This is a genomic window from Nocardioides sp. 1609 (assembly GCF_004522105.1).
In the GTDB taxonomy this organism is placed as follows: Bacteria; Actinomycetota; Actinomycetes; order Propionibacteriales; family Nocardioidaceae; genus Nocardioides.
Map to the genome: position 1 here is coordinate 171536 of NZ_SPUJ01000008.1, position 57120 is coordinate 228655.

The 57120-nt window shown below is 73.0% G+C and carries 49 protein-coding genes and 4 tRNA genes (2 of these 53 only partly in view); 21 read left to right on the forward strand and 32 right to left on the reverse strand.

Features of this window, described 5'->3' with window-relative positions; translation table 11 throughout:
• Nucleotides 1-1133, reverse strand: the beginning of a protein-coding gene (locus E4623_RS20520) for a hypothetical protein (protein WP_134768431.1). 1726 nt of this gene lie to the left of the window's left edge; 1133 of the gene's 2859 nt are visible here — the first part of the coding sequence; it begins with the start codon at nt 1131-1133; its stop codon lies beyond the left edge, outside the window.
• A 596-nt stretch (nt 1134-1729) separates the two neighbouring features.
• Nucleotides 1730-1801 (reverse strand) — tRNA-Val (locus E4623_RS20525).
• 184 nt (nt 1802-1985) lie between these two features.
• On the opposite strand from E4623_RS20525, the gene E4623_RS20530 reads away from it, so the two are divergent.
• Nucleotides 1986-2408, forward strand: coding sequence for an SsgA family sporulation/cell division regulator (locus E4623_RS20530; protein WP_134768432.1), 423 nt, complete (start codon nt 1986-1988; stop codon nt 2406-2408).
• A gap of 6 nt (nt 2409-2414) precedes the next feature.
• On the opposite strand, the gene E4623_RS20535 is transcribed toward E4623_RS20530, so the two are convergent.
• Nucleotides 2415-3233 (reverse strand): aminodeoxychorismate lyase, encoded by an 819-nt coding sequence (locus tag E4623_RS20535; protein WP_134768433.1) that lies wholly within the window; start codon nt 3231-3233, stop codon nt 2415-2417.
• Nucleotides 3234-3492: 259 nt separating this feature from the next.
• Here E4623_RS20535 and E4623_RS20540 point away from each other — a divergent pair.
• The 3 genes from E4623_RS20540 (at nt 3493) to E4623_RS20550 (ending at nt 3794) form a co-directional block, all read left to right on the forward strand.
• A tRNA-Gly gene (locus tag E4623_RS20540) sits at nt 3493-3565 on the forward strand.
• A 56-nt stretch (nt 3566-3621) separates the two neighbouring features.
• A tRNA-Cys gene (locus E4623_RS20545) sits at nt 3622-3695 on the forward strand.
• Between the two features lie 24 nt (nt 3696-3719).
• A tRNA-Val gene (locus E4623_RS20550) sits at nt 3720-3794 on the forward strand.
• Between the two features lie 69 nt (nt 3795-3863).
• On the opposite strand, the gene E4623_RS20555 is transcribed toward E4623_RS20550, so the two are convergent.
• The 4 genes from E4623_RS20555 to E4623_RS20570 form a co-directional block, all read right to left on the reverse strand.
• The gene (locus tag E4623_RS20555; protein WP_134768434.1) at nt 3864-7391 is read right to left on the reverse strand and encodes an SbcC/MukB-like Walker B domain-containing protein; all 3528 of its coding nucleotides are present in this window, start codon (nt 7389-7391) and stop codon (nt 3864-3866) included.
• 1 nt (nt 7392) lies between these two features.
• Nucleotides 7393-8130 (reverse strand): DUF4194 domain-containing protein, encoded by a 738-nt coding sequence (locus tag E4623_RS20560; RefSeq protein WP_134768435.1) that lies wholly within the window; start codon nt 8128-8130, stop codon nt 7393-7395.
• Entirely contained in the window at nt 8127-9611 is a 1485-nt protein-coding gene (locus E4623_RS20565; RefSeq protein ID WP_134768436.1) for a DUF3375 domain-containing protein, read from the reverse strand. Before E4623_RS20565 ends, E4623_RS20560 begins: the two co-directional genes overlap by 4 nt.
• A 91-nt stretch (nt 9612-9702) precedes the next feature.
• The gene (locus tag E4623_RS20570; RefSeq protein WP_134768437.1) at nt 9703-9993 is read right to left on the reverse strand and encodes a hypothetical protein; all 291 of its coding nucleotides are present in this window, start codon (nt 9991-9993) and stop codon (nt 9703-9705) included.
• A gap of 356 nt (nt 9994-10349) precedes the next feature.
• Between E4623_RS20570 and E4623_RS20575 the strand changes: the two genes are divergently transcribed.
• Nucleotides 10350-11243 carry a hypothetical protein gene (locus E4623_RS20575; protein ID WP_134768438.1) on the forward strand — a complete coding sequence of 298 codons (894 nt, stop codon included), beginning with the start codon at nt 10350-10352 and terminating at the stop codon, nt 11241-11243.
• A gap of 64 nt (nt 11244-11307) precedes the next feature.
• Here E4623_RS20575 and E4623_RS20580 read toward each other — a convergent pair whose 3' ends face one another.
• The 3 genes from E4623_RS20580 to E4623_RS20590 all read right to left on the reverse strand — a co-directional run bounded on the left by E4623_RS20580 (nt 11308) and on the right by E4623_RS20590 (nt 15005).
• The gene (locus E4623_RS20580) at nt 11308-12408 is read right to left on the reverse strand and encodes a potassium channel family protein (RefSeq protein ID WP_348537304.1); all 1101 of its coding nucleotides are present in this window, start codon (nt 12406-12408) and stop codon (nt 11308-11310) included.
• A 9-nt stretch (nt 12409-12417) separates the two neighbouring features.
• Nucleotides 12418-13524, reverse strand: a complete 1107-nt coding sequence (locus tag E4623_RS20585; RefSeq protein ID WP_134768439.1) for a YihY/virulence factor BrkB family protein — start codon at nt 13522-13524, stop codon at nt 12418-12420.
• Between the two features lie 83 nt (nt 13525-13607).
• On the reverse strand, nt 13608-15005 hold the full coding sequence (locus tag E4623_RS20590; RefSeq protein ID WP_134768440.1) for a cation:dicarboxylase symporter family transporter: 1398 nt from the start codon (nt 15003-15005) through the stop codon (nt 13608-13610).
• A gap of 214 nt (nt 15006-15219) precedes the next feature.
• On the opposite strand from E4623_RS20590, the gene E4623_RS20595 reads away from it, so the two are divergent.
• The 4 genes from E4623_RS20595 to E4623_RS20610 all read left to right on the forward strand — a co-directional run bounded on the left by E4623_RS20595 (nt 15220) and on the right by E4623_RS20610 (nt 18909).
• A complete protein-coding gene (locus E4623_RS20595) occupies nt 15220-15795 on the forward strand; it encodes a hypothetical protein (protein ID WP_134768441.1) in 576 nt (191 codons plus the stop codon).
• Nucleotides 15796-15998: 203 nt separating this feature from the next.
• The gene (locus E4623_RS20600; RefSeq protein ID WP_134768442.1) at nt 15999-16622 is read left to right on the forward strand and encodes a hypothetical protein; all 624 of its coding nucleotides are present in this window, start codon (nt 15999-16001) and stop codon (nt 16620-16622) included.
• A gap of 38 nt (nt 16623-16660) precedes the next feature.
• The gene (locus tag E4623_RS20605; protein WP_134768443.1) at nt 16661-18220 is read left to right on the forward strand and encodes a sensor histidine kinase; all 1560 of its coding nucleotides are present in this window, start codon (nt 16661-16663) and stop codon (nt 18218-18220) included.
• Nucleotides 18217-18909 (forward strand): response regulator, encoded by a 693-nt coding sequence (locus E4623_RS20610; RefSeq protein ID WP_134768444.1) that lies wholly within the window; start codon nt 18217-18219, stop codon nt 18907-18909. Before E4623_RS20605 ends, E4623_RS20610 begins: the two co-directional genes overlap by 4 nt.
• A gap of 46 nt (nt 18910-18955) precedes the next feature.
• Here the strand turns inward: E4623_RS20610 and E4623_RS20615 are convergent, their stop codons facing one another.
• Both E4623_RS20615 and E4623_RS20620 read right to left on the reverse strand, forming a co-directional pair.
• Nucleotides 18956-20413: a glycine hydroxymethyltransferase gene (locus tag E4623_RS20615; protein ID WP_134768445.1), complete on the reverse strand. Its 1458-nt coding sequence runs from the start codon at nt 20411-20413 to the stop codon at nt 18956-18958.
• Nucleotides 20414-20492: 79 nt separating this feature from the next.
• On the reverse strand, nt 20493-21410 hold the full coding sequence (locus tag E4623_RS20620) for a hypothetical protein (RefSeq protein ID WP_134768446.1): 918 nt from the start codon (nt 21408-21410) through the stop codon (nt 20493-20495).
• Nucleotides 21411-21735: 325 nt separating this feature from the next.
• Here E4623_RS20620 and E4623_RS20625 point away from each other — a divergent pair, with 325 nt between their 5' ends.
• Genes E4623_RS20625 through E4623_RS20635 form a run of 4 tightly spaced genes read left to right on the forward strand, consistent with a single transcriptional unit; the run spans nt 21736 to nt 25178 of the window.
• On the forward strand, nt 21736-23454 hold the full coding sequence (locus E4623_RS20625) for a nitrite/sulfite reductase (protein WP_134768447.1): 1719 nt from the start codon (nt 21736-21738) through the stop codon (nt 23452-23454).
• Complete coding sequence (locus E4623_RS22830) at nt 23451-23609, forward strand: hypothetical protein (RefSeq protein ID WP_167736780.1); 159 nt, start codon at nt 23451-23453, stop codon at nt 23607-23609. The genes E4623_RS20625 and E4623_RS22830 overlap by 4 nt, the downstream gene beginning before the upstream one ends.
• The gene (locus E4623_RS20630; protein WP_134768448.1) at nt 23606-24352 is read left to right on the forward strand and encodes a phosphoadenylyl-sulfate reductase; all 747 of its coding nucleotides are present in this window, start codon (nt 23606-23608) and stop codon (nt 24350-24352) included. The genes E4623_RS22830 and E4623_RS20630 overlap by 4 nt, the downstream gene beginning before the upstream one ends.
• 49 nt (nt 24353-24401) lie before the next feature.
• Nucleotides 24402-25178 carry a CbiX/SirB N-terminal domain-containing protein gene (locus E4623_RS20635; protein WP_134768449.1) on the forward strand — a complete coding sequence of 259 codons (777 nt, stop codon included), beginning with the start codon at nt 24402-24404 and terminating at the stop codon, nt 25176-25178.
• Between the two features lie 184 nt (nt 25179-25362).
• Here the strand turns inward: E4623_RS20635 and E4623_RS20640 are convergent, their stop codons facing one another.
• The 10 genes from E4623_RS20640 to E4623_RS20685 form a co-directional block, all read right to left on the reverse strand.
• Entirely contained in the window at nt 25363-25743 is a 381-nt protein-coding gene (locus E4623_RS20640; protein ID WP_134768450.1) for a DUF3037 domain-containing protein, read from the reverse strand.
• A complete protein-coding gene (locus E4623_RS20645; protein ID WP_245155196.1) occupies nt 25740-26522 on the reverse strand; it encodes a HipA family kinase in 783 nt (260 codons plus the stop codon). The genes E4623_RS20640 and E4623_RS20645 overlap by 4 nt, the downstream gene beginning before the upstream one ends.
• Nucleotides 26519-27364 carry a polyphosphate kinase 2 family protein gene (locus E4623_RS20650; protein ID WP_134768451.1) on the reverse strand — a complete coding sequence of 282 codons (846 nt, stop codon included), beginning with the start codon at nt 27362-27364 and terminating at the stop codon, nt 26519-26521. Before E4623_RS20650 ends, E4623_RS20645 begins: the two co-directional genes overlap by 4 nt.
• Before the next feature lie 10 nt (nt 27365-27374).
• Complete coding sequence (locus E4623_RS20655) at nt 27375-28097, reverse strand: GNAT family N-acetyltransferase (protein WP_134768452.1); 723 nt, start codon at nt 28095-28097, stop codon at nt 27375-27377.
• 11 nt (nt 28098-28108) lie between these two features.
• A complete protein-coding gene (locus tag E4623_RS20660; RefSeq protein WP_134768453.1) occupies nt 28109-28603 on the reverse strand; it encodes a phosphoribosyltransferase family protein in 495 nt (164 codons plus the stop codon).
• A 57-nt stretch (nt 28604-28660) separates the two neighbouring features.
• Nucleotides 28661-29356 (reverse strand): regulatory protein RecX, encoded by a 696-nt coding sequence (locus E4623_RS20665; protein ID WP_134768454.1) that lies wholly within the window; start codon nt 29354-29356, stop codon nt 28661-28663.
• Nucleotides 29346-30413 carry a recombinase RecA gene (recA, locus tag E4623_RS20670; RefSeq protein ID WP_134768455.1) on the reverse strand — a complete coding sequence of 356 codons (1068 nt, stop codon included), beginning with the start codon at nt 30411-30413 and terminating at the stop codon, nt 29346-29348. Before recA ends, E4623_RS20665 begins: the two co-directional genes overlap by 11 nt.
• A gap of 218 nt (nt 30414-30631) precedes the next feature.
• Nucleotides 30632-31429 (reverse strand): S-methyl-5'-thioadenosine phosphorylase, encoded by a 798-nt coding sequence (locus E4623_RS20675; protein WP_134768456.1) that lies wholly within the window; start codon nt 31427-31429, stop codon nt 30632-30634.
• The gene (locus tag E4623_RS20680; RefSeq protein WP_134768457.1) at nt 31426-31620 is read right to left on the reverse strand and encodes a DUF3046 domain-containing protein; all 195 of its coding nucleotides are present in this window, start codon (nt 31618-31620) and stop codon (nt 31426-31428) included. The genes E4623_RS20675 and E4623_RS20680 overlap by 4 nt, the downstream gene beginning before the upstream one ends.
• A 31-nt stretch (nt 31621-31651) precedes the next feature.
• On the reverse strand, nt 31652-32182 hold the full coding sequence (locus E4623_RS20685) for a DinB family protein (protein ID WP_134768458.1): 531 nt from the start codon (nt 32180-32182) through the stop codon (nt 31652-31654).
• A gap of 70 nt (nt 32183-32252) precedes the next feature.
• On the opposite strand from E4623_RS20685, the gene E4623_RS20690 reads away from it, so the two are divergent.
• Together E4623_RS20690 and E4623_RS20695 are read left to right on the forward strand one after the other, a co-directional pair.
• Entirely contained in the window at nt 32253-32756 is a 504-nt protein-coding gene (locus E4623_RS20690) for a GNAT family N-acetyltransferase (RefSeq protein WP_134768459.1), read from the forward strand.
• Nucleotides 32757-32861: 105 nt separating this feature from the next.
• Nucleotides 32862-33386, forward strand: a complete 525-nt coding sequence (locus E4623_RS20695; RefSeq protein WP_134768460.1) for an ATP-dependent endonuclease — start codon at nt 32862-32864, stop codon at nt 33384-33386.
• Nucleotides 33387-33481: 95 nt separating this feature from the next.
• Here E4623_RS20695 and E4623_RS20700 read toward each other — a convergent pair whose 3' ends face one another.
• Complete coding sequence (locus tag E4623_RS20700) at nt 33482-33937, reverse strand: HNH endonuclease (protein WP_134768461.1); 456 nt, start codon at nt 33935-33937, stop codon at nt 33482-33484.
• A 104-nt stretch (nt 33938-34041) separates the two neighbouring features.
• Nucleotides 34042-35751, reverse strand: a complete 1710-nt coding sequence (locus E4623_RS20705; protein ID WP_167736781.1) for an N-6 DNA methylase — start codon at nt 35749-35751, stop codon at nt 34042-34044.
• A gap of 67 nt (nt 35752-35818) precedes the next feature.
• Between E4623_RS20705 and E4623_RS20710 the strand changes: the two genes are divergently transcribed.
• The 6 genes from E4623_RS20710 to E4623_RS20735 all read left to right on the forward strand — a co-directional run bounded on the left by E4623_RS20710 (nt 35819) and on the right by E4623_RS20735 (nt 45345).
• On the forward strand, nt 35819-37165 hold the full coding sequence (locus tag E4623_RS20710; protein WP_134768463.1) for a nicotinate phosphoribosyltransferase: 1347 nt from the start codon (nt 35819-35821) through the stop codon (nt 37163-37165).
• On the forward strand, nt 37162-37731 hold the full coding sequence (locus E4623_RS20715; RefSeq protein WP_134768464.1) for an isochorismatase family protein: 570 nt from the start codon (nt 37162-37164) through the stop codon (nt 37729-37731). Before E4623_RS20710 ends, E4623_RS20715 begins: the two co-directional genes overlap by 4 nt.
• Complete coding sequence (locus tag E4623_RS20720) at nt 37728-38489, forward strand: NUDIX domain-containing protein (RefSeq protein ID WP_134768465.1); 762 nt, start codon at nt 37728-37730, stop codon at nt 38487-38489. The genes E4623_RS20715 and E4623_RS20720 overlap by 4 nt, the downstream gene beginning before the upstream one ends.
• A gap of 80 nt (nt 38490-38569) precedes the next feature.
• The gene (locus tag E4623_RS20725; RefSeq protein WP_134768466.1) at nt 38570-39922 is read left to right on the forward strand and encodes a hypothetical protein; all 1353 of its coding nucleotides are present in this window, start codon (nt 38570-38572) and stop codon (nt 39920-39922) included.
• Between the two features lie 67 nt (nt 39923-39989).
• A complete protein-coding gene (locus E4623_RS20730; protein WP_134768467.1) occupies nt 39990-44558 on the forward strand; it encodes an ATP-dependent helicase in 4569 nt (1522 codons plus the stop codon).
• Nucleotides 44545-45345: a DNA-formamidopyrimidine glycosylase family protein gene (locus tag E4623_RS20735; RefSeq protein ID WP_134768468.1), complete on the forward strand. Its 801-nt coding sequence runs from the start codon at nt 44545-44547 to the stop codon at nt 45343-45345. The genes E4623_RS20730 and E4623_RS20735 overlap by 14 nt, the downstream gene beginning before the upstream one ends.
• 42 nt (nt 45346-45387) lie before the next feature.
• Here the strand turns inward: E4623_RS20735 and E4623_RS20740 are convergent, their stop codons facing one another.
• The 8 genes from E4623_RS20740 to E4623_RS20780 form a co-directional block, all read right to left on the reverse strand.
• The gene (locus E4623_RS20740) at nt 45388-46602 is read right to left on the reverse strand and encodes a hypothetical protein (protein ID WP_167736782.1); all 1215 of its coding nucleotides are present in this window, start codon (nt 46600-46602) and stop codon (nt 45388-45390) included.
• A gap of 49 nt (nt 46603-46651) precedes the next feature.
• A complete protein-coding gene (locus E4623_RS20750) occupies nt 46652-46951 on the reverse strand; it encodes a helix-turn-helix transcriptional regulator (RefSeq protein ID WP_134768471.1) in 300 nt (99 codons plus the stop codon).
• Nucleotides 46952-47035: 84 nt separating this feature from the next.
• Entirely contained in the window at nt 47036-47518 is a 483-nt protein-coding gene (locus tag E4623_RS20755) for a CinA family protein (RefSeq protein WP_134768472.1), read from the reverse strand.
• 22 nt (nt 47519-47540) lie between these two features.
• Nucleotides 47541-52325, reverse strand: a complete 4785-nt coding sequence (locus E4623_RS20760) for an ExeM/NucH family extracellular endonuclease (protein ID WP_134768473.1) — start codon at nt 52323-52325, stop codon at nt 47541-47543.
• Between the two features lie 134 nt (nt 52326-52459).
• On the reverse strand, nt 52460-53092 hold the full coding sequence (pgsA, locus tag E4623_RS20765; protein ID WP_134768474.1) for a CDP-diacylglycerol--glycerol-3-phosphate 3-phosphatidyltransferase: 633 nt from the start codon (nt 53090-53092) through the stop codon (nt 52460-52462).
• Nucleotides 53089-54477: a 30S ribosomal protein S12 methylthiotransferase RimO gene (rimO, locus tag E4623_RS20770; RefSeq protein ID WP_209020811.1), complete on the reverse strand. Its 1389-nt coding sequence runs from the start codon at nt 54475-54477 to the stop codon at nt 53089-53091. The genes pgsA and rimO overlap by 4 nt, the downstream gene beginning before the upstream one ends.
• Nucleotides 54478-54606: 129 nt before the next feature.
• Nucleotides 54607-56244: a helix-turn-helix domain-containing protein gene (locus E4623_RS20775; RefSeq protein ID WP_134768476.1), complete on the reverse strand. Its 1638-nt coding sequence runs from the start codon at nt 56242-56244 to the stop codon at nt 54607-54609.
• Nucleotides 56241-57120, reverse strand: partial view of a DNA translocase FtsK gene (locus E4623_RS20780; protein ID WP_134768477.1) — the 3' portion only. It continues 1862 nt past the right edge of the window; only the last 880 of its 2742 coding nucleotides appear in the window; the start codon falls outside the window, past its right edge; its stop codon occupies nt 56241-56243. Before E4623_RS20780 ends, E4623_RS20775 begins: the two co-directional genes overlap by 4 nt.

Sequence of the window (57120 nt, forward strand, 5' to 3'; positions counted from 1 at the left end):
GGCCCACCGGACATAACGGCCTGGTCGGCGATTAGGGCGTTGGCGGGGTCGGTGCCGCGCTCCAACTGGACGAAGGGCTTGGTGGGGTCAGGCCAGGTTTCGAACCGGACCTCCTGACCGCCGTACACCAGGCCGCCGGTTGGAACTGGCCGTCGTCCTCCGTTGACGCGGGCCCGCTTTGTGCGCAACTCGTCGTAGACGTGAGGAAGCCGCTCGCTGAGAGGGGTCATGTCTGGCAACTCAGCGTAGGCGTACCAAGAGCAATCCAGACGACGCAGAAAAAGTCGTGGATCGGTCGCCCGTGGCAGACGCTCCGCGATCGAAGGTGATCGGTTGTCTGACGATGACGGCTTGGAGAAGCCAGATGCTCGCACTCGGTTGGCAGCCCGCTGTGCAGAGGTCAGCCAGTGCCGTGCTTGACGCTCATGCGAGAGGCCCGCGATGAGCCGGTCCAAGGTGGACTTCACAAGATATGGCGATTCACCGTCGTCGCCAAACAGCAGAGCTGCGGCGACCTGCCCCACGAGTCGCGTGTTCTGGCAAAAGTTGCGGAAGCGGCTGTTGTACCACCCAGCGCGTGTTGCGAGGCGAACGCCCAATTCGTCCGGGTCATTCAGCAGCGCCGACGTGAGTCCAGTCCGGAACTCATAGAGCAGCTTGGCCAGTTGGCGCTGGAGGTCCACCGGCAGCACCGCGTGCGTGATGGGCCAGGCGATGATCGTGAACTGGTTTGCCCATGCACCAGTTGGACGCGCGCCACCATACTGGGTGTGAAACCGGACGAACCAGTCACGAATTGTGGACCGTTCCTGGCTTGTCCATCGAGGTGTGAGGGATGAGAACGTGGTCCAGTACTCGTCGCCCTCGTAGCGGTAGCCCATCTCGGCGGCGTAGACGACGAACGGCAGCCAGGTCTTGTGATAGCGCGTGAGAAAGTGGTTCTTGATCCCCTCTCGCACTGCAACGTTGAGCAGTTCAAGGCTTTCGGTCGAGAGATCGTGCTCCAGCGCGAAGACCGGCGAGTTGGGCCCAAGCTCGGCTCGGGCCTCGCGCAGGTCACCAAAGTGGGCAGCGAGCACGTCGTGGAAGTGCTGCAGCAACTCAGCGGTACTGCTTGATGCGACCTCGGACACGCGCTGCTCCCCCTCCTCCCCGTGCGTTGCTCAGTTGTGCGTGCCAGTTTGGCCTAGAGGACCGACACAATCGGGCGGAATGCAAAGAGCAGCACTTCTCAAGAGGCAGTTGGGGGTTGAGGCGCCCCAGGTTTGATACCGCTCCTGTAATCCGCCAGCGCGTTCGTGGGCGACAAAACGGCGAAGGTCCTTCTTCGCCGTCCGCTGATCCTTTCCGTGTGCGGGTTCGACACGACCGCAAATCTGGTGCTGACCCGCGCGCACGTCACCAAGTTCGTCGAGCGGATGCTCAAGACGAACGGTCGGCGGGCCGCTATGGATGCCGGGGCTGCGTGAGGGCGGCCAACTCGTGGCGTCCGTTGATTGCGATGAAGGCCTTGGACGGCCCGTGTATCTATTCAACTGGTCGAGATCTGCCGTGGGGTTGACGCCCCATAGTGGAGTCGATCAGGTCTGCGACAGCGATCACCGCGCCAACCTGCTTTCGGTAGGCACGGACAGCGGCGTCCGCCCGACAGGGAGCGGAATCCGGCATCCACTGTTCCTCGTTAGAGGCTGGACGCGACCAATTGTGCCTCTGACCTGCGGAAACGGAGTGGGCGATACTGGGTTCGAACCAGTGACCTCTTCGGTGTGAACGAAGCGCGCTACCACTGCGCCAATCGCCCCGGGTGCAGTCGCAGACTCTAACGCATGGCTCTGGCCGACTCCCACCCGGTGGTCCGTGGGAAGGACAACCGAAAATAGTTGGTGCGATCTGGCAACCGATCGGCGCCCGGCTGCGTCTCTGTCAGGGAGGGGACAGCACTGTCCCCCTACGCCTGGCCCTCACTCGGACGAGGAACTGCTCCCATGACGCCACCACCGCTTGCTCCCGCGGTCACCGCCGACATCGCCCTGCACTGCGACGACGAACTCGGACGCCCGATGGTGTTCATGGCCACGTTCGCCTACGACGCCGACGATCCGTACGCCGTCCAGGTCACGTTCCACGTGCCCTCCGGCGAGGTCCTGTGGGTGGTGTCGCGTTCGTTGCTGACCCGTGGGCTCGGCGAGCCGGCCGGCGAGGGCGACGTCCGGCTGCGGCCCGACGTCGACGACGACGGCCGCGCCGTCCTCCGGATGGTGTTCCACTCCCCCGAGGGCCTGCTGCGAGTCGACGCGCGGGTCAGCGAGCTGCTGTCGTTCCTGGGGCGCACCTGGCTCACCGTGCGGCCGGGTGAGGAGGTCGTCGACGTCGACGACCTGGTCGCCTCGCTGCTCCCCCGCCCCTGAGCCGTTCTACTTACCGAGCAGCTCGGGCTCGCGGGCGCTCCACGCGGCCGCGGCCTCCCGCGTGAGCGGCCCGACCGCGAGCTCGCGGTCGCCCCACCGCGTGACGGCCTGGACGTCGCGCGTCGTCGACACGAGGAACACCTCGTCGGCCGCCTCCGCGACCCCGATCGGCTCGTCGACCTCCACACCGCCGTACCAGTCGAGCAGGAGGGCGCGGGTGACGCCGGCCAGGCAGCCGCTCGCCAGCGTCGGGGTCCGCAGCTCGCCGTCGACGACGTAGAAGACGTTGGAGCCGGTTCCCTCGCACAGGTGGCCGGCCAGGTTGGCGAAGATCGCCTCGGTGGCGCCCCGGCGGCGGGCCTCGGCCAGCGCGACGACGTTCTCGGCGTACGACGTCGTCTTCAGCCCGGCGAGGGCGCCGCGTTCGTTGCGCGGCCACGGCACGGTGACGACGCTCGTGGTGTCGGAGGTCGGGTCCATCGGCGCGGCGACGACGACCAGCGTCGGGGGGTGCTCGCCGCGGCCAGACCCGAGGGGGGCCGGACCGCCGGTCACCGTGACGCGGATCCTGCCGAGCGCCAGGTCCTGGCCGTCCAGGACGGCGTCCACGCCCTCGCGCACCATCGCGAGGTCGACCACCGGCAGCCCGAGGCCCGCCGCGGAGCGCTGCAGCCGGTCGAGGTGCAGCCCGAGCGCGAACGGCTGCCCGTCCACCACCTTGACCGCCTCGAAGACGCCGTCCCCGACGGTCAGGCCGTGGTCGACCACGCTCACCGCCGGGCCCTTCGGGTCGTCGAGCAGGTGTCCGTCGATCCAGGCGCGCATGGACGCCACTGTAGGGAGACCGACCCCCGGTGGTCTCGACTCGGCTCGCTGGCGCTCGCCGGCTCGACCAACGGGGGTCGGTCCCGGAGCGTCCGCTGCTCGACCAACGGGAGTCGGTCCGCTGTCGAGCCGCGGGGATGGAGTCACCGTGCGAGCGACACGACGACGCGGGGGTCGGTTTGGGCCTCACCCGAGGCATCGGCTACTGTTCTCACGCACTCAGAAACGGGGCCGCAAGGCGCCGGGACGGAGCAAGCAGGCGGACATAGCTCAGTTGGTAGAGCGCAACCTTGCCAAGGTTGAGGTCGCGAGTTCGAGTCTCGTTGTCCGCTCGGAGAGGTCAGTGTTGAAGGGCCTGGGCCTAAGCCCGACCTCCAGCCAGAAGCATGGTGGGTTGGCCGAGAGGCGAGGCAACGGACTGCAAATCCGTGTACACGGGTTCAAATCCCGTACCCACCTCCACAGCACCACACCACAACTCCACACGGACGATTGGCGCAGTGGTAGCGCGCTTCCTTGACACGGAAGAGGTCACTGGTTCAAACCCAGTATCGTCCACCAGCAGCTCCGAGCACCGAGGCCGGTTCCCACCAGGGAGCCGGCCTTCGCTGTGCCACCAGCCGGCGCGCCCTACTCGTCGATCCGGTCGACGTCGCTGATCGGGGTGATCCACGACCGGTGGGTGGTGCTGTTCTTGGTGATCGCGAGCAGGTCGTCCATGTGGGGCTCGAGGCCGGTGACCTTGTCGAGGGGGACGCCGATGATCAGCTGGAAGCCGAGGCCCTTCCAGGCCTGGACGGCGCGGCCGGCGAACTCGGAGTCGGCCTTGACGAAACCCTCGTCGAGGAAGACGGGCGCGAAGCGCGGCCGCGAGCGCATCTCGTCGCCGAGGCGGAAGCGCAGCGCCGAGCCGACGATGAAGGCGACGAGCTCCTGGCTCTCGCCACCGCTCTTCTCCCCCAGCGTCCGGTACGTCGCGCGGAGCTCGCCGGTCAGGTGGTCGTAGCGCTCGGCGCTGATCTCCACGTGGCGGCGTACGTCGAGCAGGCGGTCGCGGTCGGTCGAGGCCGGACCGGACGTGGGGTCGCCGGCCTGGGCGGGCCTGCGCAGCTGCTGCATGAACCGGCTGAGGTCGTCGAAACGCCGCTCGAGGTCGGCCTCGCAAAGCTCGGTGGTCGAGCCGGCCGACAGCGCGCGCAGGTCGCGCATGAACACCTGGACGTGCGCCGGCGCCAGCCGCCGCAGCCGGATCCGGAGCCGGTCGCGCGACGCCCCGAACTCGAGGCGGCGCAGGATCGCGTTGATCGGCTCGAGACGGTCCTCGATGTCCTCGATGGACGCCGCCATCGCACCGACCAGCGGCACGAGGTCCTGGCCGCTCCACTCGGTCAGCCGGCGCCGCCACTCCGAGCGCCGCGCGGCCAGCCCCTTGCCGCGGATCTCGTCGAGGATGCGGGCGTAGTCGGGGTAGGAGTCGGCGCTCGCGCCGAGGTTGGGCGAGTCCCACTGGAGCTTGTAGGCGCGGAAGATGCCGGCCAGCTCGCCGTCGACGCGCTGCGCCTCGCCGTCGACCGACGACACCGCCGCCAGGAGGCGGTCGCGCAGCCGCTGGGAGCTCTCCCCGAACCGGTCGAGGTCGTCGGGGTCGGCGGGCGCGACCGCGGCCGCGAGCTCGGCCGCCAGCCCGGCGTGCTGCTCGTCGGTGAGCACCACGCGACCGGCGGCCTCCACGGCGTCGAGACGGTCGTTGACGGCGTCCTCGGACTCGACCAGCTCGCCGTGCGCGGCGTTCAGCGCCTGCTGGTGCCGCTCCAGGCCGAACCGCTCCTGCCGGGTCGTGTCGAGCCGGGCGTCGAGGTCGTCGATCTGCGTCTGCAGCACCTGCAGCTGGTCGTCGGAGGTGAGGATGTCGGCGCGGCGCTGCTCGAGCTCGACGATCCGGCGGTCGCTGCCGGCCACGTCGACGTCGTCGAAGCGCGCCATCGCGATGGCGTCGTAGGCCTTGCCCTGGAGCCCGAGCACGCGCTCGCGGCGTCGGACCTCGTCGAGCCGGGCGCCGACCTCGTCGAGGCGGCGTCCGACGTCGACGAGCTGGGCGTCGAGCTCGGCGATCGCCTCCTCGTTGGAGAAGCCGATGATGTTGCGGACGTCGCCGCGGCCGTGCGCGCCCCGTCGGCCGCTGCGGGTCTGGCCGGCGGCGGTGACCCGGAAGCCGGGACCGTCGAGGCCCCGGGAGTCGTCGACGCACCGGGCGTTGCGCCCCGACTCGGCGACGTGCCGCTGCACCCACCCCGAGAACGGGGAGTCCTTGAAGAGCAGCTTCCCGGCCACCCGCTCGGGATCGGCCGGGCCGGCGTCGGGCAGGTCGAGCTCGACGCCCTCGAAGGTCAGCCGCCCCGGGAGCCGCAGCCCGTCGATCGCCGCGGAGAACGACGCGAGCCGGTCGAGCGGCACCAGCATCGTGCGCGCGGTCGCCCCGAGGACGGTCTCGATCGCCGTCCGCCACCGGGTCTCCTCGGGGGCGACGTCGATCAGCTCGGCCACGAACGGGAGCTCGGAGGCCGAGAGCCCGCTCGCCTCGGCGACCGCCGCGCGCAGTCCGTCGAGCTGCGCGGGCACCCGCCCGGCCCGGGTCTCGAGCGAGGCGCGCTCCCGACGCAGCTCGGCCTGCTCGGACATGAGCGGCACCTGGTGCTGCAGGACCGCCTGGTGCTCGGCCCGCAGGGCGACCTGCTGCTCGTCGGCCGCGGCCAGCCGCTTGCGCGCGAGCACCTGCAGGTCGGCGAACGCGGACGCCGAGTCGAGCGCGGAGTCGAGGTCAGGAAGGTCGGGGTCGGTCAGGGTGTCGGTCGGCCCGACCAGCGGGTAGACCCGCTCCTCCAGCTCGGCGAGCCGGTTGCCGCGCTCCTCGCGGATCACCCGCTCGTGCTCCACCTGCGCGGCCAGCGCCTGCAGGTCGCCGCCGCCGGCGGCGCGGTGGGCCTCCTTGGCGGCCTCGAGGTCGCCGACGAGCCTCGCCTCGGCCGACCGGGTGGCGGTCAGCGCCTCGGACGTCGCGGCGCGGTCGGCACGGTTGGTGACGACGGCCGACTCGAGCAGGCGCCGGTGGGTGCGCAGCAGCCACAGCCGCAGCGGGGTGTCGCCGGCCTGCGTGACGCCGTACGAGTCGAGCTCGGCCAGCCGCCTCGCCGCGGCGACCCGGCGCTCGTGGAGCCCGGTGATCGGCTCGAGCAGGTCGAGCTTCTGCTCCTCGGTGCGCATCGCGGAGTACGCCGTGTCGAGGTCGTCGAAGTGCTCGATGGCGCGGTCGGCCGCGGCGTAGGTCGACGGCCGCTCCAGCACCATGTCCTTGTAGAGCTCGTCGACGCTGCGCACCTGGTTGCCGGCCTGGATGCGCGCCAGCAGCCGCAGCGCCTTGGCGCCGTCGCCGTTGGCGCCGATGCCGAGCCGGGCGTGCAGGACCGCCGAGAACTCGGCGTAGGTGCGGTGCACCCGCAGGCCGGGGTAGAGCTTCTTGAGCGTGTGGGCGTGGAAGCGCTCGGGGACGGCGACCTCCAGCGTCTCCAGCGCGAGCGGCCCCTCGTAGGTCGCCAGCTGCATCTGGACGTCGGCCGGTCGCGTCGCGCGCCGCGGCACGTAGTAGATGCGTGCCGCGGTGAACCGACCCCCGAGGTCGTTGACGAACGTCATCGCCACCGCGCCCCAGGTGTCGGCGCCGCTGCCGCGCAGCAGCACCTCGACGGGCCGCCCGGTGCGCGGGTCGTCGACGACGTCGACGGCGCCGCGCAGGTAGGAGAGCAGGTTGCGCTGCCCGACGCCGCGGGCCCGGCCCGCGACGGCGTCGTTGGAGGCGCCGTTGAACTTGGTGTCGGACGGCATCATCAGCGCGGTGTAGGCGTCGAGGACGGTGCTCTTCCCGACACCGGAGGCGCCCGAGATCATCGTCGTGTCGCCGCGCAGCGGCACCGATGTGAGCCCACCGAAGCCGCCCCAGTTGACCAGCTGCAGCAGCGTCGCCCGCCACTGCACGGTGTCGTCGGCCGGCGCCGAGACGACCCGCTCCTCGAACAGGCCCTCGCCCGGCTCCCCGTCGACGTCGTCCTCGACGGCCTCGACGTCCTCGACGCCCTCGACGTGCTCGACCTCGTCGATCGACATCTCAGCCCTCCCCTGCCTCGTCGACCGCCACGTCGAGGGGCACGTCGGCCTCGTCCTCGACGGGGGTCGTGCCGTTCGCCTCGCGCAGCGCCTCCAGCAGCTCCTGGAGCAGCTCGAGCGGGAGCAGCGGCTCGACGGCCTCGCTGATCTCGTAGCGGTCGTCGCCGACGGCGCCGATGAGCAGGCCCGACTTCACGACGGTGGCGACGGCCGCGCGGGCCCGCTTCTCGTCGCCGGCCTCGTCGGTGGCGTGCGGCGGCCGGAACGTCTCGACGTAGGCCACGACGTCCTCCCGGTCGACGTGGACCCGCGCGTCGCCGCCGGCGTGCCCGGCGCGGAGCCGGTCGCGCAGGTGCACCAGCACCAGCGTCTCCTCGCGCGACCAGGCGGCGTCGTAGAGCAGGGTCGGGAAGCGGCTGCCGGTCTCGGAGACCGCCTGCCGCTTCCACGCGACCTCGCGGGTCCGGTCGACGGCGAGGTCGAGGAACAGGTCGTTGAGCCGCGAGCGCAGCACCCGCTCGTGGTCGAGGAGCACCTGCCAGTCGCGCGGGTGGGTGCGGGCGCTGATGAACCGCTGCTTGAGCAGCGTGACGAGGGCGTGGCGCTGGGCGTGCTCGAGCCCGCCCTCGTCACCCTCGAAGAGGGAGACCGAGCCGTCGTCGAGGACGTCCCCGTCGGGGCCCCCGTCGAGGTCCCCGTCGCGCTCGTCTCGGACGTCGATGTCGGTGTCGACACTCATCGGGTCGCCTCTCGCAGGTCGGGGTCGGGCAGGGGCAGCCGCGGCACGGCGAAGGTGCGGCGCGTGCCGTCGGGCCGGACGGCGGCGAACGACTCCGCGACGTCGTCGGCCTCCCACTCGTGGTCGGCGGCCAGGTGGAGCAGCCCGAGGATCTCCACCGGGCGACGCAGCGACGGCTCGAAGCCCGCGAACAGCTCGCCCAGCGAGGCCGCCGGCAGCAGCGAGCGCAGCGCCTCGTCGAGCCGCTCGCGCAGCGACGTCAGCTGCGGGCCGCCCTGCGCCATCAGCCCGGCCAGCGACACCGGCGGGGCGTCGTCGGGGTCGCCGGCGCCCAGGCGGTCGGGCAGCACGTCGTCGGCGGGGTCGTGGAACCGCTCGCGCAGGTGGTCGACCCCGGCGCGCATCGGCAGGAGGGCCACGTCGTGCGTGGCGCGCGGACCCGTCGTCGCCATCCAGGTGGTCAGCTCGGACTCGACCTGCCGCAGAGTCTGCTCGAGCTCGCGGTCGCGGACGGCGTCGTGGGAGACGATGTACTCCTTCAGCGTCGCCGTCACGCGCGAGCGCTGGGCGAGCACCCGGTCGAGGCCGTCGCGCACCAGCCGCACGGTGCCGCGCAGCTCGGCGCGCTCGGCCTCGCTGAGGATCGCGCCGGACAGCGGGTGCTCGAGCAGTGCGGTGAGGTCCTCGCGGAGCTGGGTGACCAGGGCGTCGTCGCGCAGCAGGGCGAAGGCGCCCTCGAACGCCCGCCCCTCGTGGGTGGCCGTCATCAGCGCGTCGGCGCGGGTCAGGTAGTCGTCGATGACCTCGCCGGCCGGCCGGTCCTCCGCACGGAACGCCGCGAGGATCTCGCCGCGAATGGTGCTGAACCGCTCCTCGACGCGCGCGAAGTCGCTCGGCAGCGCCGAGACCAGCGACAGCAGCTCGGTGAACCCCTCCAGCATGTAGTCCTCGGTGGCACCGACCAGCTCGGCGCCCTCGACCAGCCGGTCGCGCTCGGCCTGCAGCCGGGCGATCTCGGCGTTGAGGATGGTGACCCGCGCCGTGCGGTCGGGGTTGGCCTCGGCGTTGAACCGGCGCACCGAGCCGAGGATCGTCGAGATCCGGTGCTCGCTGAGCGTGGCGCGATCACGGGAGAGGTTCTTGACCAGCTCGAGCGCCTGCTGGGCGTGGGAGGTCAGGGTGTAGACCTCGTGACCGGTCTCGTCGAGCGAGCGCACCAGCCACTGCCCGCGCATCCAGCGGTGGCAGAGGTCGCGGCCACTCCCCTGCGGCACGTCGCCCTCCCCTGCCAGCCGGACGGCGGCCAGGTGCTCCTCGACCTGCGCGTGCAGTCGCGCCGTCGGGATCGGCTTGTTGTTGCGCCCGAACGCCGTGCGGAAGATCGTGATGACGACGTGCGCCTGGCGCTGGTGGAGCAGGGCCAGGGTGGGCTGCGCGAAGGCGTCCTTGACCCGCGCCAGCTCTGCGGCGACCTCGCTCATCTGCCCTCCCCCGGGACGTCGTGCGCGGCGTCCCGCGCGCCGCAGAGCATTCCAGAGGCCCCCGACGGGCCGACGGGCGGCGTCCGGGCCCTCAGTCCTCGGGAGCCGGGGGGAAGCAGGTCGCCGCCCACTCCTGGACGGCGGCGACGAGATCGGCCACGGTGACGGCGGGCGTCGCGATGCGGAGGTAGACGCTGCGGTCCTCGAGCCCCTCCACCATCGCGTTCAGGCTCGGGCCGGCGGTGACGGTCGGCAGCACCGTCACGCCCACGAACGCCGGGTCGGACGCGAGTCCGTCGAGGAAGCGCGCCTCCTGGTCGAGGTCGTCGACGTAGACGACCTCGATCGTGGTCTCGACCCAGCCTCGGAGCTCGTAGGGCATGCACGTGACTGTACGGAGGAGCGTCGCCGATCTTGGGGTGGTGGCATCCCCCCGGGGGCGTTAGGTTCGAGAACGGTTCGACGCAGCAACGTCCCCCATGGCTGCGTCGCACCCACGGCGCCCCGCCGGCTCCATCTGGTGGGGCTCCGTGCTCCCCTGCCCTCGTACGGCCGGGCTCGGTGGTCGTCGGCCCGATCTTCGGTATTTCGCTGCGCGCCTTGCGCCGCCCGGCTATCGTTGCTCCTGTTGGACCGCTGGAGACCCGAGACTCCGGCGGTCCGACTCTTTTTCCCGGGGTGGACGCCCCCTGTGGAGGACGGGACGCAGCCGGGCCACTGATCGTCGATCCTGGTCCGGTGACGGTGGTCGAGCTGATCGAGGAGGCGGGCGGGTACCTCCCGCGAGCCGCCCTCGTCGCCGCGACGTCCCGCGCCGAGGTCGACGCCGCGCTCGCCGCCGGCCTGGTCGTGGCCTCCGGCAGGGGCCGCTACACGACCGCGGCCACCGGCGCCGCCGTCCGCGCCGCCCAGCGCGTCGGCGGCGTGCTCTGCCTGACCAGCGCGGCGCTCCACCACGGCTGGGAGGTCAAGCTCGTGCCCGAGCGGCCCCACGTCGCCGTGCCGCGCGGCCGCAAGATCAGCCGGGCGCGCCGCGACGGCGTCGACCTGCACCGCTACGACCTGCACCCCGGCGACCTGGTCGACGGCGTCGCCACCGACGTCGAGACCACGCTGCGCCACTGCCTCACCCGGCTGCCGTGGGACGAGGCGCTGGCCGTCGCCGACTCCGCGCTGCGCCACGACGCCGACCCGGCTGCACTGCGCCGCGCGGCCGCCTGCAGCGGGCACGGCTCGCGGCAGGCCCGCCGGGTGCTGGCCGAGGTCGACGCCGACGCAGCCAACCCGTTCGAGTCCGTGACCCGGGCGATCGCCCTCGACGTGCCGGGCCTGACGGTGCGCCCCCAACGGACGGTCCGGACCCCCTGGAGCACCGCGCGGCCCGACCTCGTCGACGAGGAGCTGAGGATCGCGATCGAGTGCGACTCGTTCGAGTGGCACGGCGGTCGGGCGGCTCTCGCGAAGGACGCGAGGCGCTACAACCTGCTCGTCGTCGACGGGTGGCTCGTCCTCCGCCTCGCCTGGGAGGACGCCATGTTCGACCCCGCGTACGTCCGCCGGGTGCTGGTCGCGGCCGTCGCTCTCGTACAAGCACGTACACCTCGGGCCACGTGCCGCTGCGGCGCCGCGTAGCTCCGGGCCTCGGCGGCCCCGGTCGGCCCCGATCGGCCGTGGTGTACGTGGTTGTCCGCCCGCGTCAGTCCTCGTCGGAGGCGAAATCCTCGTTGTGGGTGCCCGGACGCGGCGCCCAGGGCAGCTCCTTGGCCGGCCGGACGACGACGAGCCGGTCGCCGCGGGCGAGCAGGGCGACCACCGGGTCGAAGTAGCGGTAGACCTTCTCGTCGCGCACGACCGCGATCACCTGGTCGGCCACGCCCTGCGGCTGCTTGCCCACCTCCGACACCAGGAGCTCGCGCTCGGCGACCTCGAGGCCCTCGCCGTAGGTCAGCAGGTCCTCCATCACGGTGCCGAGCGTCGGCGACAGCGTGGAGAGACCGAGCAGCCGGCCCACGGCGTCCGAGGACGTGATGACCGAGTTGGCGCCGGACTGGCGCATCAGCGGCGCGTTCTCCTGCTCGCGGACGGCGGCGACGATCCAGGCGTCCGGGTTGAGCTGGCGCACGGTGAGCGTGGCGAGGACGTTGGAGTCGTCGCGGTCGGTGGTGATGATGACCTGGTCGGCGTCGGCGACGCCGGCGCGGCGCAGCACCTCGCGGCGCGTCGCGTCACCGGTGACGACGGCCAGCCCGTCGGCGTGCGCCTCGGCGAGCGCGGTGGCGCTGGGGTCGACGATGACGACGCTCTCGCGGTCGTAGCCGTTGTTGACGAGCGTCTCGACGGCGCTTCGTCCCTTGGTGCCGTAGCCGACGACGACGATGTGGTGACCCACGGTCTTCCTCCAACGAGCGATGCGGATGAGCTCGCGCCCCTGCGAGGCGAGCACCTCCAGCGTGGTCCCGATGAGCAGCACCAGGAAGGCGATGCGGGCCGGGGTGATGACGAGGGCGTTGATCAGGCGGGCATTGTCGCTGGCGGGAGCGATGTCGCCGTAGCCGGTCGTGCTGAGCGTGACGGTCGTGTAGTAGAACGCGTCGATCAGGCTGATGGTGTTGGTCGGGTCGCCGTTGTCGTTATAGCCCTCGCGGTCGAAGTAGACCAGCGCGACGGTGCCGACCAGGATGCCCAGCGCCATGAGGAGGCGCTTGCCCAGCTGCCACCACGGTGAGCGGTTGCGCTCGGGGAGGTTGACCTTCCCCCGGCTGCTGCTCCGCGCGCCCTCGGAGTCGGTGTGGCTCACGGGGTGAACCTAGTCGGTGCGGGGCGGCGGGTCGCCGACGGCACGCTCGGACGGCGCCGGCTCGGTCGGCGCGGCACGGCGCACCACCCGCACCGGCTGGGTCAGGGCGGGCGGGTCGGGCGGGTCCGGCCGCTCGGGAGGGACCGGCGTCGTCTCGCGGGTCATCACCGTCCGCAGCCGCGTCATCAGCTCGAGCCGGGCCCGAGTGGTGTGCTTCTGCGGGAAGACCTGGTCGAACGCCGCGTTGACGGCCGCCCCGATCAGCACCGCGATCGCGACCAGGTACAGCCACAGCAGGACGGCGATCGGTGCGGCCAGGGGGCCGTAGATCGACTTGGAGTCGGCCGCCGTCGCGGTCAGCACCCAGCGCAGGACGTAGGAGCCGAGGATCCACGCGACGAGCGAGAACGTCGCACCGGGCAGGTTGAAGCTCCAGTTCGTCTTCACCGGCACCGACACGTGGTAGAGCGTCGCGAGGAAGCAGACGCACACGACGATGACGATCGGCCAGTAGAACTGCATCAGGAAGTCGGCCCGCTCGGGCAGCCAGGCGCGCACCAGTCCCGGACCGGCGATGACGAGCGGGATCGAGATCGCGCCCGTGATCACCGCCAGGATGTAGAGCACGAACGAGAGCGCCCGCGTCTTGACGATCCCGCGGTGCCCGCCGAGCCCGTGCATGATCGTGATGGTGTCGACGAAGACGTTGAGCGCGCGCGAGCCCGACCACAGCGAGAGCACGAACCCCAGCGAGATGACGTCGAGCCGACCGCCGTCGAGCACCGACTCCATCGTGGGGTCGATGACCTTGTCGACGGCGGAGTCGGTGAGGAAGGTCGAGGTGAAGTCGAGGATCGCGCGCCGGACGTCCTCGACCTGGTCGGCGCTGAACCGGGCGGACACGTAGCCGATCCCGCCGGCCAGCGCGAACACCAGCGGCGGCACCGACACGACGGCGAAGAACGCCCCCTCCGCGGCGAGCCCGGTCACCCGGTAGCGCAGGCAGGAGGAGACGGTGGTGACGACCAGCCGCCACAGCGTGTGGGCGGCCCGGCGGGCGAGGTCGGGGGCCCGGGACGACGCCGCGGCGGCGTCGTCCGAGGGCTCCGAGGGCATGACCGCCACGCTAACGAGTGGCGGGGCCGGGATCGGGGATCCGCGGCCCCACCACTCGGGTGAGATGGACGACGTCCGGCCGGCTAGGCCTTGGCCGGCTCCTTCTCGAGCGCGCCCCCCGGTGTCGAGTCGCCCGCCTCGACCGGCTCCGGCTCGTGGTCGTCGAGCATCGTGGTCTCGTCGAAGGGGTCGTGCCCGCCGAGCACGGCGTCGAGCTTGGCCCGGTCGAGGCCGCCGGTCCAGTGCCCGACGAGCACGGTGGCGACGGCGTTGCCGGCGAAGTTGGTGACCGCGCGGGCCTCGCTCATGAAGCGGTCGATGCCGACGATGAGGCCGACGCCGTCGACCAGCTCCGGACGGTGCGAGCTCAGGCCGCCGGCGAGGGTGGCCATGCCGGCGCCGGTGACGCCCGCGGCGCCCTTGGAGGCGATCATCATGAAGAGCAGCAGCGAGATCTGCTCGCCGATCGACAGCGGGTCGCCCATCGCCTCGGCGATGAACAGCGAGGCCATGGTCAGGTAGATCGCGGTGCCGTCGAGGTTGAACGAGTAGCCGGTCGGTACGACGACGCCCACGGTCGGCTTGTCGACGCCGGCGTGCTCCATCTTGGCGATCAGGCGGGGCAGCGCCGACTCCGACGACGACGTCGACACGATGAGCAGGAACTCGCGGCCGAGGTACTTCAGCAGGCTGAAGAGGTTCACGCCGGTGGCGAGCTTGAGGATGGTGCCGAGGACGACGAAGACGAACAGCGCGCAGGTCACGTAGAACCCGATCATCAGCACCGCGAGGCTCTTGAGCGCGTCGGCTCCGGTCGCGCCGACGACGGCGGCCATGGCTCCGAAGGCGCCGACCGGGGCGGCCCACATGATCATCGCCAGGACGCGGAAGACCAGCTTCTGGATGGTGTTGATGCCGCGCAGGATCGGCTCGCCGGCCCGGCCCATCCGCTGCAGCGCGAACCCGACGAGCAGGGCGACGAGCAGGGTCTGGAGCACCTCGCCGGAGGTCAGCGAGGAGAGCATCGAGTCGGGGATGACGCCGAGCAGGAACTCCGACGTGCTCCCGTGGCCGGCCTTCGCCTGCTCCTGGCCGGCGCCGGCGACCTCGTCGTCCAGGTTGAGGCCGTCACCGGGGTGCAGGATGTTGCCGACGACCATGCCGATGGCCAGGGCGAAGGTCGACATCGTGATGAAGTAGCCGAGCGCGAGCCCGCCGACCTTGCCGACCCGGGCGGCGTTCGCCACCGAGCCGACGCCGATCACGATCGTGCAGAAGATGACCGGCTGGATCATCATCTTGATGAGGGCCACGAAGGCCTCGCCGAGCGGCTTGAGCTCGACCGCGAAGGTCGGGAACAGGATCCCGACCGCGATGCCGAGGACGACGGCCGCGATCACCGCGAGGTAGAGGTAGTGGGTGCGGTTCTTGACCTGACGCGGTGGGGACTGCGGCGCGTGCGCCGACGGCGTGGTGCTCATCGATCCTCCTGGTGGTGCCCGGGGGCGGCCGGGCACGTCCCGACACCCGTCACCCTGGTGGCTGCTGTGACGCCGGTCACCCTTGTGTTCGTTGTGTTCGCCACCACACCGCCGCCACGCCGTTCTCCACAGGGCCGGGTTCTCCGGTTCCCGATCGGCCGCGGTCGGAGTAACTTGCGTGCCCTGACGTCGGTCACTCGGAAGGACCACGCGGATGCACCCTCGACAGCTCGCCGCCCCAGCCGCGGCCCTCGCCCTCGCCCTCGGGCTCGCCGCGTGCAACGGCGATCCGGAGCCGAAGGTCGAGGACCCGCCGCCGTCGACCTCGACGTCCACCCTCGACCCGGCGACCTCCGCTCCGCCGACGTCTGAGCCGACGTCTGAGCCGACGTCTGAGCCGCCAGCGGACGAGACGCCGGAGCAGTTCATCCGACGATTCCAAGCAGCCTCGTCTGCGATGCAGTCCTCCGGTGAAACACAGCCTTACCTCGACTTGACTCAGAACTGCCAGTCTTGCGAAGACCTAGCCGATGAGGTCGACAGGGTCTACTCGGCAGGCGGATACGTCGAGCTTGGCGATGAGTTGGTACGCCGCATTAAACGCGTGGGCGGAGTGGATGGCATCGCCATCATGGAGTACGACCTCCAGATCGGTCCGACCACAATCTTTGATTCCGCCGGTGCTGCTGTCGATCAGTTTCCCGGAGGAACCGATCGATTCCAGCTGAACGTTCGGCTGGAGGACGGCAGCTGGAAAGTGTTGCGTCTGAATCGGCTAGTGGATCAATGAAGTCCCGGTCCACAGCGTCCGCAGCCCTCATCGCTCTTCTTGTTGTTGCGATCCCCAGCAACGCCGCCGCCGATCCCGATGATGGAAGTGCTTCCTGGCAGGGAGCGCACGTGCAAACCCAATCTTCTGGCGCATCCCAACCTGGGACGGCGGAAGCGAGTGCCTCCGGCAACGGTCAGTACACATACACGGTCAGCTGCGGCATGGGAGGTCAGTACGTCTGTTATGACCCGCAGCCCTGTGCCGAGGTCGGGTCGGACGGCCAGAGCTACGAAGGCGTCCTGTACGACGTCGTCGCTCCAGTCGGGGCCGTCGTCGGACAGACCTGCGTCACCGACGCACCGGGCGAGCCCGCCGCGCCACCCCAGGTCACGCCCGGCATGGTCGTGCGCGCGTTCAAGGCGCTGGCGTGGCCGGCCAGCGAGCTGACCATCCAACCTCCCGAGGGCCGCACCGCGGTCAACTTCGACACCTACTTCTTCACCGACGACACCGCCCCGATCACCCGCCAGGTCCGGCTCCTGGGCCAGCAGGTCGCCATCGAGGCCACTCCGAGCGAGTTCACCTGGCACTGGGGCGACACCACCGTCGAGACCACTGCCGGCCCCGGCGGGCCCTACCCGCGGGGCGACGTCGTCCACCAGTACCGCAGCAAGGGCGACGTCTCGCCGAGCCTCGACACCACCTACACCGGTCGCTACCGCGTCAACGGCGGACCGTGGGCACCGATCCCCGCCACCCACACCGTCCCCGGCCCGCCCGAGGCGCTCGAGGTCGTCGAGGTCCGCCCCACCCTCGTCGGCGGCACCGGCAGCGCCTACGGCTGACCTCCCGCCAAGCGTCGTCGGTGCGGCAGGATGCAGCGGTGCCCCGCCGTCCGCTCTCCGTCGCCCGCCAGGTGCTGGTGCTGCAGGTGGCGGTCGTGCTGGTGCTGGTGCTGGCCTCGCTCGGTCTCGCCGGGTACGACGCGCACCGCGACGCGCGCACCACCGCGACCGTGCGGGCGGTGGCGGTGGCGCGGTCCGTGGCCGACTCCCCCGCCGTCCTCGACGCGCTCGCGACCGACGACCCGTCGGTCGACCTGCAGCCGTACGCCGAGCAGGTGCGCACCGACACCGCGGTCGACTTCGTGACGATCATGGCGCCCGACCGCACCCGCTTCACCCACCCCGACCCCGCCAACATCGGCAAGCCGTTCATCGGCGACCTCGGCGGCGCGCCCACGGGCGAGACCTTCACCCAGGAGTACGCCGGCACCCTCGGCCCGTCGATGCGCGCGGTCGTCCCCGTGCTCGATGACGGCGCCGTCGTCGCCCTCGTCTCGGTCGGCATCACGATCAGCTCGATCGAGCGCCGGCTGCGCGACGACCTGGTCGCGATCGGGCTCGCCGCGGGCGTCGTCCTCGGGGTCGGCCTGCTCGGCGCCTGGCTGGTCAGCCGCCGGCTCCGGCGGCAGACGCACGGGATGGGCGAGCTCGAGATGACGCGGATGTACGAGTACTACTCCGCGGTGCTGCACGCCGTCCGCGAGGGCCTGCTGCTCATCGACCCCGACGGCCGCGTCCAGCTGGTCAACGACGAGGCGCGGCGCCTGCTCGACCTCCCGGACGACGTGCAGGGCCGGCTGGTCCACAGCCTCGGCCTCGCGCCCGGCCTGGTCGAGGCCGCACTCGGCCGCACCGCCGAGGCCGACGACCTCTACCTCGCCGGCGACCGGGTCCTCGTCGTCAGCTCGTCGCCGGCCGAGTGGGACGGCCGCTCGGTCGGCGCCGTCGTCAGCCTGCGCGACCGCACCGAGCTCCAGTCGGTGACCGGCGAGCTCGACGTCGTCCGTGGTCTCACCGACTCCCTGCGGGCGCAGACCCACGAGGCCGCCAACCGGCTGCACACCGTGGTGTCGCTGGTCGAGATGGGCCGACCCCAGGACGCCGTCGCCTTCGCCACCGAGGAGCTCGAGGTCGCCCAGCGGCTCACCGACGACGTCGTGGGCGCGGTCGGTGACCCGGTCGTCGCGGCCCTGCTGCTCGGGAAGACGGCCGAGGCACGGGAGCGCGGCGTCGACCTCGACGTCCGCGGTGCCCTGCCCGGCGACGTGCCGGGCCGCGACCTCGTCACCGTGCTCGGCAACCTGGTCGACAACGCCTTCGACGCCGTCGCCGAGATCCCCGACCGCGCGGACCGCCGGATCCGCGTGACCCTGGGCGGCACCACCACCCGGCCGTTCGTCACCGTCGAGGACACCGGCGCCGGGTTGAGCGACGAGGAGCAGGCGCACGTGCTCGAACGGGGCTGGACCACGAAGGCCGAGGGCCGCGGCGTCGGCCTCGCGCTGGTCGGCCAGGTCGCCCGCCGCCACGGCGGCGACGTCCGGGTCGAGCGGTCCGAGCTCGGCGGCGCCGCGTTCGTCGTGAGGCTCGGGTCGTGACCGCCGCCGTCGGCGCGAGCGCGGTCCGGGTGCTCGTCGTGGAGGACGAGGAGCTCGCGGCCGAGGCGCACGCGACGTACGTCGGCCGGATCCCCGGCTTCGTCGTCGCCGGCGTCGCCCGCTCGGCCGGCGAGGCCGCGCGCCTGCTGGAGAAGGGCGGCATCGACCTGGTCCTGCTCGACATGCACCTCCCCGACGGCCACGGCCTCGGGCTGCTGCAGCGCCTCCGCGCGGCCGGCGACCTCGTCGACGTCATCGCCGTGACGGCCGCGCGGGAGACCGACGTGGTGCGGCACGCCGTCGCGCACGGCGTCGTCCTCTACCTGCTCAAGCCGTTCACCTTCGCCACCTTCCGCGCCCGGCTCGAGCAGTACGCCGAGTACCGGGCCCGGCTGCACGCCGCGCCCGACGAGGTGATGCAGGACGAGGTCGACCGGATGCTCGGCACCCTGCGCCCGGCCGCACCCGACCTGCCGAAGGGGATGAGCACCGAGACGCTCCGGGCCGTGGTGGTCGCGGTTCGCGCGTCGGAGTCGGCGCTGTCGGCGTCCGAGGTGGCCGAGCTGGTCGGCGCCTCCCGGGTCACGGTGCGCCGCTACCTCGAGCACCTCGCCGACACCGGCACCCTCGAGCGAGGGCAGCGCTACGGCGGGGGCGGCCGGCCCGAGGTCGAGTACCGCCGCACCTGACCGCCTCGGGTCACGGGCTGCCACGGGCCCCGCAGGCCCCGCGCGGTCAGCTGAGCTCGAGCCCCGGGTACAGCGGGTGCTTGTCGAGCATCTCGACCGAGGCGTCCTTGACCCGGTCGGCGATGCCGTCGGCGAGGCGGTACGACGCCTTGGACGGCGTGCCGGCCTTGGTGGTGCCGGGCTCGGTGTTCTGGAGCACCTGCACGATCAGGTCGGCGACGAGGTCGAACTCGTCGTGGCCGAACCCGCGGGTGGTGAGCGCGGGCGTGCCGAGCCGGATGCCGGAGGTGTACCAGGCGCCGTTCGCGTCGGCCGGGACGGAGTTGCGGTTGGTGACCACCCCGGCGTCGAGCAGGGCCGACTCGGCCTGGCGACCGGTGAGCCCGAAGCCCGACACGTCGAGCAGCACCAGGTGGTTGTCGGTGCCGCCGGTGACGAGCGAGCCGCCGCGGGACAGGAACCCCTCGGCGAGCGACTTGGCGTTGTCGGCGACCTGCTGGGCGTAGGTCTGGAACGCCGGCCGGCGGGCCTCGGCGAGCGCGACGGCCTTCGCGGCCATCACGTGCGAGAGCGGGCCGCCGAGCACCATCGGGCAGCCGCGGTCGACGCTGGGGGCGTACTCCTCGGTCGCGAGCACCATGCCGCCGCGCGGACCGCGCAGGCTCTTGTGGGTCGTCGTGGTCACGACGTGGGCGTGCGGCACCGGGTCCTCGTCGCCGGTGAACACCTTGCCGGCCACCAGACCGGCGAAGTGCGCCATGTCGACCAGCAGCGTGGCGCCGACCTCGTCGGCGATCTCGCGCATCTTCGCGAAGTTCACCCGCCGCGGGTACGCCGAGTAGCCGGCGACCAGGATCAGCGGCTTGAACTCGCGCGCCTTCGCCGCCAGGGCGTCGTAGTCGAGCAGGCCGGTCGTCGGGTCGGTGCCGTACTGCTGCTGGTGGAACATCTTGCCGCTGATGTTGGGGCGGAAGCCGTGGGTCAGGTGGCCGCCGGCGTCCAGGCTCATCCCGAGCAGGCGCTGGTTGCCGAGCTCCTTGCGCAGGGACTCCCAGTCGGCGTCGGTGAGCTCGTTGACGTTCTTGCTGCCGGCCTTCTCCAGCCAAGGACCCTCGACGCGATGGGCCAGGATCGACCAGAACGCCACCAGGTTGGCGTCGATGCCCGAGTGCGGCTGCACGTAGGCGTACTCCGCGCCGAACAGCTCGCGGGCGTGCTCGGCGGCGAGCGACTCGACGGTGTCGACGTTCTGGCAGCCCGCGTAGAAGCGGTGCCCGACCGTGCCCTCGGCGTACTTATCGCTGAACCAGGTGCCCATGGTCATCAGCACGGCGGGCGAGGCGTAGTTCTCGCTCGCGATCAGCTTGAGGGAGCCGCGCTGGTCGGCGAGCTCATTGCGCGTCGCCTCGGCGATGCGGGGCTCCACCGAGGCGATGACCTCGAGGGCCTGCGAGTAGGCGGAGCTGGTGAGGCCAGCGATGTCAGACGCGGTGAGGTCAGCCATGTCGCCCAGATTAGTCAGCACGGCACCGCAGGGCGCCATCGGCAGCGCCGCCGCTCGTCAGCCCGGCGCGCCGACCCCGTCAGGGCGTTCCGGCGCAGGCGCGGTCGAGGAAGCGGAGCAGCAGGAGCTGCAGGGCGCGGTCGGGAGGCGCGAGTCGCGAGACCGGGGCGGCGCCGTCCAGGCTCAGGAACGCGCGGAACAGGAAGGTCTGGGTGCTCTGGCCACGCGAGTGCGGGTCGCAGCGTCCGCCGTCGCGCACCAGCACGGGTACGGCGACCTGTCGCTGACGCGCACGGAGCGTGCGGCCGGCGCGGTCGCCCGCGAGGCTCACGTCGAACAGCACCGACCCGTCGACCTGGGCGATCCGGAGCGGCGGGCCGGCCGACCGTCCCGCCGGACGGGTCAGGACCAGCGAGCCGCGCAGCACGGGACGCCCGTCGCGCCTCCCGCGGCGCCAGGTCTCCCCGTAGGACAGGGTCGCCGCGGCGTCGAGTCGCCGCGCAGCGCACTCGGTGTCGCGAAGCCGGGTGAGGAAGCGGACGCCGTCGTCACCCATCGGGCGGCGCAGGGTGCCGCGATCGGTCACCGCGACGCCGCCGATCGGCGCCTGCGCGGCCGCCGCGGTGCACACCGCCCGCGGGAGCAGGTAGCGCAGGTCGACCGTCCGGCCCGGGTGGACCGGGTAGTCGACGCGGTGCAGGGCGAGGGGGTACGCGGCCCAGTCGACGCCGACCTCGCGCACCCGCAGGGTGTGGTCGGTGCCGTTGACGACCCGGACCTGGGCGCGCCGGGTGCCCTCGTCGATGCGCTGCTGGACGAACGAGAGGTGCACGCCGGGAGGCACCGGTACCGGCGTCACCACGACCGTCCTCGGGGCGGACGGGGTCTCGGGCGCAGGGGCGTCCGACCGCGGCGACGGCGTGCTGCTGCAGCCGGCGGTGAGCACGAGGGCCGCCACCAGCGCCCCCACCAGCGCAGAGGCGGTGCGGCGGGTCACCGCGCCATTCTCCCACCCGCCCGCCACCGGTCGTCGGTGTGACGTGGGTCGCACCGCGGCCCCCGGGCCCGCGCGCAGGCACGGCGCGTATCTCACATCGTGGATCGCGATCTCACATCACGAGATCGTCGTTTGTGGACACGGTGTCCGAACCGTGAGACTCGGTCCATGGTCACCGCCGCAACGCACGCCCACCTCGTGGTACGCCGCCACGTGGACTTCGGGCGCACGCGCAGCAGCATGTGTCCGGGCTACTGACTCCCACCCCGGACACAGTCTCCCGGTGGCCGCCTCGCGCGCCGCCGTCCAGCGAAGGACCATCCCCATGCCCGATCGGCGCCACCAGTCGAAGCCGCCCGTCCACACCGAGATCCCGCGCACCAAGCGCGCCGAGGGTCAGTGGGCGCTGGGCTACACCGAGCCGCTCAACAAGAACGAGCAGTCCAAGAAGGACGACGACCCGCTCAACGTGCGGGACCGCATCCTCCACACCTACTCCAAGCGCGGCTTCGCCTCGATCGACCCCGCCGACCTGCGTGGCCGGTTCCGGTGGATGGGTCTCTACACGCAGCGCGCGCCCGGCTTCGACGGCGGCAAGACCGCGACGCTCGAGGAGGAGGAGCTCGACGACGAGTACTTCATGCTCCGCGTCCGCTCCGACGGCCGGCTGCTCACGCACGACGCCGTCCGCGCCCTCGGCGAGATCGGCGTCGAGTACGCCCGTGACACCGCCGACGTCACCGACCGCGAGAACATCCAGTACCACTGGATCCGCATCGAGGACGTCCCCGCGATCTGGGACCGCCTCGACGCCGCCGGGCTGAGCAGCCTCGAGGCCTGCGGCGACTCGCCGCGGCCGTTCCTCGGCTCCCCGGTCGCCGGCGTCGCCGTCGACGAGATCATCGACGGCAGCTCGGCGCTGGAGGAGATCTTCGACCGCTTCATCGGCGACCCGGCGTTCTCGAACTTCCCGCGAAAGTTCAAGACCGCGCTCACCGGTCACCCGAGCCACGACGTGTCCCCCGAGACCAACGACGTCGCCTTCGTCGGCACCGTCCACCCCGTGCACGGGCCCGGCTTCGACCTCTGGGTCGGCGGCGGACTGTCCACCAACCCGATGCTCGCCGCCAGGATGGGCGTCTGGATCCCGCTCGAGGAGGTGCCGGACGCCTGGTCGGCCGTCGCCGGGGTCTTCCGCGACTACGGCTACCGCCGCCTCCGTTCGCGCGCCCGCCTGAAGTTCCTGGTCGCCGACTGGGGCATCGAGAAGTTCCGCGAGGTCGTCGAGAAGGAGTACCTCGGCCGCGAGCTCGTCTCCTGCGAGTCGCCTCCCTCCCCCGTCGGGCACCGCGACCACATCGGCGTCCACGACCAGAAGGACGGCAAGAAGTACGTCGGCGTCGCGCCGATCGCCGGCCGCATCTCCGGCACCCTGCTGGTCCGGCTCGCCGACGCGATCGAGGAGTTCGGCGTCGCCGGCGCCCGGCTCACGCCGTACCAGAAGATCGTGCTCATCGGCGTCGAGCCCGAGCGGCTCGAGGCTCTCATCGCCCGCCTCGACGAGATCGGGCTCTCGGCCCGGCCCTCGAACTGGCGGCGCAACACGATGGCCTGCACCGGCATCGAGTTCTGCAAGCTCGCGATCGTCGACACCAAGGAGCGCGCCCGCCGCCTCGTCGGCGAGCTCGAGCAGCGCTTCCCCGAGCTCGACACCCCGATCACCGTCAACGTCAACGGCTGCCCCAACGCGTGCGCGCGCACCCAGGTCGCCGACATCGGCCTCAAGGGCCAGCTCGTCATGCACGAGGGCCAGCAGGTCGAGGGCTTCCAGGTGCACCTCGGCGGCGCGACCGGGCTGCAGGCCAACTTCGGCCGCAAGCTGCGCGCCCACAAGGTCACCAGCGCCGGGCTCGACGACTACATCACCGCCGTCGTCACCAACTACCTCCAGGACCGCACCGGCCTCGGCGAGGACTTCGCCACCTGGGTCGCCCGCGCCGACGAGGAACTACTTCGCGGCGACAAGGTGTTGACGACCTCATGAGCGAACGCGCCGTCCCGTTCCACTGCCCCTACTGCGGCGACCAGAACCTGTGGCCGCACGAGGCGACCCACGGCGCCTGGGAGTGCCGGGACTGCCAGCGCGTCTTCTCCCTGAAGTCCCTCGGTCTGCTGCGCCCGGAAGGAGTCGTCCGATGAGCACGCTCACCACCCGCACCGCCCGCGCGGCGCGCGGCGTCTCCGCCGAGGGCCGCTCCCCCGAGGAGCTGCGCGACCTCGTGTCCCACTGGGGCGCCGAGCTCGAGCTCGCCCCCGCCGAGACGATCATCGAGTGGGCCGCCGCGACGTTCGGCGACAGGTTCGCGATCACCTCCTCGATGGGCGACGCGGTGCTGGCCCACGTCGCGGCGAAGGTCGTGCCCGGCGTCGACGTCGTCTTCCTCGACACCGGCTACCACTTCGTGGAGACCATCGGCACCCGCGACGCCGTCAGCGCCACGATGAACGTCAACCTGCTCTCGATCACCCCCAAGCTGAGCGTCGCCGAGCAGGACGCCGAGTTCGGCAAGGACCTCTTCCGCACCGACCCCGACCGCTGCTGCGCGATGCGCAAGGTCGCGCCGCTGGCCGACGCCCTCGCCCGGTACGACGCCTGGGCGACTGGCCTGCGCCGCGCCGAGACGCACAACCGCGTCATCGCGCCGGTCATCGGCTGGGACGCGAAGAAGGGCAAGGTCAAGGTCTCCCCGCTCGCTCGCTGGAGCGACGAGCAGGTCGAGCGGTACATCGCCGACAACGGCGTCCTGGTGAACCCGCTCGTCCACGACGGATACCCCTCGATCGGGTGCGCCCCCTGCACCCGGCGCGTCGCGCCCGGCGAGGACCCGCGCAGCGGGCGCTGGGCCGGCACCACCAAGACCGAGTGCGGGATCCACACGTGATCCCCCGCTCCGCCCTCGTCTGGGCCCTGACTGAGAGGAGGCAGCCCTGATGGCTGCTCCCGCCCTGGTAGCCCTCGCTCACGCGAGCCGCGACTCCCGGACCACCAAGACCGTCGCCGCCCTCGTCGAGGAGGTGAGGTCCCAGCGTCCCGACCTCCGGGTCGAGCGCGCCTTCCTCGACCCCGACGCCCCCGCCGGGTCGACCGCGCGCTGGGTCCGTCCTGACTTCCAGGCCGTCGTCGACCGCCTCGTCAAGGCCGGCCACGACGAGATCGTCGTCGTCCCGCTCGTGCTGTCGGACGGCTCCGGCTCCGAGGTGGCCGGCGTCGCGGACGCCGTCCACGCCGCCACCTCGCGCCACCCCGGCCTGCAGGTGCGCGTCAGCGCCGACCTCGGCCTCGAGGCGTGCTTCCTCGAGGTGCTCGACGAGCGGCTCCGCGAGGCGCTGCGCAGCCTGCGGATCCGCGAGCTGGACGCGCTCGTGCTCGCCGCCGCCGGCTCCACCGACCCGCTCGCCAACCAGTCGGTCGCCCGCCTCGCCCGGCTCTGGGGCACCCACCACCGGCTCCCGGTCACCGCCGCGTACGCCGCCAGCGCCCCGCCGGCCACCGGCGAGGCCGTGCGCGCCTTCCGCGCCGAGGGCCGCCGGCACATCGCCGTCGCCTCGCTCTTCCTCACCCCCGGCGTCCTCACCGACCGGGCCTGCGAGCTCGCCGTGGAGGCCGGGGCCGTCGCGGTCTCCGCCCCCCTCGGCGCGCACCCCGAGATCGCTCGCGTCGTCCTGGCCCGCTACGCCGTCGGCGCCGTCGAGCTCGTCCCTGTCTGATCACGACGGCCGAGGGACGGGGTCGCGACCCGCGTGTCGAGACGACTGGCCCGGCGAGGCCAGGCCGGCCCCGGCGAGTGGGGCGCGGCAGGCCTGCGGTTTCGTCGGCGCTCGCTGGCGCTCGCTTGCTCAACCTCCGGTGGTGGCGCTGCGGCGCTCAATTGCTCGACCCTGAAGACCTCGGTCAGCCGACGAGCTGGTCGAGGAGACGGTCGAGCTGGACGACCGGGTCGGTGGTGATGCCGCCGTGCACCGGACCGGGCTGGAGGACCGTGCTGCGGGGGGCCTTGAGGAAGCCGAAGCGCTGGCTCACCGGGGCCGCGCCGGCGCTGCCGGCGTCCTCGGACCCGGTGCAGACCGCGTCGACGAAGGCCAGCGCCGTGCGGAGCTGGTCGGGGTCGACGAGCGCGTCGAGGGCCCCGATCCGGGCCGGGTCGACGCGCCAGGCCGCGCCCAGGAAGTCGGTGGCGTGGCAGTAGAGGACGACACCGACGTTGAGGAACTCCTCCCGGTCGACGCGGGGCACGCAGCGCAGCGCGACGTACTGGTAGGCGTGCCCGCTCATGGCGTCCCGCCGGGCAGCCACTGACGGGTCCCGAGGCGGGCGGTGAGGAAGCGCAGGTACGCCGCGCGCAGCTCGTCGGCGGTCTCCGCGCCCGGGACCGGCTCGAGCCAGGTGTCCGGGACCAGCTCGACCACCTCGGCCAGCAGGTCCGGCGTCACCAGCGCGCTGAGCTCGGCGTCGATCGCGGTGAGGTCGCCCGCGCGGCGGCGCAGCACGTGGTCGCCGGCGTCCCACGGCTGACCGGCGAAGCGGACGGGGTCGGAGACGCCGTTCGACCACCCGTGGTGGAAGTAGAGCGAGGCGCCGTGGTCGATCACCCAGAGCTCGTCACCCCACAGCAGCAGGTTGGGGTTGCGCCAGGAGCGGTCGACGTTGGCGCAGAACGCGTCCAACCAGACCACCCGGGCCGCCACCTCCGACGACGTGGAGGCCTCGCCGTCGAAGCCGAACGAGCCGGGCAGGAAGTCGATGCCGAGGTTGAGGCCGAGACTCGCGGTGAGCAGGTCCTGCACCTCCTCGTCGGCCTCGTAGCGGGCGATGTCGGCGACCAGGTCGAGGACGACCTGGACCGGGGTGTTGAGGCCGATGCGGCGGGCCAGCTCGCCGACGATCACCTCGGCGACCAGCACCCGCGGACCCTGACCGGCGCCCCGGAACTTGCAGACGTAGGTGCCGAGGTCGTCGCCCTCGACGATGCCGGGCATGCTGCCGCCCTCGCGCAGCGGCGTGACGTAGCGCGTCACCGCCACCGACGCCAGGCCGGACCGGTCTCGGCTCACGCGATCGGCGCCTCGTCGACGAGCCGGCCCCGCTGCTCGGCGATGTCGAAGTCGGCGGCCGGCCACTGCGGGTCGAGCCCGCGCAGGGCCTCCAGCAGCAGGGTGCCGATGGCGAGGTTGCGGAACCACTTCTTGTCGGCCGGGACGACGTGCCACGGCGCGGCCTCGGTGTGGGTGCGCTCGAGGGCCACCTGGTAGGCCTCGCGGTACTGCGGCCACTGCGTCCGCTCGTCGATGTCGCCCGGGTTGAACTTCCAGTGCTTCGTCGGGTCGTCGAGCCGGGCCAGGAGCCGCTCCTTCTGCTCAGCCGCCGAGATGTGCAGCATGCACTTGACGACGGTGGTGCCGCCGTCGACGAGCCGCTGCTCGAACTCGTTGATGGCGGTGTAGCGGCGCTCGAGCTCCTCGGGCGTCGCCAGCGACCGCACCCGGGCGATCAGCACGTCCTCGTAGTGCGACCGGTCGAAGACACCGAGGATGCCGGCCTCCGGGAGCGCCCGCTCGATGCGCCACAGGAAGTCGTGGGCCCGCTCCTCCTCGGTCGGCGCCTTGAACGACGTGATCCGCACGCCCTGCGGGTCGACCAGCCCCACCGTGTGGCGCAGGGTGCCGCCCTTCCCCGAGGTGTCCATCCCCTGCAGCACGAGCAGGACGCTGCGCCGGCCGCCGGACTTGCCCTCGGCGAACAGCCGCTCCTGCAGCTCGGCGAGCTCGGCGCCCATCGCGGCCAGGGCGGCCTCGCCGTCGGCCTTCCGGCCCTCGAAGCCGGGGGCGGCGTCGGTCTCGATCGAGGTCAGGTCGACCGGACCAGGGCGGAGTCGGACGGCGGCGCTGATGCTCATGGCCCCCACCCTAGGGAGGATCGTCGTCGCTGCCGAGCACCAACCCGACGTCGAGGGTGCACCCGACGACGGTCGTGACCGTGCCGTCCTCCTGCGGCTCGTCGAACCAGAGGCCCTCGACGAAACCGAGCTTGGCCAGCACCCGCAGCGAGGCCCGGTTGCGGTGGTCGGGCGCGGCGAAGAACGCCGCGACCTCGGGATACCGCGCGCGGGCGTGCACGGCCCAGGCCCACAGGCAGCGGGTCCCGACGCCGCGACCGACCCGGTCGGGTTCGCCGACGAGGTAGTCCACCCCCACCGCCGCCGGGTCCGGCGTGAGCAGGGCGTACTCCGGGTGGTCGCTGATCCGGTAGTCCTGGACCAGCCCGACCGAGCGCCCGTTGACCTCCCACACCCACATCCGCGTCGGCTCGTCGCCCGCGATCGCCGGCAGGTACCGCTCCCGCACCGCGGCGGGCGTCGCCGGCCCGTCGCCGGCCCACCACCGGCGCACGTGCGGCGCCGACCGCCACCGCACGACGTCCGGCAGGTCGCCGTGGACCATCGGCCGGACGGCGACGCGGAGGTCGACGTCGACGACGAAGTGCTTGAGCGGGCCGGAGAGGTCGACCGCGACCGGGTCGACGACGGCGTCCGGCACCAGTCGGCGGGCGGTCGTGAGCCACGCCTCCCCCGCCGGCACCACACCACGCCGGACGGCACCCGCCGTCGTGACCGCGACCTCGACCGGCACGTCGGGCTCGATCAGTGCGCGAGACCGCCGCGGCGGTCGACGATCGGCCCGTCGACGGACCACGGGAAGTCGATCCAGCGGTCGGTGCGCCGCCAGACGTAGTCGGCGTTGACGATGGTCTGCGGCTTCTCGTAGATCACCGCGATCCGTGCGTCCGCCACGTGGTCGGCGGTGAAGGCCCGCACGTGCTCCAGCGTGCGACCGCTGTCGCTGACGTCGTCGGCGATGAGCACCTTGAGTCCCGACAGGTCGATCGCCGCCGGGGTCGGCGGCAGCATGATCGGCACCGCCAGGCGCTGGTCGATTCCGGTGTAGAACTCGACGTTGACCGCCGACAGGTTCTTGACGTCGAGCGCGTAGCCGAGACCCATGGCCAGGCCGAGGCCGCCGCGGGCGATCGCCAGGACGAGGTCCGGCTCGTAGCCGGAGTCGACGACCTGCTGGGCGAGGTCGCGCACGGCCTCACCGAACAGGGGGTAGGTCAGGGTCTCGCGCTCCACGCTCACGCCGACGAGTGTGGCGGGTGCGGCGCCCCACCGGTAGGCCGGTCCGCCGGACGGCGCCTACTCGTCGCCGGAGACGTCGCCGAGGACGTCGTCGTCGCGGCCGGCGGCGGCCAGCTCGTCGCGGACGACGGCGTGGGCGAGACCCGCGCCGTAGCCCTTGCGGGCCAGCATGCCGACCAGGCGCCGGGTCGCGGTGACGTCGTCGACCCGGCTCAGGGAGCGCAGCTTCCTGCGCACCAGGGCACGGGCCGCCTCCTCCTCGTCGGACGGATCGACCTCGTCGAGCGCGTCGCGGACCACCTCGTCGTCGATGCCCTTGCGTCGCAGCTCCTGCGCGAGGGCCCGCCGGGCCAGCCCCTTGGCCGACTGCCGCCCGCTGATCCACATCCGCGCGAACGCCGCGTCGTCGATCAGGCCGATCTCCTCGAACCGGTCGAGCATCCGGACGGCGACGTCGTCGGGCACGCCCTTGCCGGCCAGCTTGCCGGCCAGCTCGTGGCGCGACCGCGCCCGTCCGGTCAGCTGGTCGAGCAGGATCGTGCGGGCCACCGACTCGGGGTCGGCGTCCGGGCCGAGGGCCTTCGTGTCGGTCGAGGCGCCGCCACCTCGGCGGCCGGCGCCACCGCGACGGCTCGAGGGCCTCGTGCCGGCCACCGGCGTGCCGTCCTCGGCCTCCGGCCGGCCGCCTGCTGCCTGCCGGGTCCAGGCGGCAACGCCCTGGTGGACGTCGCCGCGCCAGGACTCAGAAGTCATTGACGCCGATGGGGGTGTCGGTGAGGTCGTCGACCTTGTCGTCGGCCTTGTCGCCGTCGACGGTGGGGCCGACGCCGAGCTTCTCGAGGATCTTCTTCTCGAGCTCGTTGGCGAGGTCGGGGTTGTCCTTGAGGAAGGTGCGGGCGTTCTCCTTGCCCTGGCCGAGCTGGTCGCCGTCGTAGGTGTACCAGGCGCCGGCCTTGCGGATGATGCCCGCCTCGACGCCGACGTCGATCAGGCCGCCCTCGCGGCTGATGCCCTTGCCGTACATGATGTCGAACTCGGCCTGCTTGAACGGCGGGGCGACCTTGTTCTTGACGACCTTGACCCGGGTGCGGTTGCCGACCATGTCGGTGCCGTCCTTGAGCGTCTCGATGCGGCGCACGTCGAGGCGGATCGAGGAGTAGAACTTCAGCGCGCGACCACCGGTGGTGGTCTCCGGCGAGCCGAACATCACGCCGATCTTCTCGCGCAGCTGGTTGATGAAGATGGCGGTGGTCCCGGAGTTGTTGAGCGCACCGGTCATCTTGCGCAGCGCCTGGCTCATCAGGCGGGCCTGCAGGCCGACGTGGCTGTCGCCCATCTCGCCCTCGATCTCGGCGCGCGGCACGAGCGCGGCGACGGAGTCGATGACGATGAGGTCGAGGGCGCCGGAGCGGATCAGCATGTCGGCGATCTCGAGCGCCTGCTCACCGGAGTCGGGCTGGGAGACCAGGAGGGCGTCGGTGTCGACGCCGAGGTTCTTGGCGTAGTCGGGGTCGAGCGCGTGCTCGGCGTCGATGAAGGCCACGATGCCGCCGGCGGCCTGGGCGTTGGCGACGGCGTGCAGCGCCACCGTCGTCTTTCCGGAGGACTCCGGGCCGTAGATCTCCACGACGCGACCGCGCGGGAGGCCACCGAGGCCGAGCGCGACGTCGAGGGCGATCGATCCGGTCGGGATGATCTCCAGAGGGGCGCGCGTCTCGTCGCCGAGGCGCATCACCGAGCCCTTGCCGAACTGCTTCTCGATGTTGAGCAGTGCAGTGTCGAGGGCCTTGTCGCGGTCTCCACCAGCCATGGTGTTACTTCCTTGTCAGTCGTCGGGTTGCAGGCACATCGACGACGCTAGAGGGAGCCACCGACAACGCCTGGTCAGCGCTGCCGTGCCTGTGGAGAACCTCGCTCCGCGTCGTGCCTGTGGAGAAAACCTAGCGCAGGTTCGAACAGGTGTTCGGCACGCGCCTCCAGCGTGTCGCGATGCGTCGCGGCGTGTCGTGTCGCGGGGACGGCGGCGGCTCAGCCCGGGACGTCGTAGGTGAGCGCGACGTCGTCGGCCCAGCTCGAGCACGAGCAGCCGGTCGGGTCGGGCAGCTGCGCGATCGCGGTCGAGAGCAGGCCGGTCAGCCGCGCGAGGTTCTCCCGGAAGCGGGCGAAGACCTCCTCCTGCCCGACCCCTCCTCCGCTCTCGGCACCGGCGTCCATGTCGGTGACCAGGGCGATCGAGGCGTAGCACAGGCGCATCTCGCGGGCCAGCGCCGCCTCGGGTGCGCCGGTCATGTTGATCAGGCTCCAGCCCTGGTCGGCGTAGTGCCGGGACTCGGCGCGCGTGGAGAACCGGGGACCCTCGACGACGACCATCGTGGCGCCGGCCCGCACGTCCGGGGCCGCCGTGGCGAGCGCCGCCGAGACGCCGGCGCAGTACGGGTCGGCGAAGGGCAGGTGCACGGCGCCGCGCTCGACGTACGAGCCGACCCGGCGGAAGGTCCGGTCGACCAGCTGGTCGGGGACGACGACGTCGCCCGGCGCGACGTCGGTGCCGAGCCCGCCGACCGCGCACGGGGCGAGGATCTGGCGGACGCCGAGCGAGCGCAGCGCCCAGAGGTTGGCGCGGTAGGGGATGGCGTGCGGCGGGTGCTCGTGGTGCGGCCCGTGCCGCGGCAGGAACGCCACCCGACGGCCGGCCACCTCACCCACCGAGACCGGGCCCGACGGGTCGCCGTACGGCGTGGTGACGACGTGCTCGACCGGGTCGTCGAGGAAGGAGTAGAAGCCGGAGCCGCCGATCACGGCGACGTCCGCGCGTGCGCCCGTCATCGCTTCGTGGCCGGCAGCTCGAGGGCCCGCCAGACCGCGGCCCACACCTGCTTCGGCGGGACGCCGGCGTCCAGCGCCTCCTGGGCGGTGCGCCGGTCGAGGTCGGCGAGCACGACCTGGTCGGCCCAGGTGCGGTGGTAGACGTCTCCGAGGGCGTCGGACATGCGCGCCCAGAACTCGGTGTGCCTCACGCGGACCCACGGTACGCGGCGACCGGTGGGCTCAGCGCACGTCCCACGAGTGGTGGACGACGTCGTGCAGGTGGTAGCGCGCGATCGAGTCGACGGTGAAGGCGCTGCCGTCGCTGCGGAAGCCGGTCCGGTCGAGGGCCGCGGCCGGCACGCCGTCGTACAGCGCGGCGACGGCGTCCGCGGCGGCGAGCAGCTCGGACCGGACGACGGCGGGGTCGGCCTGGTCGTAGCGGCTCTCGACGGCGGTGGCGTCCTGGTCCCAGCCGGCGAAGTGCGGACCGTCCTGGTCGAGCATGCTGCGCACCCGCTCCGCGAACAGCCGGTGGACGTCGCGCACGTGGCAGGCGTACTCGGTGACCGACCACACGTCCGGCCGCGGGCGGGCCGACGGGTCCGGCCCGTCGAGGACGACGGCCCACGTCGCGGCATCGGCGCGGATCGCGTCGCCGACCCGGGCGACGTCGACGTCGGCGGCCACGAAGCCGCACTCGGGGCACGGGGTGTCGAGCACCCAGGTCCAGTCCTTGGCGTCGGGGACGATCGGTGCTGGGGCGTCGGGCATGGTCCGAAGTCTGGCAGCGGCGCGGCTCCCCCGCGCTCGACCTCCCGCCAGAGTCCGTCAGGATTCGGCCATGTCCTCCCTCGCCGTCGACGTCCGCGACGCCACGACCGCCGACCTCCCGAGCATCAAGGCGATCTACGACGTCCAGGTGCGCACCGCCCTGTCGACGTTCGACCTCGAGCCGGCGCCGTTGTCGTACTGGGAGCAGCGCCTGGCCCCTGGCCGCACCGGCGACCACCTGCTCGTCGCGACCCTCGACGGCGAGGTCGCCGGCTACGCGTACTCGTCGACCTACCGTCCCCGCCCCGCCTACGACCGCACCCGCGAGACGTCGGTCTACCTCGCCGAGCAGGCGCGCGGCCGCGGCGTCGGCCGCGCCCTCTACGACGTCCTGCTCGACCGGCTCGTCGCCGACGGGATCCACACCGTCCTCGCGGTCGTGGCGGTGCCGAACCCGGCGAGCGAGGCCCTGCACCGCGCGTGCGGGTTCGAGCGGGTCGGCCTGCTCCCGGAGGTCGGGCACAAGCTCGGCCGGTGGGTCGACACCGCGCTCTTCGCGCGGGTGCACCGCTGAGGCCCGGCTCGTCGTCGTGGAGGGCAGCCAGGTGTCGTCGGGATCGCAGGAGACCGTGACCGGTCTCGGACGGACCGTCCAGGTCGGCGACGGCGTGGTGGGCGCGTGAGGGTGGTCCTGGTCGAGGGCGCGAGCGACCGCGCCGCGGTCGAGGTGCTCGCGCGACGGCTCGGGGTCGGGCCGCTCGATGTCGTCGTCCTGCACGGCATCACCAACCTGCGCGCCCACCTGCGCGACCGGCCGCCCGGACCGGACGGGACGCTGCTCCTGCACGACGCCGCTGAGACCGCTCACGTCGAGCGCGTGCTCGCGCAGACCGGCCCGCCGGGTGGCGTGCGGCGCTTCGTGTGCGACGCCGACCTCGAGGACGAGCTGATCCGCGCCGTCGGCGTCCCCACGATGCTGGAGATCGTCGCCGCCCAGGGCGAGCGGACGGCGTACGACCGGATGGCCCAGCAGCCCGCCCAGCGCGACCGGACCGACCACCAGCGGCTGCGGCGCTGGCTGGGCGCCCGCAGCGGGCACAAGCTCACCTACGCCACCCTGCTCGCCGAGGCGGTGCCGCTGGACGCCGTCCCGCCGCCGCTGCGCGACCTGCTGTCGCACGGCGAGGGTCTCGACTCGCGGTGACTCCGTCCCCGCGGCTCGACCACCGGAGAACTCGCCCGCTCCGGTGGTCGAGCCGGCGAGCGTCAGCGAGCCGAGTCGAGACCCACCGCGCCCCGTCAGCTCCAGGCCGCGACCTGGGCGCGGGTCGGGTGCCAGGGGTCGAGCCGCAGCCGCATGCCGGCCTCGGCGGGGGTGCGGTTGCCCTTGCGCTCGTTGCACGAGCCGCAGGCGGCGACGGTGTTGAGCCAGGTCCAGGTGCCGCCGCGCGAGCGCGGGAGCAGGTGGTCGATGGTGTCGGCACGGCCGTTGCAGTAGGCGCAACGGTGCCGGTCGCGGGCCAGGACGCCGTGGCGCGTGTAGCCGGCGGGCCGGTAGAGCCACTTGGTGGCGACGTAGCGGACCAGCCGCAGCGCGCGCGGCCACTGGTAGGGACCGATCATCCGCTCGGGGTGCGCCTCGTGGACGACGGCGACCTCGCGGACCAGCATCTTGACCGCGTGCTTAAAGCTGACCCGGCCGAGCGGCTCGAAGGAGGCGTTGTAGAGCAGCACCGTCCCCGTCAACGTGGTCATGGGCGCCGCACCCCCTTCTGGGTCGATCCTAATCTGCGACGACGAGGTTCGGCGCGGATGAACGACGCGTTGTCGAGGCGTGAACTCCCCGGGACGCTCAGCACTCAGCGCGGGCGACGCACCCGGCCCTCGAGGCGGCCGGTCCACCACACCAGCGCCCGGTGGTCGTCGTAGGCCTCGCACATCCGCTCGGCCACGGCCAGCAGGGCGGCGTGCCGGACGTCGTCGGCGGCGTCCTGCGCGAGGCGGGCGAGCCGGGCGGCGTCGTCCCAGGCGGCGGTGTCGGCGGGCAGCGGGAGGTCGGCGACCTGGCCGGCGCTGAGCTTGATCGAGGTCACCGACAGGGCGGTGCCGGCGTACCGGGCGGCGGCGAGCGCGACGACCGGCGGGGCCAGCAGCACCGCGAGGGCGTGCCACAGCCGGTCGACCGGCGGCGAGAGCGACAGCACCGGCACCGACGGCAGCCAGGTGCCGTCGCGGTCGACCACCGCCTCGATCACCCGTCCCTGGGTGGCGACCAGGACCTTCGGCACCAGCCGGCGTGCGACCCACGCCGAGAGCGTGCCGTCGGCGTGCAGGGCGTCGAGGTCGACGGTCGGGGCGCCGAACGACCGCTTCGCGAAGCGGGTCGGCGCCTCGCCCCACCGGCAGCGGGCGGGGTCGATGAGGCCCGAGGTGACCAGCGGCGACCCGGCGCCGCCGTCGCGGACGAAGGGCACCAGGCCGTAGTACTGGTCACGGAAGTCGCCGTGGCACGAGCCGAGGTCGCCGAGCACGCCCGCGCTCCGCGGCCGCACGGGCGGGACGCCGAGCGCCGGGGCCGCGAGGGCGCCCCACTCCCCCTCGGGCAGGACGACGTCCGGGCCGGGCACGGCGTCCGGGCCGGTCCAGGTCGGCACGGGCCCCTGCTGCGCCGCGACCGTGACGACCGGCGCGCAGGTGCGCACCGGCGTCCCGGCGAAGACCGGGGTCGTCGACGTCCAGAACGCCGTCACCGCACCCCGCTCGCGGACGGCGGCGCGCACCCGCCCCGCGTCGCGCGCGGCGAGCACCGACAGCGGCTGCACCAGCGCGACCACGCCCCCGGGGCGCACCAGGCCCAGCGAGTGGTGGAGGAACGCCGCGCTGGTGTCGGTGTAGGCCCCCAGCCCGGCCGCACCGCTGAGCCCGGCCGAGGTCCGCCCGGCCGTGCGGCTGCGCAACTGGCCGAGGAACGGCGGGTTGCCGACCACCGCGTCGTACGGCGCCGCCGGGTGCTCGCCGAGGCCGTCAGCGACCCGGACGGTGCGCTCGAGGACCGCCGGCTCGACGTCCGGGACCGCGAGGCGGAGCCGCAGCCGGGCGATGGCGACCGCCACGGGGTCGAGGTCGGTGCCGTGGACCCGGTCGATAGCGCCCGGCCCCAGCCGGTGCAGGGCCGCGAGCAGCACGTTGCCGGTGCCGCAGGCCGGGTCGAGCACCCGGGGCGCCGGCCCGTCCGGGGCCCGGTCGAGCGCCCGGTCGAGCGCCCGGTCGAGCGCCCGGTCGAGCGCCCGGTCGAGGAGCCAGTCGACGAGGGGCGCGGGCGTGTAGAACGAGCCCGAGCGGCCGCGGTCGTCGAGCAGCGCCTCGTGCACGACGCCCAGCTCCTCGGCGGCCGCCGGGTCGCGCCAGGGCGCCAGGACGTCGTCCGCGAGGCCGGGCGGGGCACCGCCCAGCCCGTGGGCGGCGGCGACGGTCGCGAGGACGGCGTCCCAGGCGGCGGTCCGGGAGCCGAGCGCGGCCTCGACGGTCAGCACCGCTTCGCACAGGCCCCCCACGGTCGACACTGTCACGACGCGCACTCTAGGTGGGCCGTGCCGACCGTGTTATAGTCAAAATGACTACAAGCCAGGAGCGCAGATGACCCTCCCACCCGACACACCGGACCTGACGGTCTCCCCGGGACTGCTGACCGACCGCTACGAGCTGACCATGCTCACCTCGTTCGTCACCGACGGCAGCGCCGACCACCCCGCGGTGTTCGAGGCGTTCGCCCGCCGGCTCCCCGAGGGGCGGCGCTACGGCGTCCTCGGCGGCCTCGGCCGGCTGCTGCCGATGATCGAGCGGTTCACCTTCGGCGCCGACGAGATCGCGTGGCTGCTCGGCGACGGCGTCATCAACGAGGCGACCGCCGACTACCTGCGGGACTTCCGGTTCAGCGGTGACATCGACGCCTACCCCGAGGGCGACCTGTACTTTCCCGGCAGCCCGGTGTTCAGCGTCCGGTGCACGCTCGGCGAGGGCGTGCTGCTCGAGACGCTCGTGCTCAGCGTGCTCAACCACGACAGCGCGATCGCCAGCGCCGCCGCCCGGATGGCGGTCGCGGCCGGGGGCCGGCCGCTGGTCGAGATGGGCAGCCGGCGCACCCACGAGGAGGCCGCGGTCGCCGTCGCCCGGGTCGCCTACGTCGCCGGGTTCGCCTCCACCAGCAACCTCGCCGCCGGACGACGCCACGGCGTCCCGACCGTCGGCACGGCGGCCCACGCGTTCACGCTGGCCCACACCTCCGAGGTAGAGGCGTTCCGCAGCCAGGTCGCCGCGCAGGGCGTCGGCACCACGCTGCTCGTCGACACCTACGACACCGCGCAGGGCATCCGCAACGCGGTCGAGGTCGCCGGCACCGGCCTCGGCGCCGTCCGCATCGACTCGGGCGACCTCGCCGACGAGGCGACCGCGGCCCGCAGGCTGCTCGACGAGCTGGGCGCCACCGGCACCCGGATCACCGCGACCAGCGACATCGACGAGTACGTCATCACCGCGCTCGCCGACGCCCCCATCGACGGGTACGGCGTCGGCACCCGCGTCGCGACCGGCTCCGGCCACCCGACCGCCAGCATGGTCTACAAGCTCGTCGCGGTCGCCGACTCACCCGACGGGCCGCTGCGGCCGGTGGCGAAGAAGTCGCACGACAAGGTCTCGGTCGGAGGTCGCAAGACGGCCTACCGCAGCCACGACGACGGCGTCCTGACCGGCGAGTGGTTCGTGACCGACGAGGCGGCTCCCGCCGACGCGACGCCGGTGCAGGTGGCCGCCGTCCGGGCCGGCCGCACCGTGCACTCCCCCGACCTCGAGACGGTGCGCGCCCACTGCGCCGCCGCGCTCGCCACCCTGCCCGCCGAGGCGCGCAGCGTCTCCGGGGGCGCCCCCTACCTCACCGTCACCAGCGAGGCCACCAGCCCCGCACCAGCCGAAGGAGCAACGTCATGAAGGCACTCATCGTCGTCGACGTGCAGAACGACTTCGTCGAGGGCGGCTCGCTCGCCGTCGACGGCGGCCGGGCCGTCGCGACCGCGATCACCGCGCACCTCGCCGCCCACGCGGGCGACTACGCCGCCGTCGTCGCCTCGCGCGACTGGCACGACGCCCACGGCACCAACGACGGCCACTTCGCCGAACCGGGCACCGACCCCGACTACGTGCACACCTGGCCGGTCCACTGCGTGTCGACCACCGAGGGCAGCGACTACGCCCCCGAGCTGGTCACCGACGCGATCACCCACCACGTCCGCAAGGGCATGGGCGAGGCCGCCTACAGCGCCTTCGAGGGCGTCACGACCGACGGCGTCCCGCTGCCCGACCTGCTCGACCAGCTCGGTGTGACCGAGGTCGACGTCGTCGGGATCGCCACCGACTACTGCGTGCGTGCCACGGTGCTCGACGCCCGCCGGCACGGCCTGGCCGTGCACCTGCTCCCCGGCATGCACGCCGGGGTCGCGCCCGGCTCGAGCGCGACCGCGCTGCGCGAGATGACCGACGCGGGGGCCACGGCATGAGCACCCCCGAGAACCGGCGCACCTACACCTCCGAGCACCCCCCGTTCGCCGTCACCGTCGACCTCGCGGTCTTCACCATCCGCGACGGCGCCCTCGCGGTGCTCCTCGTCGAGCGCGGCGCCGAGCCGTACGCCGGCTCGTGGGCCCTGCCGGGCGGCTTCGTCGAGCCCGACGAGGACGCCGAGACGGCCGCCTGGCGCGAGCTGCGGGAGGAGACCGGGGTCGACCGGTTCGAGGGCCACCTCGAGCAGCTGCGCACCTACTCCGCCCCCGACCGCGACCCCCGCATGCGCGTCGTGTCGGTCGCCCACGTCGCCTTCGCGCCCGACCTGCCGGAGCCCTCGGCCGGCTCGGACGCCGCCGGCGCGCGCTGGTGGGCCGTCGACGACGTCCTGCCCGGCCAGGCGGACCAGGCCGGCCCGGACGCGCCCGTCCTGGCCTTCGACCACGCCGAGATCCTCACCGACGCCCGCGAGCGGATCCGCGCCAAGCTCGAGTACACGACGCTCGCGCTCGACTTCGTCGCCGAGCCGTTCACCCTCCCCGAGCTGCGCCGGGTCTACACCGCCGTCTGGGGCACCCCGCCCGACCTCGGCAACTTCCGCCGCAAGGTGCTCGGCACCGACGGCTTCGTCGTCGCCACCGACGACCCGCGCCCCGGCAGCCCGGGCGGTGCCGGCGGACGCCCGGCGCTGCTCTACCGGCGCGGCACCGCCACCGAGGTCCAGCCGCCGATGCTCCGGCCCGCGCTGGGGTGAACGGCGCCGGGCGGGTTTGCCCGCACCCGCCCGGTGACAGCCTCCTGGGACCACCCCGCCCCGTCACTCTGGGAGTCCACGTGCGTCGTACCGTCTCGTTGCTCGTCCCGCTCGCCCTGGCCGTCGCGGCGGTGGCCGCCCCGCCGACCCCGGCCGGGGCTGCACCGGCGGACCCCCCGACCTGCCAGGGCCGGCCCGCCACGATCGTCGGCGGCGACGACGTCGCCCTGGAGGGCACCGCCGGGGACGACGTCATCGTGTCCGCCGGGAGCAGCTCGGTCACCGGGTTCGCCGGCGACGACCTGGTCTGCGTCACCGGGCCGCGCTTCCAGACCGTCACCGTCAGCGGCGACGACGGCGACGACGTCCTGGTCGTCCTGGCCCACCGGGCCGAGACGTACCTGTATCCCGGCGCCGGGAGCGACCTCGTGCTCGGCGGTAACGGGCGCGACCACGTGCGGATCGCGCGCTCCCCCACCGGTGCGACCGAGCTCGACCGGGTCCGGACGGCGGCCGGCCCCGACCAGGTCCACCACGACGGCTCCCGCTTCGACGGCGGCGGCGTCCTCCCGGCGACCGACGTCGACCTCGGCAGCAGCAGCGACCAGGTCAGCCTCGAGCCGCTGCTCGCCGAGATCCCCGACCGGACGACCATCCGGCCCGGCGCGGGCGACCACGACCGTCTCCAGCTCGTCGCCCTGTCCACCTCCCGGGTGCGTCTCGACCTCCGCACCAGCACCCTCGAGGTCGACGGCGTGGAGCTCGCCGGAGACTGGGGCGGCTTCGACGCGCACGAGGTCCGGTTCGGTCCGCGGAGGGGAAGCGCTCGCGCCGAGGTGATCGGCACGCCGGGTGCCGACCGGGTCACCGTCGGGGGCGCCCGCTCGGTCGACATCGCGCTCGGCGGCGGCGACGACCGGCTCGAGCTCGACAACGCCGGCATCCACCGCGGCCGGGTCGACGCCGGCGCCGGCACCGACCACCTGGTCGCGGCCGCCCACCCCTACCGGCGCCAGCGCCCGCTGGTCGACCTGGCCCGCGGCGTGCTCAGCCGCGTCGGTGCGGGCACCGCGACGCCGACCACCCGGCTCGCGCGGTTCGAGGGCGCCTCCCTCGACGCCCAGTACGGCGGCCTCCTGGTCGGCGACCGCCGCCCGAACGTCCTGCAGGCGGTGTGCGGGACCGTGCGCGGAGGCGGTGGCGCCGACACGATCGAGGGCGTCTGGATCTCGATCTCCGGCCGCGGGCCGGCGGGCCGGACCTGCTACGACCCCTCGCTCGGGTTCCGGGGCGAGGGCGGACGCGGCGCCGACGACCTCGTCGGCACCACCACCGACGACGTCCTCCTCGGCGGACCGGGCCGCGACCGGACCCGGGGGCGGGCCGGCCGCGACCGGTGCGTCGCCGAGGTGAGGACCACCTGCGAGCGCTGAGACCCGGCCGCGCGGGCGACCCCCTCGGGCGATGGGGAGTGTCGGTGGTCTGAGGAAGACTGTCGCCATGCCCGACGTCGACCCGCTCGCCGCGTTCAGCGAGGCCACCCGCACCTGGTTCGGTGCGGCGTTCGCCGAGCCCACGCCGGCCCAGGCCGGGGCGTGGGCGGCCATCGGGCAGGGCCGCCACGCGCTGGTGGTCGCGCCGACCGGGTCGGGCAAGACGCTCAGCGCGTTCCTGTGGTCGATCGACCGGCTCCTCACCAGCCCGCCGCCGAAGGAGAAGAAGCAGCGCACCCGGGTGCTCTACATCAGCCCGCTCAAGGCGCTCGGGGTCGACGTCGAGCGCAACCTGCGGGCACCGCTCACCGGCATCCGCCACACCGCCGACCGACTCGGCGCACCGTTGCCGGAGGTGACGGTCGGCGTCCGCTCGGGCGACACCGCCGCGGCCGACCGGCGCAAGCTGTCGACCACGCCGCCCGACATCCTCATCACCACGCCCGAGTCGCTGTTCCTCATGCTCACCAGCCAGGCGCGCGAGTCGCTGCGCGGGCTCGAGACCGTCATCATCGACGAGGTGCACGCGGTCGCCGGCAGCAAGCGCGGCGCCCACCTCGCCCTGTCGCTCGAGCGGCTCGACGCGATGCTGGAGCGCCCGGTCCAGCGCATCGGGTTGTCCGCGACGGTGCGGCCGCTCGAGGAGGTCGCCCGGTTCCTCGGCGGCAGCGCGCCGGTCGAGATCGTCGCGCCGCCGGCCGAGAAGCAGTGGGACCTCAAGGTCGTCGTCCCGGTCGAGGACATGACCCAGCCCGGCGACTTCGACGAGGACGCCGGCGGCGGTGCTGACGGTGGTGGCGGTGGGCACGGCAGCATCTGGCCGCACGTCGAGGAGAGCGTCGTCGACCTGATCGAGAAGCACACCTCCACCATCGTCTTCGCCAACTCCCGCCGGCTCGCCGAACGGCTGACCGCCCGTCTCAACGAGATCGCCACGACGCGGGCCGAGGGAGCGCTCCCCGAGGGTGATCGCCAGCCCGCCGAGGTGATGGCCCAGTCCGGCGCGACCAAGGGCGCGGAGACCGTGATCGCCAAGGCGCACCACGGCTCGGTCAGCAAGGAGCAGCGCGCGCTCATCGAGGACGACCTCAAGCGCGGCCGGCTCCCGGCGGTGGTCGCGACGAGCAGCCTCGAGCTCGGCATCGACATGGGCGCGGTCGACCTCGTCGTCCAGATCGAGTCGCCGCCGTCGGTCGCGAGCGCGCTCCAGCGCGTCGGGCGCGCCGGCCACCAGGTCGGCGAGGTCTCGCGCGGCGTGCTCTACCCCAAGCACCGCGGCGACCTCGCGCAGACCGCCGTCGCCGTCCAACGGATGCGCTCGGGCGGCATCGAGGCCCTGCGCATCCCCACCAACCCGCTCGACGTGCTGGCCCAGCAGGTCGTGGCGGCCACCGCGCTGGAGTCGGTCGACGTCGACGAGCTCTTCGCGCTGGTGCGCCGCAGCGCACCGTTCACCCAGCTGCCCCGCTCGGCCTACGACGCCACGCTCGACCTGCTCGCCGGCCGCTACCCCAGCGACGAGTTCGCCGAGCTCCGCCCGCGCATCGTCTGGGACCGGGTCGGCAACACCCTCACCGGCCGGCCGGGCTCCCAGCGGCTCGCCGTCACCAGCGGCGGCACGATCCCCGACCGCGGGCTGTTCGGGGTGTTCCTCGTCGGCGGCCAGGGGCCAGGCAAGCGGGTCGGCGAGCTCGACGAGGAGATGGTCTACGAGTCGCGCGTCGGCGACATCTTCGCCCTCGGCGCCACCAGCTGGCGGATCGAGGACATCACCCACGACCGGGTGCTCGTCACCCCGGCGCCCGGCATCCCCGGGCGGCTGCCGTTCTGGAAGGGCGACACCCTCGGCCGGCCGGCCGAGCTCGGCGCCGCGATCGGCGAGTTCACCCGCGAGCTCGGCGCGATGCCGAGGGCCGCCGGCCACCAGCGGGCGCGAGACGCCGGCCTCGACGAGTGGGCCGCCGGCAACCTCGTCGACTACCTCCACGAGCAGCTCGAGGCGACCCGCGTCCTGCCCAGCGACACCACCCTGCTCGTCGAGCGGTTCCGCGACGAGCTGGGCGACTGGCGGCTCGTCGTGCACTCCCCCTACGGCGTCCCCGTGCACGCGCCGTGGGCGCTGGCCATCAACGCCCGGCTGCGCGAGCGCTACGGCGTCGACGGGCAGGCGCTGGCCTCCGACGACGGCATCGTCATCCGGATCCCCGACACCGACGCCGAGCCGCCCACCGGCGACCTGATCGTCTTCGACGCCGAGGAGATCGAGCAGGTCGTCACCACCGAGGTCGGTGGCTCCGCGCTGTTCGCCGCCCGGTTCCGCGAGTGCGCCGCGCGCGCCCTGCTGCTCCCGCGCCGCGACCCCGGACGCCGCTCGCCGCTGTGGCAGCAGCGCCAGCGCGCCGCGGCGCTGCTCGAGGTCGCCTCGAAGTACCCGTCGTTCCCGATCGTGCTCGAGGCGGTGCGCGAGTGCCTCCAGGACGTCTACGACCTGCCGGCCCTGATCGCGCTGATGCGTGCCGTCGACCGCCGCGAGGTGCAGGTCACCGACATCGCGACGTCCAGCCCCTCGCCGTACGCCCGCAGCCTGCTGTTCGGCTACGTCGCGCAGTTCGTCTACGAGGGCGACTCCCCCATCGCCGAGCGCCGGGCCGCCGCGCTGTCGCTCGACCAGGGCCTGCTCGCCGAGCTGCTCGGTCGCGCCGAGCTGCGCGAGCTGCTCGACCCCGACGTCCTCACCGAGGTCGAGGCCGAGCTGCAGCGACTCGCGCCCGACCGCCGCGCCCGCAACGCCGAGGGGCTCGTCGACCTCCTCCGCCTGCTCGGTCCGCAGTCGAACGACGAGGTCGTCGCCCGCAGCGTCGACGACGCCGGCCCCGCGGGCGTCGCGGAGTGGACCGCCGCGCTGGTCGACACCCGCCGGATCGTCGAGGTGCGGATGTCCGGCGTGGCCCGGTGGGCCGTCGTCGAGGACGTCGGCCGGCTGCGCGACGGGCTCGGTGTGCCGGTGCCGCCCGGCACCCCCGACGTGTTCGCCGAGCCGGTCGACGACCCGCTGGCCGACCTCGTCGCCCGGTTCGCCCGCACCCACGGACCCTTCACCACCGACGACGTCGCCGAGCGGCTCGGGCTCGGCACGGCCGTCGTCCGGCACACGCTGCAGCGGCTGGCCGCCCAGGGCCGGGTGCTCGACGGCGAGTTCCGGCCGTCGGGCACGGGCACCGAGTGGTGCGACGCGGAGGTCCTGCGCCGGCTGCGGCGCCGCTCGCTGGCCCGGCTGCGCCAGGAGGTCGAGCCCGTCGAGCCCGCCGCCCTCGCCCGCTTCCTCGGCGCCTGGCAGCACCTCACCACCGCCAAGGGCCTGCGCGGCGTCGACGGGGTGATCAGTGCGATCGACCAGCTGGCCGGCTGCCCCGTGCCGGCGTCCGGGCTCGAGGCACTGATCCTCGCCTCCCGGGTGCGCGACTACGAGCCGTCCTACCTCGACGAGCTGACCGCCTCCGGCGAGGTCATCTGGGCCGGCCACGGCACCCTGCCGGGCAACGACGGCTGGGTCAGCCTGCACCTGGCCGACCAGGCCCACCTGACCCTCCCCGAGCACGCCGCCTTCGAGGCCGGCGAGCTCCAGGAGGCGACCCTGCACGCGCTCGAGGGCGGGGGCGCCTGGTTCTTCCACCAGCTCGCCGCCACCGTCCGGTCCGCGCTCGAGAAGCCGACGACGTCCGACCAGGCCATCAGCGCCGCGCTGTGGGAGCTCGTGTGGGCTGGCCGGGTCAGCAACGACACCCTCACCCCGCTGCGCGCCCTGACCGGCGGGGGCCGCACCACCCACCGCACCCGCCGACCGCCGCCGCGACCCGGCCGGGTCAACCGCACCGGCCCGCCCGAGACCGCCGGCCGCTGGGCGCTGCTGCCCGAGCTCGACACCGACCCCACCCGCCGGGCCAAGGCCACCGCCGAGCGGCTGCTCGAGCGGCACGGCGTGGTGATCCGGGGAGCGGTCGTCAGCGAGCGGGTGCCGGGCGGGTTCGCAGCCGTCTACAAGGTGCTCTCGGCCTTCGAGGACTCCGGCCGCTGCCGGCGCGGCTACTTCGTCGACGGCCTCGGCGCAGCCCAGTTCGGCACGGCGGGCGCGATCGACCGGTTGCGCACCTTCACCGACGCACCCGACACCCAGGGCGTCGACGGGGGCAAGGGGCCGACGTCCGTCGCGATGGCGGCCACCGACCCCGCCAACCCCTACGGCGCCGCGCTGCCGTGGCCGGCGTCCGAGTCGGGCCACCGGCCCGGGCGCAAGGCCGGCGCGATCGTGGTGCTGGTCGACGGCGTCCTCGTCCTCTACGTCGAGCGCGGCGGCCGCACCCTGCTCACCTGGTCCGAGGAGCCCGACCTGCTCGGCCCGGCGGCGGCGGCCCTCGCCGACACGGTCCGTCGCGGGGCGCTCGGCCGGCTGACGGTGGAGAAGGCCGACGGGGCCGCGGTGCTGGGCGGCGGCGCCACCCCGTTGCGCTCGGCGCTCGACGACGCCGGCTTCGTGGCCACCCCGCAGGGGCTGAGGTTGCGCAGTGCCCGAGGGTGACACCGTCTACCGGGCGGCCCGGCTGCTCGACCGGGCCCTGTCCGGGCGGGTGCTGACCCGCACCGACTTCCGGGTCCCCCAGCACGCGACCGTCGACCTCGCCGGCGGCACCGTCGAGGCCACCGTCTCGCGCGGCAAGCACCTGCTCACCCGGATCACCGACGTCGGCGGTGCCGCCTGGACGCTGCACACGCACCTCAAGATGGAGGGTGCCTGGCGGGTGCACCGCGACGGGGAGCGCTGGAAGCGACCGGCCCACCAGGCGCGCGTCGTCCTGGGCGTCGACGGGGCACACGCGGTGGGGTTCTCGCTCGGCATCGTCGAGCTGATCGCGACGGCCGACGAGGGCTCCGTCGTCGGCCACCTCGGGCCCGACCTGCTCGGCCCCGACTGGGACGAGGACGTCGCCCTCGCCCGGCTCCACGCCGAGCCCGACCGACCGCTCGGCGAGGCCCTGCTCGACCAGCGCAACCTCGCCGGGATCGGCAACATGTACATGGCCGAGCTCTGCTTCGTCTCGGGCGTGCACCCGCGCACCCCGGTCGCCGAGGTCGCCGCCCTGCCGCGGCTGGTGCGTCGCGGCCGCCAGATGCTCGAGCTCAACAAGGAGCGCGCGGTGCAGTCGACCACCGGCAACCTGCGCGAGCGCGAGCGCATGTGGGTCTACCGGCGCGACCGCTCGCCGTGCCGCCGGTGCGGCACCCCGGTCGCGGTCGCCATGACCGGCCCCGCCGGGCGGGAGCGGGCGGCGTACTGGTGCCCGCGCTGCCAGCCCGAGCCGGGCTGAGCCGGGCCGCGCCGGGCCGGCCGGGCCGGCCGGGCCCGGGGCCTACGGGAAGGTCACCTGCAGCATGCCCAGGCACATCTCGTCGGTCGTCCCCTCGCCCCACAGGACGTAGCGGTCGGGCTGGCCCTCGAAGGCGGGCAGCACGTCCCGCAGCGCCTGGTCGTGCCGACAGGTCACCGTGACGGTGTCGCCGGCCCGCAGCGCGACCGGCTCCACGGGGCGCGAGCCCTGGTCGTCGAAGTCCCACACGGGGACGTCGAGCACCGTGCGCGCCTGCGGGGTGTCCGGGTTGGTCTCGATCGTGATCTCGCGGCCGAGCAGGTGCATGTGCCCGCCGCTCCCGTGGATCGTCATCGGCCGGTTCAGGGTGCGGGTGCAGGACTGGACGGGACCGGGGTCGGGCGCGCCGCCACACAGGAGGTGGAGCGCGCCGGCGGTGCGGCCCCCCTCGTCGCCGAACCGGGACATCAGGTCGAACGTCGCCGCGGTGCGGTCGCACAGCGGGCCGTCGGCGTGGTCCGGGCGGCACGGCAGCTCGACCGGGGCCGGGAGCAGCATGGTGTGGAGCTGTTCCAGGTCGCGGGTGCCGGAGGCAAGCCGCAGCTGCGCGGCGGAGACGTCGGGCGCCGGTCCGGCGAGCAGGTTGTAGTGGACCTGCATGACGATCCGGCTGTCGGCCTCCAGCCGCACGCCGTACCCGGACTTGTGCACCGCCTCCTCGCCGCCGGGCGCCCAGGCGCCGATCCAGTCGGCGTCGTCGACGTCCTGGAAGTCGTCGAGCCCGGTGCCGCCGAAGCAGGTCCAGCCCTGTCCGTCGTCGGCGGCGTCCTTCGACTCGGCGGCGGCGACGTCGCCGGGCGGGACCTGGAACAGGATCACGTGGTGCACGACCGCGGGGTCCCCGGGCAGCACGGTCGTGCCGGTGAGCCAGGTGTCCTCGGCGAGCCCGGGGTCGAGGAGGAAGCAGCGGTAGTCGTCGGTGCCGGTGCCGTACGGCGCCGCAGGGGTGTACGCCGCCGGCATGGCGAGCGTGGCGCGGCGCTCCCCCCGGCGCAGGGGGACCTCGCGGGCGGGCTCGGCACCGGTGTGGGCGCCGTGCCCGGCCGGGTGCGCGGAGGGCGACTCCGAGGGGACCTCGACGGCGGTGGCGGGCACCGCGGCGTCCGGCTCGGACCCCGCTGACTGGCATCCCGAGACGAGGAGCGCGAGAGCCGCGGCCACGCCGGCGAGGGCGGCGCGAGGTCGGGTGGCGTCCATCGCGACAGCGTAGGGCCTAGCGGTCACCGCCGGGGCCGGCTCGGACAGGTCAGGCGGCGGAGGCGACGACCGGGTCGCGACGCTTGACCGGGATGGTGATGAGCGCGGCGGCGGCCTCCTCGACGGCGACGGCGTCGGAGACCTCGCGCAGCACCTCGGACAGCGGCGCGTCCAGCGCGCTGCACAGGGAGGCGAGCAGCTCGGAGGAGGCTTCCTTCTGACCACGCTCGATCTCGGAGATGTAGCCCAGGCTCACGCGGGCCTCGGCCGACACCTCACGCAGGGTCATGCCCAGCTGCATGCGGCGCTCGCGGAGCACGTCGCCGAGCAGGCGGCGGAAGAGCACCATCTGGATCCCTCCGTGTCGAGTCGAACGGCGTAGCAGGTCGTGTGGTGGGCCAACGCTACCCGAGCCACGTTTCTTCCGGTCCGATCATCTCAGACCTGTGGATGCGAGGAGCGACAGCAACGCCGACAGGGCCTCCTCGCACGTCCGGTCCACCACCTGGTCGCGGCCGCCGGGCAGCTCGAGGGCCAGGGTCGGTCCACCCCCGGGGCCGGCCACGGCGACGAAGACGGTGCCGGGCGCCTTGCCCTCCTGCTCGGCGGGCCCGGCGACGCCGGTCGTCGCCACGCCGTACGTCGCCCCGATGAGCCGGCGCACCCCCTCGGCCATCGCGGCCGCACACTCGGCGGAGACGACACCGACCCGGTCGACGAGGTCCTGGGGCACACCGAGCACCGAGGTCTTGACGTCGCTCGCGTACGCGACGACGCCCCCGCGATAGGTCGCGGAGGCGCCGGGGACGGCCGTCAGCAGCGCGGCCAGGCGACCGCCGGTCAGGGACTCGGCGGTCGCCAGGGTGGAGCCGCCCTCCCGGAGCAGGTCGTGGACCCGCTCCGGGAGGGCGTTCATCGTGCGTCGTGTGCGCGTGGTGTCACCTGACCACGCGGAACGACAGCGTCTTCGTGACGGCCTTGATGTCACCGGAGCCGTTGTAGCGGACCGTGACCGTCTTCTTGCCGACCTTCGCGAACGGGGCCAGCGTGACCACCGCGCGGCCGTTGACGAGCTTGACGACCTTGACCTTCTGGCCGGTCACCTTGACCCGCACCCAGCCGGAGAGCGCCTTGCCGTCACCGCGGACGGTCACGACGACGCGGGCCCGGGTCTTGTCGACCTTGACCTTGTCCGGCCTGACGTCGGCCGTCACCTTGGCGACGACCGGGGTCTGGGGCTCGTCGGTGCCCTCGACGGTCACCGGGACCGCCACCTCGGTGCCGGTCGCGGCACCGGTCACGAGGAGCTCGTGCTCCCCGGCAGCAAGGCCGGAGGGCAGCGTGACCGAGACCGAGGCGGTGCCCGCCTCGTCGTAGCCGGGCAGCGCCGCCAGGACGGTGGTCGTGACCGGGAAGGTGCCGAGCGAGGCACCGTCGAGGGTGACCTCGACGCTGGTGTCCTTCGTGTCGTTCGGGCCGGTCATCGACAGCGACGACAGGTCGAAGGCGACGTCGTCACCCGGTGCGTAGGTCGCCGGGGCCCCGGCCGGGAAGGTCGCACCGACGGCACGCTGGCTGTAGTCGACCGGCAGGGCGGTGGTGCTGGCGAACTCGTCGAAGTAGTCGACCTGCGCCTGCAGGTCGCTCTTGCCGGTGTCGCGGGTGCCTGACCCCTCGGCGAGGGTCGAGAACCCGTCCCCGCCTGCGGCGAGGAACGAGTTGACCGTCACCGAGTAGGAGCTGGTGTCGCTCACGGCGACGCCGTCGAGCCACATCCCGATGACCTCACCCTTGGCGCCGGCGGGCGCTCCTGCTGCCGGCGGCACGTAGGAGTAGGTGAAGCCCTCGCTGATGCCGAGCTTGAGGAACGGACGCGACGAGCCGGCGGGCTGCCACTGCTCCTCGAGCACCTCCTCGAGCTGCGCTCCGGTCAGGGTCGTGTTGACCAGGGTGTTCGCGAACGGCTGGACCGTCGCGGCCTGGCGGTAGTTGACCACGGCCGGGGTCGCCGGGAAGGTGCCGACGAGGTCGGCGCGCAGGCCGCCCGGGTTCATGAACGCGATCTGCGAGGACCCGGCCTCGGGGGTCTCGGTCGCCCACTGCTGGATCTCGGCGACGAGGTTGCCGAGCGTCGACTCGCCACCGCGGTTCTCGGTGGCGCCGTCGGCCAGCTTGGCCCGGTAGAACGGCCCCTCGATCTCACCGACCTTGACGGCACCGAGCACGTTGGCCTCGGTGACGGCGGCGTCGACGATCTCCTTGGTGGGGGCGTCGACGGGGTAGTTGGCGGTGAAGACCGTGCCCGGTCCGCTGCCGTCGACGTCGGTGGTCAGCGGCAGGATGCCCTGCGACTTGGCCGTGACGTCGCCGTCGGCGTCGAACTGGAACTTCAGCTGGTTGAGGTTGCTGCCGTACTGACCGGCAGAGACGACCGGCCGCTCGGTGACGGCCCGACCCTCGCTCACCCACGCCGGCACGGGCACGGAGTGGTTGTAGGCCAGGTGCGTGTGACCCGAGACGATCGCGTCGACGTCGGCGCTGACGCCGGTGACGATGGCGCCGAACGCGTTGTCCGGGTCGACCGCGTCGGCGTACGCCGTCGACGGGGCGCCCTCGTGGACGAGCAGCACGACCAGGTCGGCGCCGGCCGCCTTGAGCGCCGTGGCCTCGGTGTTGGTGGCCTCGACGATGTCGGTGACGGTGACGCCCTCGATGCCGTCGGGGGCGACCAGGGTGGGGAGGTCCTCGGTGACCGCTCCGACGAACCCGACCTCGATGTCGCCGAAGGTCTGGGTCCAGCTCTCGGCGAGGTCGTCGCGACCCGCGGGCTCCTCGATGTTGGCGGCGATGTACTCCCAGTCCGCACGGTCCTCGACCCGGCCCACGAGGTCCTCGTAGCCCTTGTCGAACTCGTGGTTGCCGGCGGCCGACACGTCGAGACCGGCCTCGTTGAGGGCGTCGATGGTCGGCTCGTCGTCCTGGATGAACGACTCGAACGTCGAGGCGCCGATCAGGTCGCCGGCCGCGACGAACAGCGAGTTCGGGTTCTCGGCGTCGAGCTGCTTGACCGCGCCCGACAGGACCGCGGCACCGCCCTCGGCGCCGTTGGCCAGCAGACGGCCGTGGAAGTCGTTGGTGGCGAGCAGCTGCACCTCGGTGGTCGTGGGCGCATCGGGCTGCAGGCCGACGATCTCCGGGTTGTGGTCGGAGGCCGCGAACGGGTCGGCAGCCGAGAAGAACTGCGTCACGTTGTAGTTGCGGCGGCTGTACTGGAAGGCGATCGACTCGTTGGCGTTGATCTCCCACACGTCGGCACCGGTCACCATGTCCAGCGCCGCCTCGTTGGCGAACACGTGGTCGAGGGAGCCGGCCAGCCCGCTGAAGCTGTAGGAGTAGTCGCCCTCGGTGTCGGACTCGACCTGGGTGAACCCGCCCGCCTTGATCGCCGTGACCGGGTCCTCGGCCGAGTAGGCGTTGAAGTCACCGGTGAGGAAGACCTTCTCGATGCCGCGGTCGGTCGCGAACTGGTTGGCGAACGTCGTCAGCGCCTGGGCCTGGCGCACCCGGTCGCCGTTGAAGGCACCCTGGGGTCCGTTGGCGTTGTCGCCGGTGGCCGGCGGGGTGCTGTTGCTCTTGGACTTGAAGTGGTTGACGACCACGGCGAACGCCTCGGCGTCACCCGTGCCGACCGGCTTGAAGGCCTGGGCGAGCGGCTGGCGCGCGTTGGTGAACGCCGTCGAGCCGACGAGCACCTTGGACGCCCCGGCGAGGCTGACGACCGTCGGGTCGTAGATGAAGGCGGTCCGGATGACGTCCTGCGACGCGACCGGCGGGAGGTCGGCGGCCGCGGGGCTGGGCGCGAAGGCCCAGCGGCGGGTGCCGGCGTCGGCGTTCAGCGCGGTGACGAGGGAGCGGACCGCGTCGTCGCGGTCGGTCTCGCCGAGCAGCTTGACCGAGTTCTCGATCTCCTCGAGGGAGACGACGTCGGCGTCCATGGTGTTGATGGCGCGGACGATCTTGGCCTGCTGGCGACGGAAGTCGCCGAGCTCGGCGGCGCCGCGGGGACCGTTGGGCGTGCACGTGTTGACAGCGACGGGGTCGCCCTCGCGGTCGTCGTAGTAGGTGCAGGTGCCGCCGCGGCTCACGAACTCGGCGCCGGTGGTGTTGAAGTAGTTGAGCACGTTGAACGTGCCGAGCTTGATCGAGCCGCCGACGTCCTGCGGGGCGAGGTTCTGCGCCCGGGTGTCCTCGAACGTCGCGACGTCGGTGCCCTCGTCGGTGACGGCCTCGGTGGGCTGGAACTTCCAGGCGCTGTTGCGGTACTCGAGCACGACCGGCGCCTCGAGCGTCGCCTCGGCGCCGACGCGGATCGCGTTGGTGCGCGAGAGCCACGGCAGCGGGATGTTCTGGTTGTCACCGCCGCCGAAGGGCAGGAAGTTGATGCTGGCGCCGTCGTCGAGCGTCACCGCGCGCCGGGCGTTGTCGGCCACGACCTCGTCGTAGGCCGGCGTGCCGACGGCTGCGACCTCGGTGGGCTGGATCAGCGGCTGGTCGCCGGTGGCCAGGCCGATCTCGGCGTACTGGTTGGTGCCGAAGGTGTTGGTGACCGTGAAGGTGTCGGTCGGAGCGAGCAGCTCACCCTCGTGCGCCTCGCGGTCGACCTCGGTGGTCGGGTAGGCGATGGCCAGCGGGGTCACCGGGGCGAACGCGGGCGTGACCTCGGTGATGCCGTCGGCGGCTGCGGTGATCTGGGTGCTGCCCGAGAACTCGGACACCTGGCCGGTCACCTCGAGGGAGTCGCCGATCGCGAGGCCGCCGCCGTCGAAGGCGCCGCCGCCGTAGACGAAGATCGCGTCGGAGGCGCCGGGGGTCGCGTCGGTGGCACCGCCGGTGCCGCCGGTCTGGAGGTAGAACCCGTTGAGCGACCCCGGGTAGAGGGCGGTCACGACACCCTGGGTCGTGACCGTGTCGCCGGCACGCGGCGAGGCGGCGCCGGTGCCCTGGACCTCGGCGATCGTCGCCTCGGGGTCACCGGGCTCGGGCTCCTCGACGGTGCAGGCCGTGCAGGCCAGGGGCGTCGGCGGGTTCGTCACCGCCAGGTCGGCGGAGTTCACGTCGGTGTCGGCGCCGGCCGCGTTGCGGCTGACCGACGAGGGGTTGGTGGTCGCCGCGGCGACCGTGCCCTCGAAGCTCGTGGTGGTCGCGCCCCAGCCGACGAAGTCGAGCACGAGGGACGAGAACGACGATCCGGCAGCACCGGCCGGCACGTTGGGGTCGACCGGGGCAGTGGTGTTGGCCAGGAAGACCTGGCCGCCGGTGCCGCTCAACGCCAGGGCGGACGTCGCGTCCGGCGCCGGGATGTCGGTCGTGCCGCCGGTGCCGCTCGCGGCCTTGACCAGGAAGGTCTGGCCGGCGGGCACGGTCACGGCGGGCAGGGTGAAGACGTTGCTCGACCCGGGCACGCCGAGGCCGCCGCCGGAGCGGTACTGGAGGCTCTTGCCGTCCAGCGACACGTCGGCGGCAGAGGTGTTCTTCAGCTCGATGAAGTCGCTGCGGAACACCGCGCCACTGTTGCCACCTCCGCCGTAGACCTCGTTGATGACCAGGCCGGGACCTGCTGCCTGGGACGGCGCGGCCGCGAAGCCGAGCGCTAGTGGTGCGGCAGCGAGGGCACCGGTGATGACACCGGTGAGGCCGCGCCGCACGAAGACGTGCTTGGACACGAAAGAGGAACCCTTCGAAGGGGATGGGTGAACGACGAGCACTGCTACCGGGGAAGGTCTGCAAACTATCCGGGGCGCGAGGACGAAAAGCCAGGTCTGGGCGAACGCGAAACCAAAACTTCACGTACAGACGGTCATCCGACGGACGTCTGACGGCGCTGGCGCGCGTAGTCGCGGAAGAACTCGTAGCCCGACCAGAGCGTCATCGCGACCGCGGCGGCGAGGAAGGCCTGGGCGAGGTAGTAGAAGACGTCGCCCGGGACGTCGAGCCAGCCGTCGACCTGGCGGCCGGGCAGCGTGAGGCCGCCGAGGGCGAAGACCTGGAGGATCGTCTTGATCTTGCCGCTGCGGGCGGCCGCGATGACGACGTCCTTGGCGACGCTGAGGCGGAGCAGGGTCACCGACCACTCGCGGAGCAGCACGACGATGGTCACCGCCCACCAGATGTCGCCGGTGACCGACAGGGCGACGAAGGCCATCCCGGTCATCGCCTTGTCGGCGATCGGGTCCGCGATCTTGCCGAAGTCGGTGACCAGCCCCCGGGCGCGGGCGATGTCGCCGTCGACCTTGTCGGTGATCATGGCGACGGCGAAGACACCCCACGCCAGCGTGCGCCACAGGATCGAGTCGTGGTCGTGGCCGAGCAGGAACCAGCCGTAGACCGGCACCAGGACGATCCGCAGCATGGTCAGGGCGTTGGGGAGGTTCCAGTTGCTCACCGGCCTCGCGGACGCCGACCCGTCGGCCCCCGCGACGCCGTCGGTCATCGAGCGGCCCCGGTCGGCCGGGCCACGAGGTCGATCCCGTCGGTGCCGGTCACGACCGCCGGGACGAGGTCGCCCACGGCGTACGAGCCCTCGGTCAGCGACGTGGTGCCGTCGACCTCGGGGCCCTGGAAGTCGGCGCGGCCCTCGGCCACGCCGTCCTCGACGTCCTCCACGAGGACGACGACGTGCTCGCCGACCCGCTCCTCGGCGCGCTGCGCGTTGAGCTCCTCGACCAGCGCGGTGACCCGCTGCGTGCGCTCCCACACCTCGTCGGGGTCGAGCTTGAGCGACTCCTCGAAGCCCGCGGCCTCGGTGCCGTCCTCGTCGGAGTAGCCGAACACGCCGGTGACGTCCATCCGGGCGGCCTCGAGGAAGTCGCAGAGCACCTGCAGGTCGTCGTCGGTCTCGCCGGGGAAGCCGACGATGACGTTGGAGCGCACCCCGGCCTCCGGGGCGAGGGCGCGGACCCGCTCGAGCAGCCCGAGGAAGCTCTCGGGGTCGCCGAAGCGACGCATCCGGCGCAGCACCGTGGGGCTGGCGTGCTGGAAGGACAGGTCGAAGTACGGCGTGACCCCGGGCGTCGTCGCGATCGCCTCGATCAGTCCCGGCCGGGTCTCGGCGGGCTGCAGGTAGGAGACCCGGACCCGCTCGACGCCGTCGATCGAGGTGAGCTCGGGCAGGAGCGTCTCGAGCAGCCGCAGGTCACCGAGGTCCTTGCCGTAGGACGTGGAGTTCTCCGAGACGAGGAAGAGCTCGCGCACACCCTCGCCGGCCAGCCAGCGGGCCTCGGCGATGACGTCGGAGGGGCGGCGGCTGACGAACGAGCCACGGAAGCTGGGGATCGCGCAGAAGGTGCAGCGCCGGTCGCAGCCGCTGGCGAGCTTCAACGGGGCCAGCGGCCCGGACTCCAGGCGCGACCGCGGTGTCACGACCGGTGCGGTCTGCGGCTGCTGGCGCTCGACGGGGCTGATCGGCAGCAGCAGCCGCCGGTCGGACGGCGTGTGCGCGTGGTGGGTCTCCCCCGCCACGATCGAGCGCAGCCGGCCGGCGATGTCGGTGTAGTCGTCGAAGCCGAGGACCGCGTCGGCCTCGGGCAGCGACGCGGCGAGATCCTTGCCGTAGCGCTCGGCCATGCAGCCGACGGCGACGACGGCCCGGGCGCGCCCGCCGTGGCCGGCGTCGAGCTTCAGGTCGGCGGCCTCGAGCAGTGCGTCGACGGAGTCCTTCTTGGCCTGCTCGACGAAGCCGCACGTGTTGACCACCACGGTGTCGGCCTGCCCGGCGTCCTCCACGAGGCGGAACCCGTCGGCGGCGAGCCGTCCGGCGAGCTCTTCGGAGTCGACCTCGTTGCGCGCGCACCCGAGGGTGAGCATCGCGACGGTCAGGGTCTCGGCAGGGTCGGACTGGGTGTCGGTCGTCATGGCTGCCTCCGAGTATGACGGTGCCGCACGGTCACGGCCGAAACGGGCGTGACCGCCGGTGCCCGAGGGTGCCGGCGGTCACGGTGGGCACCACTACTCGGGCGCGGCCACGAAGGTGCGCTGGGCACGCTCGCCCGAGGCGCCGAGCGCGCCCTTGTCGTCGCCGTCGACGGAGACCGTGAGGCCACCGTCGCTCGACTCGAGCCGCACCGGCGGGGCCACCGAGACGCGGGCGGTCTGCATGAAGGCGACGTCCTCGTCGAAGACGACCTTGCCGCTGCCGTCGCGGACGGTCACCCGGGCGCCGCCGGTCGCGGCGGTGAAGACGACCGGCACCTTGGTCGCCGAGGAACCGCTGAGCTGCGCGCGGCCGCTGGGCGAGCCGTTGAGCACCGGCTGGTCGGAGGGCTGGATGGGCCCGTCCATCACCAGCCGGGCCACCGACCACAGCAGCACGACCGCCATCACCGCAGCCACCAGGATCGACCAGTTCAGCCGACCCCGGGTCCCGCGGATCGGACCGCCGGCTCCCGTGGCGAGCTCGGCCTCGAAGACCCGCTTGGGGTCGATCGGGGCGTCGGCGTAGGTGTCGTCGTACGTCGCGAGCAGCGGCTCGACGTCGACGCCCAGGATGCGGGCGAGCGTGCGCAGGTGCCCACGGGCGTAGAAGTCACCACCGCACGGTGCGAAGTCGTCGACCTCGATCGACTCGATGACGTGCGGACGGATCCGCGTGCGGTCGGCCACCTGGTCGACGCTCAGGCCGAGCCGGCGACGGGCGGCCGCGAGCTCGGGACCGACGACCGGGGCGGTGGCGGGCTCGGCGGCAGACGCCGCGTCGACGACGATGGTCGTGGTCAGGTCGGACGGCGTGGTGGGCTCGGCCGCGGGCAGCACGAACACCTCGGTCGCCTCCGGGTCGGCCACCTCGCGCGGGGCGAGCACCACCTCGCTGCGACGGCCGCGGGACAGCCGGCGCGCCGGGGCGACGGGCTCGGCCGGGGCGACGGGTTCGGCCGACTCCGTGGGCGACTCCGTGGGCGACTCGGTGGGCGACTCGGCCGGCGAGGTCGCGTCCCGGTCGGTCCGGGGTGCCCGGACGGCGGTGTCGTCGACGTCGGGCCGGGACGCGGGCTCCGGCGCGGCGGGCGTCTCGTCGGGCGACTCGGTCAGCGCCTCGGCGGGCGACTCGGTCGGCGCGGTGGGCGCCTCGGTGGGCGCGGCGAGGTCGACGACGCTGGTCCGCCCCTCGCTCAGGTCGCTGAGCGCCTGACCGAGCTCGTGCCAGTCGGAGCCGATCAGCCGGGTCGACAGCGACAGCCGCGCCCCGAGGCGGGCGCCGGTGACGGTGACGACGGTGAGCGAGCCGTCGCGCAGCAGCGTCTGCCGGGCGCGGTGCTCGACCCGCTCCACCTCGGGCCAGGCCACGCCCTGCCACTCGCGACCGCGGCGCACCCGGACGCCGTGGTGGTCCAGGACCAGGAGCGGGGCCCGCGAGTCGACGAACGCCGCCAGGTGCAGGACGCCGATCAGGCCGGTCACCAGGCACAGCGCCCAGTCGAGCGGGGCGCCGCTGCCCACCGCGCGCACCAGGTAGGCGACGGCGACGGCCGCGCCGACACCGCCGACGACGGCGGCGAGCGGGCCGTCGCGGCGGACCTCCACCACGTCGTCCTCGGGCAGGTCGTCGGGGACGTCGGACACGGTCGGGTCGATGAGGTCGGTGCTCACTGCTCCCCCTGGATGGTCACGATGACGGCGTCGATCTCGTCGGGCTTGATGAGCACGTCGCGGGCCTTGGAGCCCTCGCTCGGCCCGACCACTCCCCTGCTCTCCATGATGTCCATCAGCCGGCCCGCCTTGGCGAAGCCGACCCTCAGCTTGCGTTGCAGCATCGAGGTCGACCCGAACTGCGTGGAGACGACCAGCTCGATGGCCTGGACGACCAGGTCGAGGTCGTCGCCGATGTCGTCGTCGAGCACCTTGTTGCTCGCGGCCGGTGCCGTGACGTCGTCGCGGTAGGTCGGCTCGAGCTGGCCCTTGCAGTGCTTGACGACCTGGGCGATCTCGGCCTCGCTGACCCACGAGCCCTGGACGCGGACGGCCTTCGAGGCGCCCATCGGCAGGAACAGCCCGTCACCCTGGCCCACGAGCTTCTCGGCACCCGGCTGGTCGAGGATGACCCGGCTGTCGGCCAGCGACGACGTCGCGAACGCCAGCCGCGACGGCACGTTGGCCTTGATGAGGCCGGTGACGACGTCGACCGAGGGCCGCTGCGTGGCGAGCACCAGGTGGATGCCGGCGGCCCGGGCGAGCTGGGTGATGCGGACGACGGCGTCCTCGACGTCGCGCGGAGCGACCATCATCAGGTCGGCGAGCTCGTCGACGATCACCAGCAGGTACGGGTACGGCGTGAGCACCCGCTCGCTGCCCGGCGGCACCTCGAGCTTCCCCGAGCGCACCGCCTTGTTGAAGTCGTCGATGTGGCGGAACCCGAAGTTGGCGAGGTCGTCGTAGCGCAGGTCCATCTCGCGCACGACCCAGGCGAGGGCCTCGGCGGCCTTCTTGGGGTTGGTGATGATCGGGGTGATCAGGTGCGGGACGCCC

Bases quoted from the DNA above. Each gene is read 5' to 3' on its own strand.
- E4623_RS20565 (WP_134768436.1), bottom strand. From the start codon at position 9,611: ATGAGCGAGGTCGCCGCAGAGCTGGCGCGGGTCAAGGACGCCTTCGCG.
- E4623_RS20635 (WP_134768449.1), top strand. From the start codon at position 24,402: ATGGCTGCTCCCGCCCTGGTAGCCCTCGCTCACGCGAGCCGCGACTCC.
- E4623_RS20615 (WP_134768445.1), bottom strand. From the start codon at position 20,413: ATGGCTGACCTCACCGCGTCTGACATCGCTGGCCTCACCAGCTCCGCC.
- E4623_RS20585 (WP_134768439.1), bottom strand. From the start codon at position 13,524: ATGCCCTCGGAGCCCTCGGACGACGCCGCCGCGGCGTCGTCCCGGGCC.
- E4623_RS20720 (WP_134768465.1), top strand. From the start codon at position 37,728: ATGAGCACCCCCGAGAACCGGCGCACCTACACCTCCGAGCACCCCCCG.
- E4623_RS20750 (WP_134768471.1), bottom strand. From the start codon at position 46,951: ATGGTGCTCTTCCGCCGCCTGCTCGGCGACGTGCTCCGCGAGCGCCGC.
- recA (WP_134768455.1), bottom strand. From the start codon at position 30,413: ATGGCTGGTGGAGACCGCGACAAGGCCCTCGACACTGCACTGCTCAAC.
- E4623_RS20590 (WP_134768440.1), bottom strand. From the start codon at position 15,005: ATGAGCACCACGCCGTCGGCGCACGCGCCGCAGTCCCCACCGCGTCAG.
- E4623_RS20640 (WP_134768450.1), bottom strand. From the start codon at position 25,743: ATGAGCGGGCACGCCTACCAGTACGTCGCGCTGCGCTGCGTGCCCCGC.
- E4623_RS20675 (WP_134768456.1), bottom strand. From the start codon at position 31,429: ATGACGGGCGCACGCGCGGACGTCGCCGTGATCGGCGGCTCCGGCTTC.
- E4623_RS20665 (WP_134768454.1), bottom strand. From the start codon at position 29,356: ATGACTTCTGAGTCCTGGCGCGGCGACGTCCACCAGGGCGTTGCCGCC.
- E4623_RS20555 (WP_134768434.1), bottom strand. From the start codon at position 7,391: ATGTCGATCGACGAGGTCGAGCACGTCGAGGGCGTCGAGGACGTCGAG.
- E4623_RS20650 (WP_134768451.1), bottom strand. From the start codon at position 27,364: ATGAGCATCAGCGCCGCCGTCCGACTCCGCCCTGGTCCGGTCGACCTG.
- E4623_RS20630 (WP_134768448.1), top strand. From the start codon at position 23,606: ATGAGCACGCTCACCACCCGCACCGCCCGCGCGGCGCGCGGCGTCTCC.
- E4623_RS20685 (WP_134768458.1), bottom strand. From the start codon at position 32,182: ATGCCCGACGCCCCAGCACCGATCGTCCCCGACGCCAAGGACTGGACC.
- E4623_RS20535 (WP_134768433.1), bottom strand. From the start codon at position 3,233: ATGCGCGCCTGGATCGACGGACACCTGCTCGACGACCCGAAGGGCCCG.
- E4623_RS20740 (WP_167736782.1), bottom strand. From the start codon at position 46,602: ATGGACGCCACCCGACCTCGCGCCGCCCTCGCCGGCGTGGCCGCGGCT.
- E4623_RS20700 (WP_134768461.1), bottom strand. From the start codon at position 33,937: ATGACCACGTTGACGGGGACGGTGCTGCTCTACAACGCCTCCTTCGAG.
- E4623_RS20730 (WP_134768467.1), top strand. From the start codon at position 39,990: ATGCCCGACGTCGACCCGCTCGCCGCGTTCAGCGAGGCCACCCGCACC.
- E4623_RS20625 (WP_134768447.1), top strand. From the start codon at position 21,736: ATGCCCGATCGGCGCCACCAGTCGAAGCCGCCCGTCCACACCGAGATC.
- E4623_RS20530 (WP_134768432.1), top strand. From the start codon at position 1,986: ATGACGCCACCACCGCTTGCTCCCGCGGTCACCGCCGACATCGCCCTG.
- E4623_RS20600 (WP_134768442.1), top strand. From the start codon at position 15,999: ATGGGAGGTCAGTACGTCTGTTATGACCCGCAGCCCTGTGCCGAGGTC.
- E4623_RS20715 (WP_134768464.1), top strand. From the start codon at position 37,162: ATGAAGGCACTCATCGTCGTCGACGTGCAGAACGACTTCGTCGAGGGC.
- E4623_RS22830 (WP_167736780.1), top strand. From the start codon at position 23,451: ATGAGCGAACGCGCCGTCCCGTTCCACTGCCCCTACTGCGGCGACCAG.
- E4623_RS20570 (WP_134768437.1), bottom strand. From the start codon at position 9,993: ATGCCCTACGAGCTCCGAGGCTGGGTCGAGACCACGATCGAGGTCGTC.
- E4623_RS20690 (WP_134768459.1), top strand. From the start codon at position 32,253: ATGTCCTCCCTCGCCGTCGACGTCCGCGACGCCACGACCGCCGACCTC.
- pgsA (WP_134768474.1), bottom strand. From the start codon at position 53,092: ATGACCGACGGCGTCGCGGGGGCCGACGGGTCGGCGTCCGCGAGGCCG.
- E4623_RS20710 (WP_134768463.1), top strand. From the start codon at position 35,819: ATGACCCTCCCACCCGACACACCGGACCTGACGGTCTCCCCGGGACTG.
- E4623_RS20595 (WP_134768441.1), top strand. From the start codon at position 15,220: ATGCACCCTCGACAGCTCGCCGCCCCAGCCGCGGCCCTCGCCCTCGCC.
- E4623_RS20755 (WP_134768472.1), bottom strand. From the start codon at position 47,518: ATGAACGCCCTCCCGGAGCGGGTCCACGACCTGCTCCGGGAGGGCGGC.
- E4623_RS20560 (WP_134768435.1), bottom strand. From the start codon at position 8,130: ATGAGTGTCGACACCGACATCGACGTCCGAGACGAGCGCGACGGGGAC.